Raw genomic sequence first — 57,671 nt, 5'->3', positions numbered from 1 at the left:
CCGGCAATGACCATAATGTCATCACGACCATGTTTGTGCAACTCCTCAATGAGTTGAGGTATCAATGTCTTATGACCTGCTGCCAAAGAAGATGCTCCAACGATGTGTACGTCATTTTCAATCGCTTCGCGTGCCGCTTCTGCCGGAGTTTGGAACAATGGTCCCATGTCAACATCGAAACCGCAATCGGCATATCCCGTTGCTACAACCTTTGCACCGCGGTCATGCCCGTCCTGTCCCATCTTTGCTACAAAGATACGCGGACGACGACCTTCTTTTTTTGCAAACTCATCTGTCAACTCACAGGCTTTATCAAAGTCTGAGTCGTTCTTGCTTTCACTACTATACACGCCTGAAATAGTTCTAATAACTGCTTTATAACGACCTACGATTTTCTCGCAGGCATCACTTATCTCACCAAGAGTACAACGCAACTGTGCTGCCTTTACTGCAAGCGCCAAAAGGTTGTTCTCGCTCTTACGTCCTTCTGCAAAGTCGCGAACACATTCTGTAATCTCCTTCAATGCAGCCTGACATGCTTCTTCGTCGCGAGAGGCACGTACTTGCTTAAGACTTTCTTCCTGCTGCTTGCGCACGGCGGTGTTGTCAACCTCAAGAATATCTATCGGGTCTTCGTGTTCAAGACGGTACTTGTTGGTACCAACGATTGTCTGCACACCGGAGTCTATACGTGCCTGAGTACGTGCGGCAGCCTCCTCGATACGCATCTTTGGCACACCGGTTTCGATAGCCTTTGCCATACCGCCGAGCTTCTCAATCTCCTGAATATGTCCCCATGCCTTGTGAACGAGTTCGTTGGTAAGAGTCTCTACATAGTATGAACCTGCCCAAGGGTCTATTTCCTTACAAACCTTGGTCTCGTTCTGAATGTATATCTGAGTGTTACGTGCAATACGAGCAGAGAAATCGGTAGGCAGAGCAATCGCCTCATCAAGCGCATTGGTGTGCAGTGACTGTGTATGTCCGAGTACGGCGGCCATAGCCTCCACACATGTACGTCCGACATTGTTGAACGGATCTTGCTCGGTAAGCGACCAACCTGAAGTCTGTGAGTGAGTACGCAGAGCCATAGACTTAGGATCCTTTGCACCGAAACTCTTAACAATCTTCGCCCACAACAGCCGACCTGCACGCATCTTTGCAATCTCCATGAAATGATTCATACCAATAGCCCAGAAGAATGACAGACGCGGAGCAAACTTATCGACAGGAATACCGGCATCAACACCGGTGCGGAGATAGTCCATACCATCTGCCAAGGTGTATGCGAGTTCAATATCTGCTGTTGCTCCGGCCTCCTGCATGTGGTAGCCTGAAATAGAGATAGAGTTGAACTTAGGCATGTTCTGCGATGTATATTCGAATATGTCGGCAATAATCTTCATTGAGAAGGCCGGCGGGTATATATATGTATTACGCACCATGAACTCCTTCAGGATGTCATTCTGAATAGTACCTGCCATCTCTTCCAACTTCGCTCCTTGCTCCAGTCCTGCTACGATGTAGAATGACAGAATAGGAAGCACGGCACCATTCATTGTCATTGACACCGACATCTTGTTGAGAGGGATTCCGGAGAAAAGCACTTTCATGTTTTCCTCGTTACAGATACTCACACCTGCTTTACCAACATCACCAACAACACGAGGATTGTCGGGGTCATAACCACGGTGGGTGGGAAGGTCGAAAGCAACTGACAGACCTTTCTGACCACTGGCAAGGTTACGACGATAGAAAGCATTTGATTCCTCTGCAGTAGAGAATCCGGCATACTGTCGAATAGTCCACGGGCGGAATGGGTACATCATTGAGTAAGGACCGCGAAGGAAAGGAGGAAGACCTGCAACAAAATCCAAGTGTTCCATACCTTCAAGGTCTTCTTTAGTATATACAGGACGAACCTCTATATGTTCCGGAGTCTTCCAGTTATATCCAATGCCGTTGTCCTCTATCCATTTGGCACCATCTTTAGCCTTGATGCCAGCGTATATATCTACATTATTAAATTGTTTACGCATAATTCAAGTTCTCCTACGATTTAAATGCCAAGTTTCTGATTATATTCTTTCATTGTTTCAAGTACGTTGCAACGAACATGTACGAAATTCTCGATGCCCGCAGCCTTAAGATCCTCCATACAAGCAGGAGCACCGGCAACAACAAACATTGCACGACCGTCAAGATACTTGAATGCCGGTATTGCATATTCGGCATACTCGTCATCAGAAGAGCATATTACGACGATGTCTGCACCGGCCTTAAGGGCTGCGTCAACACCTTCTTCAACAGTCTTAAAGCCTAAGTTGTCAACAACTTTATATCCTGCTGTGGCAAGGAAGTTGCAAGAGAACTGAGCACGAGCCTGACGCATTGCAAGATTACCGATAGTAAGCATGAATGCCATAGGTACGCGGGTCTCCTCTGTATGAATACGGAGATTCTCGAAATCGGCAGAAAGACGAGTGCTTTCTATGGCCTTGAATGCTGTCTTATGATGTTCTTCGCCTGTATGTCCGCAACAACCACATTCGCATGAGACCTCTCTCTTTCCCTCACTCTTCTCGGTGAAGTTAGGGAACTGGTTTGTTCCGAGCAAGAACTCCTTACGCTTAGCGGCATCATCATGACGCTTGTTGTTTGTAGCATTAATGTCTCCCTGTATCGTTCCGGCCTTCACAGACGCGAGGAAACCACCTTCTTCCTCAACCTTGAGGAATAATTTCCAGCCTTCAACGGCGAGAGATTCCGTGAGGTGTTCAATGTAATAAGAACCTGCACCAGGGTCAACAACTTTATCGAAATGACTCTCTTCCTTAATAAGGAGTTGCTGGTTGCGCGCTATACGCTCAGAGAATTCTGTCGGTTCTTCGTAAATAACGTTGAACGGAGTTACCACCATGGAATGTACCCCCCCAAGTGCGGCACTCATTGCCTCGGTCTGAGAGCGCAGCAAGTTTACATAACTGTCGAACAATGTTTGGTTATACATTGATGTAACAGCATGTACACACATCTTGCAAGAGTTTTCGTCCTTAGGCTCATATTGCTTAACTATCTGTGCCCATAACATACGTGCCGCACGGAACTTGGCAAGTTCCATGAAGTAGTTTTCACTGACACCCATGTTGAACTTAATCTTTGAAGCAGCGAGGTCAACATCAACTCCTGCATCAACAAGTTGCTGCAGATATTCGTTACCCCAAGAGAGAGCATATCCGAGTTCCTGTACGATATAAGCACCGGCATTGTTCAGTTCAACGCTATTAACTGTAATGCAACGGAATTTAGGATAATCTTTCAGTTTTTCAACGAGTTGTGATGCCAAAGAAAGTACCGGAGTAACATCTTTTCCTTTCATTACCATCTTCTTCATCGGATCCCAATTGATAGAACCAACAACAAGATTCTTGTCGTAACCATGCTTTTCAAAATAAGCCACGAGGATGTCCGCAAGTTCAAGAGCCTTACGCTGACATGTAGAGAAATTAACTTCTACTACATCGCAACGTATATCATTGAGCAATTCTTCGATAAACTCTGCACTTACAAGTTTGCTTGGAACCTTGAATCCGATAGAATCAATACCCTTGTTGAGGATATCAAGAGCCTTGGCATTTGCCTCTTTGGCATCATTGGCTATAATGTCCTGACGAACATACCACGCATTGTCCTTTTTCTTATTTCCTCGCAAGAAAGGGAATTCTCCCGGCAAAGCATCGGGTGTCCTCATCTTCAGCACGTCCTCACGGCGATAGAAAGGCTGTACATTAAAACCTTCATTGGTTCTCCATACCAAACGTTTGTTGAAGTCTGCACCTTTTAGGTCAACCTGAATCTTGTCAAGCCACTCTTGAGTGGTAGGTACCTCAAATTCGGTAAAGAGTTTTTCCTTGATGATTGACATAGTGTTTGTATTATTAATATAAGTTTAAAAATAAAAATTTGATTCCATAAGTAAAATAATTATATCGCTGCAAAGGTATAATTTTTTTATGACATACCATAAAAAAACAAGGAAAAAATGGATATATATGCCATCTGTTTGAAATTATTTGAAAAAACATTAGGAAATTAACATTGCATAAACCCTTTGTCGACGTACTTCGCCGACACACGGAACAACTTAATATCAATGAGTATGGTAATTTATGTCCTCTGCATATTTCTCACATAATCGGTATTTTATAGCCTCGCAAGAAACTTTTGTCTATCTACTATGAAACGTAGGTGTGTACCCTCGCCGAGAAGGGTTTCTCCACAATATGCAGATATTTTAAAAAAGATTTTCTTTCCATCCACCTTGGTAACTTCTGCCGTTGCCATAACCTTCTCCCCTATCTTTGTGGGTGCCAGATGAGACGACTCAATATGTCCGCCGACGGTTGTCATTCCTTCTTCCAACGAATCCTTAACCGCAAGCATTGCAGCATTCTCCATCAGTGCCATCATCATCGGTGTTGCAAGTACCGGCATATCTCCGGATCCGACATTTTCTGCCGAAAGTGAGTCTTTCACTATTATTTCACTTGTGTGTTTCTGACCTGTTTCTATCATTTGTTTAAATATTTTTATTGTGATTAAAGTTCCATGGCAACATACATTTCTGCGAAGTAAAGGCCATCTCTGTCATAAACAACAAGACTTTTTTCTCTCACTTCATCAATATTCATAATGTATGATTCCTTACCCTTTTCATCTGTATCATAATCTGTCACATTATGCTTGAAACCCGCTTCTTTAGCCTTATTCAAAATAGCATCACGCATCTTCTTGTCTGCGAAAACGAATGTATATGTATTAACGTACATACTCTCAGCTATAACTCCTACCGCATTCGAATCCTTTGAAATGAACTTGTCATCTTTATATTCCATCCCCTTTCCGTAAACATCTTTATATCCCGTCTTTTTCATACCAGCCATTTCATGAATGAACTGAAATGTTTTTGAATGCAATTCTTCAAGACCTATCTTTCGCAGTTCTGCCAAAGCATTCTTCCTTTTCATGTCATAAGCAATGGCACTCGCCTTTTCATAGTTTATGGAAAAAGGCTTTTGTTCAGGCTTTTTCTCTACTTTCTGCACATTCTGTGTCAAAGAGTCGTTGGTTTTGTTTTCTTTCTTGTTAAAAGGTAAACAACTCGACAACAGCAACATTCCTGTAAAACCTATTACCACATAGTTCAAAATCAGTTTCATTCTTTTCATAACAATCAATGTTTTTAGATTAAATAAGTTTTGTAATTTAATGTTTGGTCTATTATTTTATCGTCTTCTCAATTCCCAAAATGCAACTGCTGCAGCGGCAGCAACATTTAGTGAATCAACATTATGAGACATTGGTATGCGCACAACAAAATCGGCATTACGTATGGTTTCTTTCGGAAGTCCATCTCCCTCGGTTCCCACAACAACAGCCAAGCGTTCCACTGCGTTCAGCAACGGAGAGTCTATCGATATAGAATCGTCACTTAATGCCAATGCTGCAGTACGGAATCCAAGATTCTTCAGTGTCTCAAGACTTACGTCTATCCATGTCCACGGCACAAGAAACACCGCTCCCATCGACACTCTCACGGCACGCCGATTGAGTGGATCGCATGAGTTTTTGGTAAGCAATACGGCATCAATACCCAACGCTGCGGCCGAACGGAAAATTGCACCGATATTTGTGGTGTCAACAACACCAGCAATAACAACAACCCGCTTTGCTCCTTCTGTCACTTCACCTACACTCTTTTCCACAGGTCGATGCATTGCACACAGCACACCACGAGTCAATGTGTAACCGGTAATATCTGCCAACAATTCGCGTTCGCCTGTATATACAGGAATATCGCCAACTCGTTCTATAATTTCACGAGTATCACCTTCTATATGTTTCCGTTCGCACAACATCGCAAGAGGCTCATATCCGGCATCAAGTGCCACCTTTATCACCTTCGGACTTTCTGCGATGAAGATACCTTTGGCCGGCTCCAACCTGTTTCTCATTTGTGCTTCTGTTAGTGAACAGAAAACCTCAACGCCTTTATGTTGTAATGAGTCAATATCTATTATCGGCATGACTTTAAATATAACATAACTGCAAAGTTAATCTTTTTATTTCATTTTACAATCGAAATTTGTAACTTTGCACTCTGATTCTTCTACTTTTTAAGTAATTACAATTATGACAATGAACGAAAACCGCATATCAAGCACACAAAACCCGAAGATAAAACATCTTCAACTTCTCCGTCAGAAATCGTCTGAAAGGCGCAATACCGGAATGTTCGTGGTAGAAGGCAAACGTGAGTTACAGCATTGCATTGATGCGGGATTAAATATTTCTTCAGTATTTATATGCATGGAATTATATGGAGACGAGTATCCTACTATATGCAATAAAACGTTTGAGGTATCAAGAGAAGTATACGAAAAGATTGCTTACCGTGGAAGTACAGAAGGCATAATTGCCGAAGTAGAGTCGCAACAGCATTCTCTTTCAGACCTCACACTTGGCGATAATCCCCTCATTGTTGTTCTTGAAAGCGTTGAAAAACCGGGTAATCTTGGTGCGGTGCTTAGAAGTGCGGATGCCGCAGGTGCGGATGCCGTTATTGTCTGCGACCCTCTGACCGACCTATATAATCCTAATCTTATACGTAGCAGTATCGGTGCGATATTCACAGTGCCTTGTGTGGCATGCGAAACGAGTGAGTGTATAGCATTCTTGAAGCAGAAATGCATAAGCATATTGACTGCACAACTTCAAGATTCTCATCTTTATTACGAAACCGACATGCGTCGCGCCACGGCAATAGTCATGGGAACAGAGGCTACCGGACTGACCGATGAATGGCGAAAAGCAGCCGATGCTCATATTCGTATTCCCATGCTCGGCAACCTCGACTCTCTGAATGTGTCGGTAAGTGCGTCAATACTGCTCTACGAAGCCGTAAGACAAAGGATTTCTACTTGAAAACAAGCCTGACCAATAGGAAATTAACAGGAACGGCAATACAATATACCGGAACTGGAGCATAGTTCTCGTTTATACCGATCCATAGGAATATCTGTAACAATGAAGTTTGCAAGAAGAAATTAACTGTATGTGCAGCGATGAACCCCACACCTTTCTTAGCCGTGGCATTTTTCTTGAATGTGAATCGGGCTGTCATGAAGAAATTTGCAATGAAACTCAAAACATAACCGACAGCAAATGCCACAACGTGTATAATCCATTGCTTTAGCAGAAGATATATGGCATAATGAATAATTGTGGCAACCACACCTACGATACAGAAACGCACCACCTCACCTATGGTTTTCTTTTCTATCTTCCTCATTTCTATATTATACTTGGTTTTTAACACCACGATACCATAATTCATCACCGATTATTTCAAGTGGCATTGGTATGTTATCGCTGAATAATTGTCCGGTTCCGAGTCCTTGCGGCATTGTTATATGCGAACCATAAACAGAAGCACACAGATGGGCAATGGCGTTAAGTCCGACATTACTTTCAAGTGCACTCGTTATCCATGAACCTACACCGAGCGCGCGAGATATTTCAACCCATTCACGCGTTCCTGCCATTCCTCCATGCAACGACGGTTTCAACACGAGATATTGCGGACGCACATATTCAATCAGTTTTTTCTTTTCTTCGCCACCATTTATACCAATCAACTCTTCATCGAGTGCTATTGGTAACGGAGTTTCTCTACAAAGCCTTGCAAGTTCTTCCGTATTACCCTGTTTTATAGGCTGTTCTATTGAATGTATGTCAAAGCGTGACAGTTGCTCCATAAGCTTCAAAGCCTCGGTATGCTTGAAAGCACCGTTGGCATCAACACGCAGTTCAACATAGTCCTTAGAAAAACGCTTACGGATAAGACGCAACAATTCTAATTCATCTTCGAAATCTATCGCACCAATCTTTATCTTCACGCACCTGAAACCACAACGCAGTTTTTCTTCCATGCGTGGAAGCATCTCGTCGAACGTACCCATCCATACCAGTCCATTTATGGGTATTCCTTCTTTTCCTTCGGCAAAAAGAGTGTCAGAAAGTTTTGTTCCTCGTCGTTGCAGGGAAAGCATCGCGGTCTCAAGTCCGAAAAGCATAGACGGATATTGTTTCAATTCATCGTATGGGATTATTCCTTCATGGCAAAGTTTTTCGGCAAAACCGCATAAAAACTTCTCATATTCGGGTATGTCATCACACGAAAGGTCGGGAAGAGGAGCACATTCCCCTACCCCGACATTTCTGTTTTCGTCTGTCAAAGAAACAAACCAAGAGCGACGCTCGCGATAAACACCGCGTGAAGTCCCTGCCGGTTGCAGGAAGTGCAGCACGCGCTCTTTTATACTTACTTCATATTTCATGGAAAGTATGGATATTGGTCAAAGTTTGGTTTGCGTTTTTCAAGGAACGCCTTACCACCCTCCTGTGCTTCATCCATTGTATAATATAGCATCGTGGCATCACCGGCAAGTTCCTGAATACCGGCCTGACCATCAAGTTCGGCATTCAGTCCGGCCTTTATCATGCGCAAGGCAAGAGGAGAACGTTCCATCATTGTCTCTGCCCATTCCACACAAGTGTCTTCCAAACGGTCGAGTGGTACCACCTTGTTCACAAGTCCCATGCGTTCTGCTTCATTCGCATCGTACTGCCGACAAAGGAACCATATCTCACGAGCCTTCTTCTGTCCCACGATTCTTGCAAGATAACTTGAACCGAAACCTGCATCAAACGAACCGACCTTTGGACCGGTCTGCCCGAATATTGCATTCTCCGAGGCTATTGTAAGGTCACAAACCACGTGCAGCACATGTCCTCCACCGATAGCATATCCGTTAACCATTGCTATGACCGGTTTTGGCAAACGTCGTATCTGCATCTGAACATCAAGAACGCTGAGACGCGGCATGCCCTGCTCGTCTATATATCCACCGTGCCCTTTTACGTGAATGTCACCTCCCGAACAGAATGCCTTGTCGCCGGCACCTGTCAATATTACCACACGAATATCAGATGACTCGCGACAGTAACTGAACGCTTGTGACAATTCCAATGTTGTCAAAGGAGTGAATGCGTTGCGATAACGCTCACGGTTAATGGTTATCTTTGCGATGTGATTGTAACTCTCAAAAAGAATTTCCTTAAACTCTTTTATTACTTTCCATTCTCTTTTCATGATACTTCTTTATTTATAACTTATAATCGGTTGTAACTACTAATCAGAATAGTGATAATGAAAGATCCTCTGTTTTTACCGGTTCCTTATCTTCTTCATCATCGCAGAACATCAGCAACAGTTGCTGAGACTGCGCCGAATTGGGATTGAGCCTATAGTGCCCTCTATGTCCAACGCCCACCAGCAATGCCTCAGAACCTTTTGAGTTACGGCGTACGAACAGCTGCACATATCTATACACATCGTCAAAAGTCACAGGCTCAAAAAAAGAATGTGACGCATTGAACACATGTCGTGCCAGTTTTTTCACACTTATGCCATTCTCGCCGGCCTCGGCAAGCACCTTTATTATTGAATTATCGTGATTGTTTCTCATTGTAATTAACAAAAAGAACCGGAATGCAATAATGCATCCGGCTCTTCCTAATATCTGAAAAAGATTATCTTGTATGTCTTTAAGCAAGAACAATCTTGTTGTTCTCGTCTTTCACCTTACCTTCTTTGAGCAGCCATCCAAGACCAAGGAGAACTTCCTCCTTACTTATCTTTGCCGTCTTTTCTATCTCAGCAACGGTGAGAGCCTTTGCCTCTGATGCAAGTGCCTGATAAACATCGCCAGCCTTGAACCCTACGTTTTCTGCATTTATTGCGACTTCAGACTTCTTTGCTACCACTTTCTTAACAGTTTCTTTCTTTGATGCCGCAGCCTTCTTTGCTGTTGTTGGTGCCGCAGCCTTGGTTGTTTTCTTTTCTGCCATATTTGTTTTGAAATAATTTAAAATCCTGACCGTATATTTCTTTACCTTAAATAGTATGCCTTTTCAAGTGCAAAATTAATACTATCGTTATAAATTATCACCTTTTATAGCAGATTTTCAACAATTTAAATTATTTTCTTGACTTATGTCAAAAGAATCGGAAACGGTTAATCTTTAAGGTTTAGTACGAGATTTAATTCTTCAAGTTGTTTCGGATCTAATGAGCCGGGAGCATCGAGCATCACGTCGCGTCCGCTGTTGTTCTTCGGGAACGCTATGCAGTCACGAATGCTGTCAAGACCTGCCATGATGCTAACGAAACGATCAAGACCGAAAGCAAGTCCGGCATGAGGCGGCGCACCATACTTGAATGCATTGATTAGGAAACCGAACTGTGCCATTGCTTTCTCCTGCGTGAAACCAAGAATTTGAAACATCTTCTCCTGAAGTTTACCGTCATGGATGCGAAGCGAACCTCCACCCAATTCCACACCATTGCAAACAAAGTCGTATGCCTTGGCACGTACACGTTCAGGGTGTTCGTCAAGAAGAGGAATATCTTCCGGATTTGGCATAGTGAACGGATGATGGGTTGCCATCAGTCGCTCTTCTTCATCACTCCATTCAAAAAGTGGGAAATCTACAATCCAAAGACACTCGAACTTGTTCTTATCGCGCAGTCCGAGACGGTCGCCCATCTCAAGACGTAGAGAACAAAGTTGTCCGCGTGTCTTATTGGCATTGTCTCCGCTTAATATGAGCACAAGGTCACCATCGTTTGCGCCCATCTTTTCCTTCAATGTCTGCCATACCTCCGACGAATAGAATTTGTCTATACTGCTCTTGACTGTACCATCGGTATTGAACTTGACATATACAAGTCCTTTCGCACCAACCTGCTGCGACTTTACAAAGTCTGTAAGTTGGTCAAGTTGTTTTCTCGTATATTCCGCACATCCCGGCACACAGATTCCTCCAATATATTTTGCGGTATCGAATACTGTGAACGTACCTGTTCCTTGTAGCACATCCATAAGTTCTACGAACTCCATCCCGAAACGCAAGTCCGGTTTGTCAGAACCGAAACGACGCATTGCGTCATGCCAGGCCAGTTGCTGGAGTTTTGCCGGCAACTCTACGTTGAGCACCTCCTTGAACAAGTGGCGGCACATATCTTCAAACAGATTCAGCACGTCGTCCTGATCGACAAACGACATCTCGCAGTCTATCTGTGTGAACTCCGGTTGGCGGTCGGCACGTAAGTCCTCGTCACGGAAACACTTTGCAATCTGGAAATAACGGTCGAATCCGCTCACCATAAGCAACTGTTTCAACGTTTGCGGACTCTGTGGCAAAGCATAGAATTGTCCGGGATTCATTCTCGAAGGTACAACAAAGTCACGCGCTCCTTCAGGTGTAGAACCTATAAGAATTGGTGTCTCTACCTCTATAAACTGCTTGGAGTCAAGGAAATTACGTATTAGGATAGTTATCCTGTGGCGCAACTCCATGTTTTTCCTTACCGAAGCACGACGAAGGTCAAGATAACGATATTTCATTCTTATGTCATCACCACCGTCAGTATTATCTTCGATTGTGAACGGTGGCGTAATGCTTTCGCTCAAGATGTTCAACTCCTTGGCAAGAATTTCAATATCTCCGGTAGGCATCTTGTCGTTCTTGCTCTGTCGTTCGCTCACGACACCTTTTATCTGAATACAATACTCTCGTCCCAACTTATTGGCAACGGCACAAAGAGCCGCATCTGCCGACTCGTCAAAAACAATCTGCGTTATGCCATATCGGTCGCGAATATCAACGAAAGTCATACCTCCCATCTTTCTTACACGCTGTACCCAGCCGGCAAGTGTCACATTCTTACCGACATCTGCAAGTCGCAACTCTCCACATGTGTTTGTCCTATACATTTGATTTCTAATAAAAAAATTTGATTGCAAAGGTAGTAATTTATAATAAAAGCACAAAATTTTATGTGTTTTTATCCCGACGAAATATTAAATAATGATAATTATTCACACCAATTTGATAACGTTCAAGGGAAATTAGTACATTTGCAAATAAATAGATAAGTGTTATACTATTAATTTAGTGCACAGGCTTAAACTTTTCGATGTTTAAAACATCAAATGGAAAAAAACGGAAAATTAACGTATTAAATACATCAAAAAATGAAAAAGATTATTATTATGACTTTGATGATGCTATGCACGTTCGGCTATGCGTCAGCACAAAACAAGGCAGACATCAAGTTTGACAAGACATCACACAACTTCGGAACTTTCTCCGAAAAGTCTCCTGTTCAGAAATGCACATTCACGTTTACAAACGTGGGTAACGCACCGCTCGTTATAAATCAGGCTGTGGCAAGTTGCGGTTGCACCGTTGCGGCATATACTAAGACTCCCATAGCACCGGGTCAAAAAGGTGAAATAACAATCACTTACAATGGCACAGGCAGACCGTTCGGGCACTTCAAGAAGAACATAACAATAAGAACAAATGCCATTTCCGAAATGACTCGCCTATACATTGAGGGAGAAATGACAGAATAGTTACATTATAATAACATAACAAAAAAGCATTAAAGTTTTTGTTTATATAAAAAAACAACATTAAAAAGAGGCTGTCAACAAATAACCAATTTGCCAAAAGCAATTGGATTTTGTTGACAGCCTCTTTTAAAATATGTTTTAAAAACGCTTCATAGTGTAGTCTATGACAAACCAAATATGACATTCAGTAAATCAATTTCGCCCAAATTACCCATCAATTTCGCCCAAATTGCAAACCAAATTCGCCCAAATTGCTGAGGAATCTCGCCCAAATTGTTTTAGGCAATATATACTTTGCATTTATGAGGCAATACCAAATCAGAATGAATAGTTGAATCCAAGCGATAAATATTCTTTCAACTGCCAATATCCATGATGACCATTACGTGCCGCACCATCATCAAAACGAGGATATATGAACAGGTTTGTTGATATGTATTTGTTGAATTGGAACATGAAAGTGTTCTCCCACTCCAACTCTGCACGCTTGTAAGTGGTATATCCATAAACTCGCGTCTTCCATTTTATATTGTCGGATAAAACCCATAACAATTCTACTGTGAACTGCGAACCGAAATCGTGCAGCACACGATGTCCCTCATCAAGACCATATCGCGTTGACAACTCTTTCCTGTTCACATATCTGAAATTATAGGCGAGTGGTGCAATATGCAGATTTCCTGTAAGTTTCTTTTTGAAAGCATCTACCGTATAGTCCATACCTAAAGATAGGTTAACGTTCAAAGGGGACAGGAAATCGGAATAAACAAAGGCATCGTTAGACTTATATCCATGTGTAAACTGCGTATTAGCAATTAACTGAAGCGTGTAATACCACTTGTTCGAGGCCTGCAATCCCAATTTACTTGTGTATCGTATAAGGTCTTCCGAAGCCTTGAAAGAGTGAAGGGAGTCACTGCGTGAACTCTGAAATCCAAGTTTCAGTTCAAGTTTATTTTCCCATTTCAGTTTCTGCTTATTGTTATAGTTTGCTTCCATTGTGAGGCTTCCAACCATAGAGTAGTTACTCTCACCACCCTTATGCCAGTTACTTGAAATGTAATTCTGTAGGAATTGAAGATAATAATCTCCTTTTACAGTCCAGAAATTTGGTTTGCTGACAAACACTTCAACAGGTTCAAAGATAGGTTCTTCGACCACAGGTTCAACCTTTTCAGAAAGTATAACATTCTGCATTATAGGCTTCTTTATTGCCTCTACTTTTCCTGTGGCAAGCAAGCGATTCTCGGTGTTCTCAACAAGGTCGGGGCGTTTCAAATATAACGACAATAAAGTTTTGTCCACATTGTTTTCCACGGCATCCACATACTGTGAGTTATCACTCAGCCGCAATTCCTTTCTTGCAGGCGAATGATAGAACGTAAACGGAGCGAAAAGTCTGTAATAACGAGCATCTAATTCCGGATAATCGGCCTTTGTGATATTTGTTCTGCTGTGATATAGAGAATCCATGTATTGTCTTACCACCAACGAATCGTTGCCGGCATCAATATTTGCACAAAAAAACAATACGAGAAGAACTGATAATACGGTCTTATTCATACTGAAACATGATAATATTGTTGTAAAAAATTATAATATAACATATAAAACGGCGGCAAAGGTACAACATTAAATCATATTTTTCGACAACTTAAACATTATTTTGCCAAAACAAAGAGTATCTTTTTGCAGTATAAAAGAATTTTTGTAATTTTGCGCCTTGTATTATTTATAAGAATAAAAAGAATATATAAAATATGAACATGAATAAGAATACGATTATCGGATTCGTGCTGATTGCACTTGTATTTATCGGCTTTAGTTGGTGGAATCGCCCTTCTGAGGAGGACATTCGCAAACAACAGATACAAGACTCGATTGCACAAGTGAACAAACAAAAGTTAGAGAGCGAACTTGCCGAAAAGAACAAGTCGGAAAAAGAAAATCAACAAAACACAACACAAGAAGTCGCGAAAGATAGTACAGCACTATTTTATAGCGCACTAACAGGAACAAACGTGCCTGTAATACTGAAAAACTCGAAACTGGAACTTACGATAGGAACTAAAGGTGGTACGATAAACAAAGCCGTAGTAAAAGGATTCAAAGACCGTAATGGGAACAAGGATGTGATTCTGTTTGATGAAAAAGATCAGCAGATGAAATTCATGCTCTCAGGAAAAGAAATGAACATAAACACTGAAGATTTGTATTTCACACCGTCAGAACAAACAGACTCTACCGTAACGCTCACAGCAACGACCAAAAACGGACAGACATTAGAGATGAGATACAATTTAGGAGAAGATTATTTGTTACATTTCTCCATTGCCGCAAAAGGTATGGAAACTCTTTTCCCACCTACATATAACAGCATTGATATTCATTGGACAGAGCGTTGCAGGCAACAGGAACGCGGATTCACATTTGAAAACAGATATGCTACCCTGACCTATAAGGAAAAGGATAGTGGCACGGATTATCTTAATGAATCAAAAGAATATGCTGACGAGAAAATTGAAGAAGCACTCGATTGGGTAGCATTCAAGAATCAGTTCTTCTCTTCTGTGATAATAGCAAAGGACGGATTTGCAAGCAATTCGCTGATGACATCTCTGCCGCAAAGTAAGGAAACGGAATATTTGAAGCAGTATGGAGCGAAACTAAAGACCAGTTTCGACCCAAAGGGAAACACCCCTACCGAACTGGAGTTCTTCTTTGGACCCAATGATTTCCAACTACTTCAGACAGTTGAGAAAAAAAGCAAGTTCAATAAAGAACTCGACCTCGAACGCCTTGTATATCTCGGTTGGCCATTGTTCCGCATCATAAACAGGTGGTTCACAATCTACGTGTTCGACTGGCTCACAAGTTTAGGCTTCCCAATGGGTATCGTTCTCATTCTCATCACACTGCTGCTGAAACTCATCACATTCCCTATGGTGAAGAAGAGTTACATGTCATCGGCAAAGATGCGCGTACTGAAACCGAAACTCGATGAGGCGACAAAGCAATACGACAAGCCTGAAGACCAAATGATGAAACAACAGGCAATGATGCAGATGTATTCTCAATACGGAGTGTCGCCACTCAGTGGCTGTCTGCCAATGCTGATACAGATGCCTATATGGATTGCCATGTTCAATTTCGTTCCTAACGCCATACAACTAAGAGGTCAGAGTTTCTTGTGGATTGACGATCTCTCCACATACGACCCAATCATTGAATGGGGAAGCAACCTGTGGCTCATCGGTGACCACCTCTCACTTACCTGTGTACTCTTCTGTGTCGCCAACGTGCTGTACTCGTGGATGACAATGCGTCAGCAGCGTGACCAGATGGTAGGACAGCAGGCAGAACAGATGAAGATGATGCAATGGATGATGTTCCTCATGCCGGTGATGTTCTTCTTCATGTTCAACGATTATTCGTCAGGACTCAATTTCTACTACTTCATTTCGCTATTCTTCAGCGCAGCCATAATGTGGACTCTGCGAAAAACCACTAACGACGAGAAACTTCTTGCCATTCTTGAGGCTCGTTATAAAGATAACAAGAACAAGCCTAAGAAACAAGGAGGTTTTGCCGCACGCCTCGAAGCGATGCAGAAACAGGCAGAGGAAATGAGAAAAATGCGTGAACAACAATCCAAGAAATAAAACATACTAATTTATGAACAAAACACTATTGATGGCTGTTGCCATGCTGCTTGCAGGCAGCACAAGCATTAAGGCTCAAGACATGAGAAAGGAAAAACCTATCTTGAAAAACGACATCAAGTTGAACAGCGACCTTATGACACCGGAGGCTCTCTGGGCAATGGGACGCATCGGCGGATATGCCGCTTCGCCGGACGGAAAACTGATTGTGTATAACGTTGCCTATTACAGCGTGAAAGAGAACAAGGGACACCACGTGCTTTATATCATGAACGCAGACGGAAGCAACAAAAAACTGCTAACCACCTCTACAAAGAACGAAACTGACGCCGCGTGGATTGAAGGTGGCAAGCGCATAGCATTCCTTACGGGAGGACAGATTTGGAGCATGTTGCCGGATGGTAGCGACCGTAAGCAGATGACAAACGATAAGACCGGAATAGATGCTTTCAGGTTCTCACCGGACGGAACACGTGTTGTTCTCGTAAAGCAGATACCATATCACGAGAGCATAAAGGAGAATCCGGAAGACCTGTCGAAAGCAACAGGACGCGTGGTAACCGACCTTAATTATCGCCATTGGGACGAATATGTTGAGTCTATACCACACCCCTTCCTTGCAAACGTTAGCAACGGAAGCATCTCGGAAGGCATCGACATCATGGAAGGCGAACCTTTCGAGTGTCCGGTGAAACCATTCGGAGGCATCGAGCAGATTGACTGGAGTCCCAACTCAAAGAGCATTGCATACACAAGTCGCAAGAAAGTCGGGGTGGATTATATGATTTCAACCGATACTGACATATATTTATATAATGTAGGAAGCAAAGAAACTATCAACCTCTGCAAACCCGCAGGATATGTTGCACCAAAGGTTGATCCGACAAAAACCATGCAAACCCAGAGCGTGAACTCTAAAGAAAACCTGAAGAACAATCCCGGATATGACCAGAACCCGAAGTTCTCACCAGACGGAAAGCAGGTTGCATGGCTGTCAATGGCACGCGATGGATATGAAAGTGACCGCCAACGTCTGTGCGTATATGACTTCGGTACTGGCGAAAAGAAATATGTTACCGACAAGTTCGACTCTAACGTAGATGACTTCTGCTGGGCAGATGGTAAAGATGCTATGTTTTATTTCATCGGTGTATGGCATGCAACAGAGAATATGTATGCTATCAATGCAAAGGGTGAAATAAAGCAACTCACTGACACATGGCACGATTTCGGTTCATTGCAGATGCTCAATAAGAAACAGATATTGGCCGAAAGACATAGTTGCTCACAGAGTGCCGACCTGTATGTTGTAACCCCTTCAAAGAAAGAAACGAAGGTTGAACAGATAACAAACGAGAACAAACATATCTTCGACCAACTCTCAATAGGTAAGGTTCAGCAGCGTTGGACAAAGACAACCGATGGTAAAGATATGCTGTACTGGGTGATTCTACCTGCAAACTTTGACGAAACAAAGAAATATCCTACGTTATTGTTCTGCGAGGGCGGACCTCAAAGTCCGGTTAGTCAGTTCTGGAGTTACCGTTGGAACTTCCAGATAATGGCAGCCAACGGTTATGTGATAATTGCTCCAAATCGTCGTGGCCTTCCCGGATTCGGCAGTGAGTGGTGTGAGCAAATATCCGGTGATTGGACCGGCCAATGTATGAAAGACTATATCTCTGCGATAGATGACGCATGCAACAACCTGCCATACGTTGACAAAGACCGTCTCGGTGCCGTAGGTGCTTCGTTCGGTGGCTTCTCTGTATATTATCTCGCCGGTCATCATAACAAACGTTTCAAGTGTTTCATTGCACACGATGGTGCTTTCAACCTTGAGGCAATGTACACAGAAACAGAAGAGACTTGGTTCTCAAACTGGGAATACGATGATGCTTACTGGAACAAAGACCAGACAGAACGTGCACGCCGCACGTACGAAAACTCTCCGCATAAGTTCGTTGACAAATGGGACACACCCATATTGTGTATTCATGGAGAGAAAGACTACCGAATCAACTATACACAGGGAATGTCTGCATTCAATGCTGCACGTCTGCGCGGTATTCCTGCCGAGTTGCTTATCTATCCTGACGAGAACCACTGGGTGCTGAAACCACAGAACGGTGTGCTCTGGCAGCGTACATTCTTCGGCTGGCTTGACAGGTGGTTGAAATAATTGATAATTGACAGATTAAAATAATAATAGGCAATAATTAATTAATAATATCATGACCCAAACAATTCAAAAAACACTGAGAGACTCGGCGGGAATGCGCTGGACTGCTCTCTTGCTCTTGGCATTTGCCATGTTCTGTTCATACATCTTTATGGACATTCTCTCCCCTATTAAGGACTTGATGCTCTCAGAGCGCGGATGGGACTCTACTTCGTTCGGAACGATGCAAGGTTCAGAGACATTCCTTAATGTCTTTGTATTCTTCCTCATCTTTGCCGGTATAATTCTCGACAAGATGGGTGTTCGCTTCACCGCAATACTATCCGGAGCGGTGATGCTCATTGGTGCTATTATAAAATGGTATGCGGTTTCAGACGCTTTCGTTGGTAGTGGCATTGAGGTATGGTTCACAAACAACCTTAATCACATCCCGGTATTCGAACAACTTGGCGTTTCTCCGTTCTTCGAAGGTATGCCGGCATCGGCAAAGGTAGCATCGTGCGGATTTATGATTTTCGGTTGCGGTGTTGAAATGGCCGGTATTACCGTGAGCCGCGGTATCGTGAAGTGGTTTAAAGGGCGTGAAATGGCATTGGCAATGGGTTCAGAGATGGCTCTTGCTCGTCTCGGTGTTGCCACATGTATGATATTCTCACCTTTCTTTGCCAAACTTGGTGGTGAGATTAGCGTAAGCCGTTCTGTTGCGTTCGGTGTGGTATTGCTCTGTATCGCACTCATAATGTTCATTGTATATTTCTTCATGGACAAGAAACTTGACTCTCAAACAGGAGAGGCAGAGGAAAAAGATGACCCGTTCAAGATTTCGGATTTGGGACAGATTCTTACCTCAAGTGGCTTCTGGCTCGTAGCACTGCTCTGCGTTCTCTACTATTCTGCGATATTCCCATTCCAGAAATATGCTGTGAACATGCTTCAGTGCAACCTCACATTCACCGAGCTTGACCCCAATTCTTTCTGGGCAGGTTCAACTGTAACCATTGTGCAATACATAATCATGCTTGTGGTTGCGGCAGCAGCATTCTCATTCAACTTCATGAAGAAACAGGCAATGAAATACACAATGCTTTGCTTGGCAATCGTGTCACTTATAACATTCTGCTACATGGGTTACATGCGTCAGTCGGCAGAAACCATATTCGCCGTATTCCCACTCCTCGCCGTTGGTATCACACCGATACTCGGAAACTATGTTGACCATAAAGGTAAGGCTGCAACCATGCTCGTGCTCGGTGCACTGCTGCTTATTGGATGCCACCTCACGTTCGCATTCGTTCTTCCGATATTCAAGGGAAGTGAGGCCGGAGGCGTAATCATTGCCTACGTGACAATCCTCGTTCTTGGTGCAAGTTTCTCACTCGTTCCCGCATCATTGTGGCCAAGCGTTCCAAAACTTGTTGATGCAAAGGTTATAGGTTCGGCATACGCTTTGATATTCTGGATTCAGAACATCGGTCTGTGGCTGTTCCCATTGCTCATCGGTAAGGTCCTCGACAATACCAACGAAGGTGTTACAGACCCAACGAAATACGATTACACTGCTCCGCTCGTGATGCTCGCAAGCCTTGGCGTTGCGGCTCTCGTGCTCGGACTCGTGCTTAAGATTGTTGACAAGAAGAAAGGTCTCGGTCTTGAAGAACCTAATATAAAGTAATGTAAATCCTACATTCGTAAGGGTTCTACCCATCGACTGTAAATAATACCATCGGGGAGTCAGGAATGTTTTAATGAAAGCATAGACTGACTCCCTGATTATTTTTATAAATGTAGTCATATAATGTAGCAGTAACAATAAGTCTTCTCCATAAAAATGTTTGTATTTTCGTTAGAATTGTTGTATCTTTGTATCTGTTAACAAGAATCACATGCAACTAACCGTATATAAAGCAAGTGCAGGTAGCGGAAAAACATTCCGTCTCGCAGTGGAGTATATTAAACTGCTTATAAAAAATCCGGAATACGCACACAGGACAATACTCGCCGTAACCTTTACCAACAAGGCTACCGAAGAGATGAAAGAACGAATAATGTCGCAACTCTATGGTATATGGAAAGAGTTGCCCGACTCTGAAATGTATCTTAAAAAGGTTGCGGAAGAAATTCATATAGACAAACTGGAAGTAAGTCGCAGAGCCGGTATTGCACTAAGTCATCTTATCCATGACTTCGACCATTTCAGAGTTCAGACGATAGATAAGTTCTTTCAGAGTGTCCTGCGAAATCTCGCACATGAGTTAGGGCTTGCTTCAAATCTGCGTGTCGGTCTGAACGATGCCCAGGTAGAGGAAATGGCTGTTGACCAAATGATAGAACAACTATCAGACAAAGACAAGGAATTGGCATGGATTATAGACTACATCTCCAAAAACATCTCCGAAAACAAGAGTTGGAATGTTACCTCGCAGATAAAAAGTTTCGGCAAGACAATATTCAAAGACACATATAAAGAGAAAAGGGACGATATAAACGGAGTTGTCAGTAAGGAAGAAAATTTCAGGTCGTTCTTCGACAGCATGCACGGAATTATCAATAGTTTCGAGAAAGAAATGGCCGAATATGAACCGAAGTTCAGAAAGATTCTCGATGACAACAACGTCACCTTGGACGAATTGAATAAAACGCTATGCGGATATTTCAAAAAACTGAAAGATAAGAAATTCACAATGAAGGAATTGGGGCTGCCTTCATACGTCAAAGCAATAGAAAACCCGGAAGCATGGGTAACAAAGGCCATGACCAAGAAACGTCCCGAACTGCTAAACATTGCGGAGGAGCATCTGACCCCACTTCTGAAAGAGGCTGATGAGCAAGTAAGAAGTGCCCTGATAAGATATAATACGGCAAAGATGTCGCTCACATACATCAGTCAACTCAGACTGTTAAGTGCAATAGAAAAAAAAGTAGGAGAAGTGAATGGAAAAGCCAACCGCTTTCTGCTTAGCGACACGCAACAACTACTATCGGAATTTATTAAAGGTAGTGACTCTCCATTCATCTACGAAAAGATAGGAACACGGATAAATCATATCATGATAGATGAATTTCAAGATACGAGCACCGTACAATGGAGAAATTTCCTCGTACTGCTTGAAGATTGTATGAGTCGAGCAAATCCTAATGAAAATGATGTAGCACAGAACCTGATTGTAGGGGATGTTAAGCAGAGCATATACAGGTGGCGTTCCGGCGACTGGCAACTATTGAACAATATTGAAAGACAGTTTGACAAAAACATACTTAAAGTGGAGCCGATGGACTATAACTTCCGCTCCGCCAAGAACATAATCCTGTTTAACAACGCGTTCTTCGAAACTGCCGTAAGAATTGAAACGGAGAACGAAAGAGAGGTGTGCGGAGAGAAAGCGAATGAAATTGAAAAGGCGTATCATGATGTTGTTCAGCAGATTCCTTACAGTAACAGAGAGGGAGGACTGGTGCAGATTACGTTATTTTCGTCCGGTGACTATGAGGAAAGGACGCTTGATAAAACCGTTGAAATAGTAGATGAACTTGTGGAAAAAGGCATTCCTCTAAAAAAGATTGCAATACTACTAAGAACCAACAGTGATATAACTCTCATCGCAGAGAAATTCATGCAGACAAGACCGGATATTCATATCGTGAGCGACGAAGCCTTCAAACTTGAAGCATCATTGGCCGTAAACATGATAATAGAATCACTACACCTACTGCTTCATCCCGAAGATTTGTTAACAAGAGCAACATTAGCAAAGCAATATCAAAGGAATATAATGTCAAGCAGCAAGACTGAAGGCGATATGATGAGCAATGCCGATGAGGATAAGATAAACGCGCTATTGCCGAAAGATTTCACAGAATGTTTCGATAAGATGATAGAGATGCCGCTTGTAGAACTTATTGAATATATATATAACGTACTAAGTCTCCATCGGCTGAACGAACAAAGTGCATACGTATGTGCTTTCAATGATGCTGTAAACGAGTTTTCCGAAGACTATTCACCGGGAATAGAGACACTGCTTAAGGAATGGGAAGAAGAACTTCACTCTAAAAACATACAGAGCGACGAAATTGACGGCATACGCCTGCTCACCATACACAAGAGTAAGGGACTTGAATATGATAATGTAATATTGCCTTTCGCAAGTTGGAAAACCGGCAGTAAGGGCATGATTTGGTGCAGCACAGACGAAGAACCTTTTTCCCGCATGCCACTAATACCGGTTAGATATAGTAAGGAAATGAACAATAGTTATTTCGCAGAAGACTACAAGCATGAACATTTGCAAAACACTGTGGATAACATGAACATGCTTTACGTGGCTTTTACCCGCGCCGTAAACAATCTTTATGTAATAGGAAAGAACGAAGGAAAGGGGTATCGTTCGTACATAATAAGCCAGTCGCTTGGCGAAGTAGTAGATAAACTTGACGGTGCAATGCTTTCGGGTGTGTGTACCGATAACGACAATAAGGATAAGGATAAAACTGCTGAAGACATTGAGTTCTGCTATGGTTCGTTCAAAACAGGAGACGAAGGCAATAGAAAAGAGTCATCAAACATTTTCTCACAAAAAACAAGCAAGATAAAAGTAAATGTTGAAACATTCCCTGTTCCCGTAAGTTTCCGACAAAGCAACAAGAGCGTGGAATTCACCATGTCTGAACAAAACAACACCGGTAGCACGACATATATCAAACGGGGAAATATCCTCCATAATATCTTTTCACAGATAGTAACGACCGATGATGTTGTACGTGTCCTTAAAGAAATGGAACAAGATGGTATTCTATACGATGAATTATCGCGCGAAGACATTCTTTCTGCCATCAAGAAGTGTCTTGAAAATCAAATAGCAGCAGAATGGTTCTCCGGAAAATGGAAAACATTCAGAGAATGTTCGGTATTGGAATTTGAGAACGGAAAGTTTTGTGAACATCGTCCCGACCGTGTTATGACAGACGGCAAGAGCACAATAGTGGTTGACTATAAATTCGGAACGCAACGCACATCACACGAAAATCAAATACGCCGCTATATGCGATTGTTAGATGATATGGGACATCAGAACATCAAAGGCTATCTGTGGTATGTAGATAAGAACATTATTAAGGAATTTGACAACTAAGCGAATCATGACATCATTTTTAGAACATATAGCAGAAGATATTATTGCTAAACACGGCACAGACCTCTCTGACATCACGATAGTATTCCCGAACAAGAGAGCATCGCTTTTCCTTAACGAAGCTCTCGCTCTGAAAGCGGGTAAACCGATGTGGAGTCCACAATACGTAACGATAAGCGAACTATTCAGAAGTCAAACTGAAACGGTTGTCGCTGACCCAATAAAACTTGTGTGCGAACTTTTCAAAGTGTATTCGGTATATCATGGCTCAGCAGAACTGACACTTGACAAATTCTACGGCTGGGGGCAACTTATGATTGCCGACTTCGACGACATCGATAAGAATATGGCCGATGCGGATGCCGTATTCTCAAACGTCACGGCATTCCACGAACTTGAAAGCAAAATGGAATTCACTCCGGAACAAAAGAAAGCCATAGAGCGTTTCTTCAACATCGTGCTCGACAACGAAAACTCAGAACTGAAAGAAAATTTCATAAAGGCTTGGAACAGCCTTGCCGAAATATACCATAAATTCAACGAAACACTCGCCAACGAAGGGCTTGCATACGAGGGAGCATTATATAGGAAAGTGATTGAAGACGGAAAACTCCGCCTGAACTCAGGAAAATATATTTTCGTTGGTTTCAACGTAGTTCAGGAAGTGGAGATACGCCTTTTCTCAATGCTACATGAAGAGGGACGTGCGTTATTTTACTGGGACTATGACGAATATTTCATGCACGAACACAACACCGTGGCAAACGAGGCCGGCAAATATATCTCTCGGTTAAGAGAAAAATTCGCCAACCAACTTGCGCCGAACCGCACCGATATATTCGACACGATGAAAGAGAAGAAGGAGATAAAATATATCTGCGCTCAAACGGAGAATATTCAAGCACGATACATAAGTCAATGGCTTAATGACAACAACCGCATGTTGCATGGCAGGCGCACAGCCATCGTAATGTGTGACGAAACACTTCTGCGAACCATTATCCATTGTCTCCCTTCCGAAATTCCGGCCGTAAACGTAACCACCGGTTATCCTCTTTCTCAAGCACCGATAACAACACTGATAACCAATTTCCTCGCATTACATTCCGAAGGTTATGCCGAGGACGGACACGTGTTCCGACTACACTTCATCAACTCGGTGCTCTCCCACCCTTATTCAAGATATATATCGGAAAAGGCATTACTGCTGCGCGCCGAACTTAATAAGCATCACCGCTACTTCCCGAAATCAGAAGAACTTATGCTTGACGAACATCTATCGCTCTTGTTCGCCCCCGTTGATATGGCATCTGAGAACTACAACAGACAGATTACAAAGCGAATGGCCGATATCGTGAAACATATCGCAATGCATTTCCCAAAGGAAAACGTACAAGAGAACGGATTTGCCGTGGAGTCGTTGTTCAGAACCTATACCCTGTTGACACGCATAGAGAACCTGATAACGGCCGGTGACCTGATCGTGGGATTTGAAACATTGCGCCGACTGATAATGCAAATTATCGGTACTACATCCATCCCATTCCACGGAGAGCCTGTCGAGGGTGTGCAGATAATGGGAGTGCTCGAAACGAGAAACCTCGATTTCGACCACGTCCTCATACTATCATGCAACGAGGGGAACATGCCCAAGGGCGTTAGCGACTCATCGTTCATCCCCCACTCTATACGATATGGTCATGGCCTTACAACAATAGAAAACAAAGTGTCGGTCTATGCCTACTATTTTAATAGTATCATACAGCGATGCAAGGACGTAACAATAGTATATAACAACTCTACCGAGGGCGGGCAGACAGGAGAAATGTCGCGGTTCATGGTTCAAATGATGGTTGAAAAGCCTAATACATGGAACATCTCCAAACATGTTTTATCCGCAGGGCAAAATACAAGAGCCTCAATCCCGACGGATATTCCAAAGGACAAAAAAGTTGCAACAGTCCTTGAGAACATTGATTACTTATCACCTACCGCAATCAATAATTACCTGTATTGCCAATTACGTTTCTTCTACAGATATGTGGCACGACTGAAAGAGAACAACGAGTCGGACGATGACACCATCGACAACCGCATCTTCGGTCTTATATTCCACGATGCGACAGAGATACTATATAACAAGGCCGGCGAATCCATAATAACACGCAGCACGTTACAAGCATTACTGAAAGACAAAGCCGGAATATACCGTGCCATTGACGAAGCGTTCAAAAAGGAACTATTCAAGGTAAACGGCAATTATGATTTCAAACCGAATTATAACGGAATACAACTCATCAACCGAGAAGTAATAAGGCAATACGTGGAAATGCTGATAAGGCTTGACATCAAACTTGCACCGTTCATAATCATCGGACTTGAGTATGACGTGTTCGAGGACATAACAATACAAACGAATAACGGCGAAAGAACAATAAAAGTAGGAGGACGCATAGACCGAATTGATAAAGTAACCGACCCGGAAAGCGGACAGGAGATAATAAGAGTTGTCGACTACAAGACGAGCTCCAGAGAAATAACATCTCCGCTTGCCGACGTTGAGGCAGTGTTCTACCCGCAGGCAAAACGCGACAGGCACCGTGACTATTACTTTCAGTCCATGCTCTACGCCATGCTTATCAGCAGACAACAAAAAGGAAACCGCAAACCGGTATCTCCTGCATTGCTTTTCATACAACATTCATATGCCGATGACACCAACCCCATACTTTTCTTCAAGCCGGGCAAAGAGAAAGAATATATAAACGACATTGCAAGCATGGAAAATTCGTTCATGGAAAACACAAAAAGAATAATGGCCGAAATTTTTGACACTACCACAACATTCAAACCCACAAAAGTGAGTGAACGTTGTAACCTATGTCCATATAAAAAACTCTGTTGGTAAAGAATTAAAAAACTAATAAATACCTCATTAAAAGCAATATAGCAACACACATAATGCTATATTGCTTTTTTTATATACATAAAAATTAATATCGGACAATGAAATAAACAATGACATATAAAGTCTTTAAAAATATCCATACATATTTTCGTTTCCATAGCATATCAACTGGGATTTTTAACTTAGAGAAACACAGCATGTATTAAACTTTAAAATTACTGCTAATATTACAATGATTTATTGTAACTTTGCACTCACAAATATAAACAATATGGAAAGAAATTGTATAATAAACAGATATCCTGCAAAGGAAAAGACAATATATTTTCCGGAAACAGAAATGATGAAGCCGATTAGAATCTTACTTTTGGGGTCAGGAGGACGTGAGCATGCCCTTGCATGGAAAATCTCACAAAGCACAAAATGCGAGAAACTATATATAGCACCGGGCAATGCCGGAACCGAAAATGTCGGCGAAAATGTACAGATTGGTGTTAACGAATTTGACAAGTTGAAGGATTTTGCTGTTATCAACAACATTAATATGGTAGTTGTAGGACCGGAAGACCCACTCGTCAAAGGAATCTACGACGAGTTCGGCAACGATGAACGAACCAAGCATATATCCGTTATCGGTCCATCGAAGCAAGGTGCCGTACTCGAAGGGTCTAAAGATTTTGCAAAAGCATTCATGCAACGGCACAATATTCCTACGGCACAATATCGCACTTTCGACGGAACGATGCTTGACGAGGGACTAAAATTCCTTGAAACACTGAAAGCCCCGTATGTACTTAAAGCCGATGGACTATGCGCGGGAAAGGGAGTATTGATACTGCCAACTCTTGATGAGGCAAAGAAAGAATTGCGCGAAATGCTCGGCGGAATGTTCGGAAACGCATCGGCAAAGGTTGTAATAGAGGAATTCCTATGCGGCAAAGAATGTTCCGTATTTATTCTCACTGACGGCAAGAACTACCAAATACTGCCCGAAGCAAAAGACTACAAACGCATCGGAGAACATGATACGGGCCTAAATACCGGTGGAATGGGCAGCGTAACACCGGTTCCTTTCGCCACAAGAGAATGGATGGAAAAGGTGGAAAACAGAATCATACGCCCCACCGTTGAAGGCTTGGCAAAAGAAGGCATCGATTATAAAGGATTCATATTCTTCGGACTTATCAACGTTGACGGAGAGCCTATGGTAATAGAATACAACTGTAGAATGGGCGATCCGGAAACAGAAAGTGTAATGTTACGCTTGAAGAGCGACATCGTAGAACTGTTCCAAGGCGTTGCTCTCGGAAATCTCGACAAACGAACAGTGGAGTTTGACGACCGTACAGCGGTTTGCATAATGCTTGTTAGCGGTGGTTATCCGCAAGAATATAAGAAAGGTTACGAAATTCAAGGAATCGAAGATGTCTGCGAAAGCATTGTTTTCCATTCGGGCACAGCATTAAAAGACGGAAAGGTTGTCACAAATGGCGGACGCGTGATTGCAGTTTCTTCATACGGAAAAGACAAGGAAGATGCTCTCGAAAAATCATTCACCGGAGCAAATAAGATAAAATTCACCGACAAGTATTTCCGTACCGATATTGGTAAGGATATTTAGGCATTGAACATTGAGGGATAAGCGTTGATGGAAGATTTAAAAGGGATAGTATGATTAAGCGACTTCAGAACAAAATTGCAGAGAGCAGGCTGGCACTACCGGTAACAAGCGTAATAGCGATTGTGCTATGGTTTGTTTATGGTTTGGTGCAACAAAATTTATGGCTTTCATCTATTTGTTTTGCAGTAACAACATACCTTATGGTGGAACTGAACAATTCCAATTCACTGATACGCATATATAGCCGAATGGTGTCCTGCTCATTCATGTTCATGATATGCAGTTCGGTCTATCTGTTTTCCTCCTTAAAAGGCGGAATAATAGAGGTTTGCACAGCACTGTTCTATATTTTGTTTTTAAAATCTTTTCAGAATCGCAATGCAATGGTTTGGGTGTTTTATGCCTTTTTATGCGTAGGCATTTCAAGTATATTATTTGTTCAGACACTCTTTTACGTGCCATTATTATGGATAATGCTTGCCACCAACATGACAGCACTAAACTGGCGTACATTCTTTGCATCACTATTCGGACTTATTCTGCCATATTGGTTCATGGCCGGATATTATGCATATTTAGGAGATTTCTCTGAACCAATCAACCATATCATTTCGATTGCCGAATTCGGAAGCATCGCTAATATTTTCTGTCTCAACGCATATAATATCATAACTTTTACTTTCGTAATGATATGTGCAGCTATCGGAACTGTTCATTTTTTGCGAAACAGCAACTGGGACAAGATACGCACCAGAATGATTTTTGAGATGTTCATAACCATTAACACTGCAACAATAACATTCATTATTCTTCAGCCTCAGCATTTCGACTTTCTTATACGTATAGCAATAATAAACACGAGTCCGTTGATAGCACATTTCATATCTCTGACTCATACCCGTCTTACAAATATCGCTACACTTTTACTCATGGCAACTGCAATATTAATCCCCGTATTAACTTACTTTTTAGGCCTGTGGACTCCATTACTGACATTCTGATTGGATACGGATATTGGGGCATGTTGCTATCTGCCTTTCTCGCCGGAAGCGTTTTTCCATTCAGCAGCGAGGCTGTAATCCTTGCTTTACTTGCCGCCGGTCTCGATCCGTTGCCACTGATTATATACGGCAGTATCGGGAATGTAGCCGGTAGCATGTTCAACTATAGTGTCGGTAGAATGGGAAAAACGGAGTGGTTCGAGCGTTATCTGCACATCAGCAACAAGAACATGAACCGCGCCAAACGCTTTATGGGTGACAGAGGAGCAATAATGGGTTTCTTCGCATTCATCCCAATAATTGGCAGTGCCATAACCGTACTTCTCGGACTTATGCGTTCTAACATATTCCTTTCTATAGCAAGTATAACCATTGGAAAGGTATTGAGATACGTCTTACTTGTATATGGTGCCGACTTATTCATGTAAGGAGTTGACAGTAAGAATTATAACATCTATCAATTCATTATAAACATTAACGCCACACATTCCTGTCACAACACCAAATTAGGCGAAATTGCAGAATAAATTGGGCGAAATTGCTGACCAATTTAGGCGAAATTGAAAAGCAAATCAGCCCAATTTGAAAATACAACTGCTCTGTACTACAATTTTTCCGATGACTGATTAAGGATTAATTGTGAACACATGAGTTGTATATAACTTAAAAAAACAAAAAAGAACATTATCTTACACCATTCTGTCTATTAATTATTGTACCTTTGCATATCATTAAATAAAGGGAAATTTTATAAAACACTCACGATTCAATGAAAAAATTTAGACTGGTCGATAACGTGCTTGGGTGGATGGTTTTTGCCATTGCAGCCATCACTTACTGCCTGACCATTGAGCCGACAGCCAGTTTTTGGGACTGTCCAGAGTTTATCACGACCGGATACAAACTTGAAGTAGGTCACCCACCCGGCGCACCTTTCTTCATGCTTACAGCAAATCTTTTCTCTCAGTTCACAAGCGATGTGACACAGATTGCACGCATGGTGAACACGATGAGTGCACTGCTTTCCGCCACGTGTATATTGTTTCTTTTCTGGAGCATTACACACTTGGTAAGGAAATTGCTTGTGCGTGACATAAGTGAAATGACACTCACTCAGATGATCAGCATCGAGGCGAGTGGTATTGTTGGTGCACTGATTTACACTTTCAGCGACACATTCTGGTTCTCGGCCGTAGAAGCAGAAGTATATGCCTACTCTTCTGCATTCACAGCAATAGTATTCTGGCTGATATTGAAATGGGAAGACCATGCCGACGAACCGCATTCCGACCGCTGGCTGGTGCTCATTACTTACATGACCGGTCTGTCAATCGGTGTTCACTTGCTCAACCTTCTCTGCGTTCCGGCAATCGTATTGGTTTACTATTACCGTCGTTTCCCCAATGCCACACTAAAGGGTTCGCTTGCTGCTTTAGGCATTTCGTTTGTCATTGTGGCTGCAATCTTATATGGTGTTGTTCCCGGAATCATCACTGTCGGAGGTTGGTTTGAGTTGTTCTTCGTGAATACTCTCGGCATGCCGTTCAATTCCGGAACAATCATTTATCTGTTATTGCTGATTTCTGTCGTAATATGGGCCATTTGGGAAACATATTCCGACCATAGTCAGAAGCGTCAAAACATTGCTTACCTCGCTTCTGTAGGTATGCTTGGTATTCCTTTCTACGGATATGGTTGGGGTGCATTCTTTATAGGATTGATAGTTCTTGCAGGACTTGCATTTGTACTATTCTATAAATACCGGGGAAAGAATCTCATCACAACACGCTTCAAGAACACTACTTTGTTGTGTATGCTGATGCTCATGATCGGATATAGCACTTACGCAGTTATTGTTATCCGCTCGGCAGCCAACCCTCCTATGGATCAGAACTCACCAGAAGACATATTTACACTGGGCTCATACCTCAGTCGCGATCAATATGGTTACCGACCGCTGTTTTATGGACAGGCATACACGTCTGAAGTGAAACGCGACTCAAAAGGTTATCCGGTGGAGAGCGGTGGTGCTCCCATCTATCAACGCAAGGAGAAAGCCTCTCCGGACGAAAAAGACAGATATTTTATTGTTGACTACAAGAAGAACTACGTATTTGAACAGAACATGTTCTTCCCACGAATGTATGACCCGGGACATGCAGAGTCGTACGAGAGTTGGATGGGAGGTATTAATGGAAGAATCGTTGCCGGACAATGGGGCGATAACATAAAGATTCCCACACAATTTGAAAACCTGCAATTCTTCCTTTCATATCAGTGTAACTTCATGTATTGGCGTTATTTCATGTGGAACTTTGCCGGACGACAGAATGATATGCAAGGAAACGGCGAGTTGGAATACGGCAACTGGCTTACCGGTTTCAAGCCTATTGACAACTTAAGACTTGGCGACCAAGATATGTTGCCAGATGACTTGAAAAACAATAAGGGGCATAACGTATATTACTGTCTGCCACTGCTGCTCGGTCTGATTGGTTTGTTCTGGCAGGCTTTCTATCAACGCAAGCGTAAGATTACGGTAGATGGAAAGACAACAGAAGAGGTTGACCCTGTCGGAATACGCCAGTTCTGGGTGGTATTCTTCCTATTCTTCATGACCGGTTTGGCCATTGTGATTTACCTTAATCAAACTCCGGTGCAACCACGCGAACGCGACTATGCTTACGCAGGCTCTTTCTATGCTTTTGCAATATGGTGTGGTATCGGCGTGGCCGGAACAATTGACATGCTCGGACGCATGAAGTTGAAAGGTGTGGTACCGGCAATCGTTGTAGGACTGGCTTCACTCGGCGTTCCTGTTCTCATGGCATGCCAAAACTGGGACGACCATGACCGTTCGGGAAGATACATGTGTCGCGATTTCGGTCAGAACTATCTGATGTCTCTGCAAGACAACAACTTTCCGATAATTTTCACAAATGGTGATAACGACACATTCCCATTGTGGTATGACCAAGAAACGGAAGGAATAAGGACTGACGCACGTGTGTGTAACCTTAGTTATCTGCAAACAGATTGGTATATCGACCAGATGAAACGTCCGGCATATAACTCTCCTGCAGTACCTATCACATGGCCGCGAATCAATTATGAGAGTGGTACAAACGACTGGGTAATCATAGACCCAAGCGGAAAGCAACAGATACTCGATTTCTACAGACAGAATCCTGAAGAAGCGCGTAAGCAACTCGGTGATGACCCATTTGAAATATCGAACATATTCAAATATTGGCTGCACAACGAAAACCCGGATATGCGTGTTATACCTACCGACACGCTACACTTGAAAGTGGATAAGGAAGCAGTTCGCCGCAGCGGAATGTTCATGCCGAGCGACACCATACCCGACATCATGGAAATATCGCTTGCCGGTCGTCGCGGATTGTCAAAATCAGACATCATGCTTCTTGAAATGCTCGTGCAGTGTAATTGGACACGGCCGATGTATGTGGCAACAACCGTGGGCTCTGAAAACTTCATGAGTTTGGGCGAAAACTTTGTTTGTGAAGGATTGACTAATCGCATCACTCCATTCAAAACAAACGTTGAGGGTGTCAGGAATTTTGATACAGAACGTGTATATAAGAACCTGATGACACGCTTTAAGTTCGGAGGTTTGAACAAGAAAGGACTTTATCTCGATTGGACCATAATGCGTATGTGCTATACCCACCGCAGACTCTTCGGTGAACTTGCACTCAACCTCATAACAGAAGGCAAGAATGCCAAGGCTTTGGAAGTGCTTGACCGTGCCGAGAAAGAAATACCGGCATACAATGTACCGATAAACTACAGCAGTGGCGGTTTTGAATTTGCAAAGGTATACATAATCGCAGGTAACAAAGCGAAAGCAAAAGTATGGCTCGACGAGACTTTCAAGAATGCCGAGCAATATGTGAAATGGTATCTCTCGCTAAACGATAATCGCTTCTCGCAGTCATACAACGACTGTATGAACAACTTATACATCATGAACAAGTGTATAGAAATTGCTGATGCTTTTGGTGAAAACTACAAGATGAACCTGCAAGAGCGCACTCTCAAACTCGGTGATGTATTCAGATCTAGAGCGGGAATAAAATAAATTCAAAGTCAAATGTTAAAAGATAATGGTCTTGGTGAACTCTCTCACACATACTCCTTTATTTTTTAACATTTGACTTTTATGTTTTATATTTAAATTTCAATAACCCACAGTGTTTATAGAACAGCCTGCCAAATGGTTGCGATGGCTATATCCAAAAGCAACTTGGAGAATGAATCCGAATGAAAGGTCGGTTTATCTGACTTTTGATGACGGACCCATTCCGGAAGCTACGCCGTTCATACTCGACACACTTAAGCAATTCGATGCACAGGCAACGTTCTTCATGGTTGGAGATAATGTAAAAAAACACCCCGACCTGTACGAACGTATTGTAAAGGAGGGGCATCAGATAGGAAACCACACAATGAATCATATCAGTGGTTTCAAGCACTGGACAACAACGTATATAATAAATACTTATCAGGCAAACGAACTTATTCACTCGCACTTATTTCGCCCTCCTCACGGTTGGATGCGTCACAGTCCCTACTATTGGTTGAGCAAATACTACAGGATTGTGATGTGGGACGTTGTCACTCGCGACTACTCAAAACGTGTAACGGCAGAAGACGTACTCGAAAACGTCAAAAAATATACTCGCAACGGGTCGATAATAACATTCCACGACTCTCTGAAAAGCATAGACAAACTACACTATGCATTGCCAAGGGCACTGAAATGGCTGAAAGAACAAGGATATGAATTCCGAACTTTCGATTAGGATAAAAGCCGAGGCCTTAAGTCTCGGCTTTTCTGCTTGTGGCATAGCACGCGCCGAGGCGGTAAGTCATGATGTGGCAAAAGGATTCATGTCATGGCTTGACAATGGCGGCCATGCCACTATGGCATATATGGAAAACCATTTGGAGAAGCGACTCGACCCCCGACTTCTTGTTCCAGGAACACGCAGTATCGTTTCAGTTGCTCTTAACTATGCACCTGCCAATCGTTTACCGGAAGGTGAATATCAGATTGCGGCATACGCATTGGGGCAGGACTATCATGACATCGTAAAGGGAAAACTCAGGGAATTGGTACAGCGTGTATTTGGAAAAGACTCTTCCTACACATCATCCGAGCCTCTTTTCGATAAAGAAAGCATCCGTGTATTCTCAGACAGTGCACCGGTATTGGAACGTTATTGGGCAGTGAAAGCAGGGCTTGGCTGGGTGGGACGCAATCATCAATTGATAATTCCGCGTGCAGGCAGCATGTTCTTTCTCGGAGAAGTGTTTCTGCCAATCGTATTGGAATATGACAGTCCGATGGAGTCGAAATGCGGAAACTGCCATAAGTGTATAGATGCCTGTCCTACAAAAGCATTGATGATGAGTGGAGAAAACAAAGGCCATTGTACCTTTCTCTCATCGAAATGCCTCTCTTATCAGACAATAGAAAACCGAGGTGACATCCCGGACGATATGGCTAAGGCAATGGGCGATACCATATATGGGTGCGACCGTTGTCAACAGGCATGTCCGTGGAATCGCTATGCCCACCCTACCAACGAACCTTTGCTGCAACCTAAAGAAGAACTCATGGAGATGACACGCGAACAATGGCAGTCACTAAGCGAGGAAGACTATCGTAGATTGTTCAAAGGGAGTGCCGTAAAAAGAGCAAAATACGAAGGATTGATGCGTAATATAAATAAAGTGAAATAACAAGAACGATGAATAAAGAAGAAGCAATAAAAGATTTGGTGAATAGTTTTTTCATTGAATTTACAAAAGAAACAATTATAAAGGAGGTAGGCAAAATGCCTGAGCAACTTGAGCCAAAAATTCTAAAGCAGATAATGCTTGAACACTATGAAGACATCGCAAACGCTTTCCATCAATCCGTATATCCGCAGATTGCGGCAATTAACGGCATTAAAACAAACGATACGACAAAAGAGATAACGCCCGATATGATGAAATCGGTCTGTATGTCAGAGACCCTTTTCAACACAATGGTTGATACTTATCGTAAAAATTTCATTGCCTTACTGCAAGGAAGAATGCCATAACATGATATAATATTTTCGGGAAAACAAAAACAGGGAGAATGTTTACATTAAGACATTCTCCCTGAATATTTCAGTGTGTTTAAAAGTTTATCGTAGAACAATTATGTCAGCACATTCATTCTACCTCTTTTCCTTGCAGGAAAACACGGCGGATAATCGGTGTCGTGTATGCATAAGGAATGAAAGCAAGAGAAGGAATGGGTTGGGTAATAAAGAAATTGGCAACCATTCCCGGAGCAAGCGAGCCATAACTATTGCTAAGTCCCATTGCTGCGGCACCATTTATCGTGGCTGCATTGATTGCTTCTTCCGGTTGCAGTCTCATCTTGATACATGCAAGAGATATAGCAAACTTCATGTCACCAGATGGTGTTGAACCAGGATTATAGTCGCTGGCTATTGCTAACGGCAGACCGGCACTAATCATCTTACGACCGGGAGCGAACGGCATGTTCAGGAAGAAAGATGTCCCCGGCAATGCTGTCGGCATGGTATCGGTGTCGCGCATCATCTCTATGTCTTCATCGGTCATGCTTTCAAGATGATCAACAGAGAGTGCCGAATGTTTTAAAGCCACTTCTACACCTCCTGACGGTGCAAGTTCTTCACCATGTATCTTTCCTCGCATTCCGTAACGTGCACCGGCTTCAAGAATCCTTGATGTCTCTTCAAAGGTAAAGAAACCTTCATCACAGAACACGTCAATGAAGTCTGCCAACCCTTCTGCGGCAACAGCGGGAATCATTTCATTTATTACCAGATTGACATAATCGGACTGTGAATAGCCACGTGCAACAGCATGAGCACCAAGGAAAGTGCTCATAACCTTCAACGGTGTTGTCTCTTTGATACGACGTATTACGCGGAGCATCTTGAGTTCGTCCTCTGTACTAAGTCCGTAACCGCTCTTAATCTCTACCGCACCTGTACCTTTCTTTATTATCTCTCGCACACGATGCATAGACTGCTCATAGAGTTCGTCTTCCGAGAGGTTGTGCAAACGATCTGCACTATTAAGGATACCGCCTCCTTTTCGTGCTATCTCTGCATAACTAAGGCCGTTTATCTTGTCAACAAACTCCTGTTCACGACTACCGGCAAAGACTATGTGGGTGTGACTGTCGCAGAAAGATGGCAGCACGGTGCCACCCTCAGCATCCACAACAGTATCGGCTTGCTGTTCGTATGAGACTGCTGTTGCATTGTCGCCGCATATAGAACCATAAGCCGTTATAATGCCATCAGTAGCAAAGAGCCATGCATCTGAAATGGAAAGGAGTATAGACATTTCTGCCCCTTTCCTTTTCAGAAGTCCATCGGGGTTCAGACCCGCGAGAGTACCGATGTTTTTTACAAACAGTTTCATTTACGCAAGAACTCTATTGAACGCTGAATATACGGATACATCAGTTTGTCATCCTCGATGAATGGCACCGTCTTACGATATTCATCGTATATCTCCATGATCTTCGGTGATGATTTCAGAGGTTTGCGGAAATCAAGAGCCTGAGCGGCATTGAACAACTCTATGGCAAGCACACGCTCAACATTCAGTATTACCTTATATAATTTGATGGCAGCGTTAGCACCCATGCTGACATGGTCTTCCTGATCTTGGCATGATGGTATGCTGTCAACCGATGACGGCATGGCAAGACTCTTGTTAAGTGAAACACATGATGCTGCGGTGTATTGAGTAATCATGAAACCGCTGTTAAGTCCAGGATTTGCAACAAGGAAACTCGGAAGGTTTCGTGTTCCGGAAACCAAACGGTATATTCTTCGCTCAGATATGTTAGCAAGTTCGCTCATTGCAATAGACAGGAAGTCTATAGGTAACGCGATAGGTTCACCGTGGAAGTTTCCGGCAGAGATGATAAGGTCTTCGTCAGGGCATACGGTAGGGTTGTCGGTTGCCGAGTTTATCTCTGTATCTATGACCGAAGTGACATATCTTATGGTATCCTTAACAGCACCATGAACCTGTGGAGCACATCTGAATGAGTATGGATCCTGCACATGTGTCTTCGGAGTCTTTATCAGTTCCGAACCTTCAAGCATCTCTTTCATGCGTGCTGCAGTTTCCAACTGTCCTTTATGTGGACGGACGAGGTGAACAGCCTCCGTAAAAGGCTCTATTCTTCCGTCATAAGCATCAAGTGACATAGATGCGATACGGTCTGCCCAATCGCTAAGACGATAAGCCTGAAGCAATGCCCATACGGCAAATGAACTCATGTTCTGCGTACCATTGAGCAAAGCAAGCCCTTCCTTGCTTGCCAGTTCGATAGGTGTCCAATTCTTGCGGCGCAACATTTCCTCACCCGAAATCACACTGCCCTCATACTCTACTTCACCAAGTCCGACAAGTGGGAGACAAAGATGAGCCAGTGGAACAAGGTCGCCGGAAGCGCCAAGAGAACCCTGACGATAAACAATAGGATAAACTCCGTTATTGAAGAAATCAACAAGTCGTTGCACAGTATCAAGTTTACAGCCTGAATATCCATAACTCAATGACTGAATTTTCAACAACAACATTATCTTAACAATATCGTTCGGAACGCTCTCACCTGTTCCGCAGGCATGACTCTTTATCAAGTTGATTTGCAGTTGAGTAAGTTGATCCTTGCTCACCGACACATTGCAAAGTGAGCCAAATCCTGTTGTCACACCATATACTGGCTCAGGATTGCTTGCAATCTTCTCATCGAGGTAGTTGCGACAACGCTCGATGCGCTGCTTTGCATCATCACTAAGTTCTATTTTATAACCGTTATAGATAATCTCTCCCACACGTTCGATAGAGAGATGTTCTGCACTTATTTTATGTATCATGATTTAATGTTCAGTTATTTTCAGTTGTTGAAAGCCCGTATTATTCGTTTAATAAGAGTAATCCGGGCTTTTCTGTTTATTTAAAATTTATTGATTATTTCGTCATCCACAATGTTTGGTATTGTCACTGTCAGTTCCGGTGTGCGCTCCATTTCGCGCTTTATAGCGTCAATAGAGCCATTGTTGCGTGCCCAAGAGCGACGTGCGATTCCGTTATTCACATCCCAGAAGAGCATTTGGCGTATCTTGCGTTCTGCTTCCTCGCTTCCGTCAATCACCATACCGAAGCCACCGTTGATAACTTCGCCCCAGCCTACTCCGCCACCATTATGGATGCTCACCCATGTAGCGCCACGGAAAGAGTCACCGATAACATTGTGTACAGCCATGTCGGCACAGAAACGTGAACCGTCGTAGATATTGGAGGTCTCGCGGAAAGGTGAGTCTGTTCCGGAAACGTCATGATGGTCTCTGCCCAAAACTACCGGACGACTTATCTCTCCACGACGTATGGCATCGTTGAAAGCAAGTGCTATCCTCATTCTACCTTCTGAATCGGCATACAGAATGCGGGCCTGTGAACCGACAACAAGGTTGTTCTTTCCTGCCTCACGTATCCAATGAAGGTTATCTGCAAGTTGTCCCTTGATGTCTTCGGTTACAGTCTTCATCATATCATCAAGAACCTCGGCAGCCAAACGGTCAGTAACGGCAAGGTCTTCAGGAGTACAAGAAGAGCATACCCAGCGGAAAGGACCGAAACCATAGTCAAAGAACATCGGTCCCATGATGTCTTGAACGTATGACGGATAACGGAACTTAGTATTCGAATTGTCTGCAAATATTTCTGCTCCGGCTCTTCCTGAGGTAAGGAGGAACGCATTACCATAGTCAAAGAAATACATTCCCTTTGACGAAATCTTGTTAATGGCATCTACCTGACGGCGTAATGACTCATAAACTTTCTCCTCAAAGAGTTCGGGTTGTTCTGCCATCATGCGGTTAGACTCCTCAAGTGTCATGCCTACAGGATAGTAACCTCCGGCAAAGGCATTGTGGAGTGATGTCTGATCGCTACCTAAGTCAACATGTATCTCGTCTTTTGCAAGACGTTCCCACAGATCAACGACATTGCCAACGTATGCCATAGACACCACGCGGTGTTCTTCAACAGCCTTGCAGATGGCAGGAATCAGTTCATCAAGATTGTCATGCAACTCGTCAACCCAGCCCTGCTCGTATCTCTTCTTTGCTGCCAATGGATTTATTTCAGCAACAACACTTACAACACCTGCAATGTTTCCGGCCTTAGGCTGTGCTCCCGACATACCGCCAAGACCACTACTTATGAACAACGGAATACGGTCGTGATTGTCGCCCATCACCTTACGTGCTGCATTCAGCACTGTAATGGTAGTACCATGAACAATACCCTGCGGACCGATATACATATAAGAGCCGGCAGTCATCTGTCCATATTGGCTCACGCCGAGTGCATTGTAACGTTCCCAATCATCCGGTTTGCTGTAGTTAGGAATTACCATACCGTTGGTAACAACCACTCTTGGTGCGGTCTTGTGCGATGGGAACAATCCGAGAGGATGACCACTATACATAACAAGAGTTTGCTCATCGGTCATCTCCGACAAATATTTCATCACCAAGCGATACTGTGCCCAGTTCTGAAATACTGCACCATTACCTCCATAAGTAATCAACTCATGAGGATGTTGTGCCACAGCCTTATCAAGGTTGTTCTGAATCATCATCATGATTGCAGCTGCCTGTTCCGAACGATGCGGATATTCGTCTATCGGACGAGCATACATTTCGTATGTAGGACGGAAACGATACATATATATACGTCCGTATTTTTCCAATTCTTCAGCAAACTCTGATGCAAGTGCCGCGTGCATTTCTTTCGGGAAATAACGCAGTGCATTGCGCAGTGCAAGTCTTTTTTCATCTGCCGTCAGAATATCTTTACGCTTAGGAGCGTGGCTGATTGTTGTGTCATATTGTGGCATCTCCGGCAATGTCTGCGGAATACCGGCACGTATTTCTTTTGAAAAATCTTCTTTGGTCATTTCGTTTTATTTTTATTTTGTTTATTCTTTCAAACTATAAATTACTTATCACCTTCTCAACTATTGACATAATAATCTTTTCTTCGGCATTTGCCTTAGCAACAATCTGCTCTGCCTCTGCCACAAGAGCCTCTGCTTTCTCTTTGTCTTTAAGCGAAGCTGCGTTTATTTTAACGTTAAGACCGGCTCCGATAACTGCGGCACGTGCTGCCAAAGCACCTACACCGGCATCCGAAACACTGTTAGGATTACCCTCTTCTGCCATAGCCTTGCATATCTCAAACGCTCCGAAAGATGCTTTCATAGTCTGAAGTGGAATCTGTGTGGCATAGAGTGTTGCTGCTTGTATTGCTTCACTGCGTGCAGCCTTATCTTCATCGGTCTTTTTAGGCATACCAAATGCAGCCATAATACGGTTAAATGCTTCAGTATCTTCGTCAACGAGGTGCATCAGTTCGGAGATAAGTGTCTGTCCCTTGTCTGCCCATACTGCGAATTCGTGGCAACGGTCATCCCAACCAGCCTTGTGAGAAGAGAGGTTTGCAACCATAGTTCCGAGTGCTGCACCCAATGCTCCCATATATGCAGAGATTGTTCCGCCACCCGGTGCAGGACTTTCGCGAGAAGTCTCCAATGCGAAATCTTTTACGGTGAGGTCAGCAAGCAACGGCTTTTTATTTGCATCTTCAAGAAGATACTCTATAACTTTCTCTCTCGGGTTAAATTCTTTCAAGTCTTCAAGTCCGAGTGACTTAATTGCAATCATCAACAGGTCTTCCTCCGGAATACCGGTAGAGCGATTCTGCTTTTCAAGGAAATAACGTCCAGCCTCTACCAGAACGCGTTTAGGTATAAGACCAACAATCTCAGTACCTGTTACACGCACACCACGATTATTTGCACAGCGGCACACCTCATCGAATGCTTTATGTAGCGGTGTAACGTTGATATTCGTGATATTCATAGATACCTGTGCTATCTTATATTCGTCAATAAACCAGCCGATAGCCTTTGTACTTTTCAGTGTACCGGGCTGCATTATTGTCTTTCCATTCTCATCTTTCTTCAGTTTTCCGGTTATCGGATTACCCTCACGTACCGGTCTACCCTTTTCACGTACATCGAATGCGATTGCATTGGCACGTCGTGTTGAAGTAGTGTTGAGGTTATAGTTTACTGCAATGAGGAAATCACGTGCTCCAACAGCAGTACATCCGGTTCTTGCTGCACGCTCATCAAACGGACGTGTACCGAAATCAGGTTGCTTACCCTCTGTTGACAGTTTCTCTGCGATTGCCTCATACTCTCCCTCACGGCAAACAGCAAGATTGCTACGCTCTTTGGTATAGGCTGCTGCCTCATAACAATAGCATGGGATTTCGAGTTCGTCGGCTATACGCTTTGCCAACTTGCGTGCCATTTCCGCGCACTCTTCAAGTGTTACACCGGCAACAGGTATCAGTGGCAACACATCGGTAGCACCCATACGTGGGTGAGCACCATGATGCTTGCGCATATCTATCAGTTCTCCGGCTTTCTTCACACTGCGGAATGCGGCCTCAACAACGGCCTCCGGTTCGCCGACAAAAGTTACTACTGTTCGATTTGTTGCCTCACCCGGATCAACGTCAAGCAGACGTACACCATCTACACTTTCAACCTCGTTTGTAATTTGTTTGATGATACTTAAATCGCGTCCTTCACTGAAATTAGGTACGCATTCAATAATACGTTTAAAGTTACTCATATATTAAGTTTTAGATAAGAAATTCCTTGTGCAAATATATAAATTTTCGGTTAATCATGCAACATCTTTTGACTATTTTTCATCGGCAGCCCGATATATTCAACAAGAAATAACAGAAGTGCGCCTTAGGCATTTCATTTAAGTCCTTTTTGTCATATTTAATAGTCATATTTAAGGTGTTACAGTTTTCAATCTTTCTTGTCGTAAGCATGCACAGGATAGTCAGTAGTGTAATGCAAACCGCGACATTCTTTGCGCTCTATTGCCTGACGCGTTATGAGATAACCCACGTTTATCATGTTGCGAAGTTCACAGATGTCGCGACTTGCCTTGACCCTACGAAACAAATTCTCTGTCTCTTCATACAACATGTCAAGTCTATCCCATGCTCTCTTCAATCGCAGGTTACTCCTCACTATGCCTACATAGTTCGACATTATCTCTCCTACCTCCTTCACGCTTTGAGTAATAAGCACTTTTTCCTCGTTGGTCATTGTTCCTTCATCATCCCATTCCGGTATCTGCTCATTGAAATCATACAAATCCACATGCTCCAATGAGTGTTTGGCAGCCACATCGGCATAAACGACAGCCTCGATAAGAGAGTTGGAGGCCAACCGGTTACCGCCATGCAGTCCGGTACAGGAACATTCACCAATGGCATACAAACGCTGTATGCTCGAACATGCGTTATAGTCCACCTTTATTCCTCCACACATATAATGTGCTGCGGGACGCACCGGGATATAATCTTTGGTTATATCAATGCCCATTGTCTTGCACTTCACATAGATATTAGGGAAATGCTGACGAGTTTCTTCCGGATTTTTATGTGTCACGTCAAGGCACACATGAGACAGTCCGTGTATCTTCATCTCGTTGTCGATGGCACGTGCAACTATATCGCGCGGTGCCAGCGAGAGACGTGGGTCATACTTTTCCATAAACGATTCGCCGGTCGGCAATCGCAATATCGCACCATAACCACGCATCGCCTCTGTAATGAGAAATGCAGGGTGTGTATCCCCTGGTGAATATAGTGCTGTTGGATGAAACTGCACAAACTCCATATCCTGTACCGTACCCTTGGCACGATACACCATTGCCTCACCATCTCCTGTTGCAATTATAGGATTTGTCGTTGTCTGATAAACAGCCCCGCAACCACCCGTACACATTAAAGTCACCTTTGAAAGATAAGTATCAACCTTCTGTGTATCAGGATTAAGCACGTAAGCGCCATAACAGTTTATACATGATGTGCGACGAGTAACACGTGCACCAATATGATGTTGCGTTATTATCTCTACTGCAAAATGATTCTCTTTAACATCAATATAGGGATTCTTACGCACAGCCTCCATCAGACCTCGTTGTATTTCGGCTCCGGTGTCATCAGCATGATGCAATATTCTGAACTCCGAATGCCCTCCCTCACGGTGAAGGTCGAAAGTGCCATCTTCATTCTTGTCGAAATTAATACCCCAATCAACCAACTCTCTTATCTGCTCAGGAGCATTGCGTACTACCATTTCCACAGCAGTACGATCTGAAATATTATCACCCGCAACTATCGTATCTTCTATATGTTTCTCAAAGTTATCGACCTCAAAATTTGTGACAGAGGCAACCCCACCCTGTGCAAAAGATGTGTTGGCTTCGTCAAGAGAAGTCTTGCAAATAATACATATCTTGCCTTTCTTGGCACGTGCCACTTTCAAAGCATAACTCATTCCGGAAACACCGGCACCGATAATGAGAAAATCATATTTATAAACCATTATGTATAATGTTTAGCATTTTACGACTGCAAAAATAATAATAATAGCCGTAAAGAACGAATTATTTCACAAGATTAACTTTATTGTCCAAGCACTCACATTTCACTATTCTTACAAGGCATAATTACAGGAATAAAAAACATATTTTAAAACAATAAGCATCCCGACCATCACATGGATAGCCGGGATACTTATAATAAATGCTTTACAGCGCGAAAATTTTCTTTTCTTTATAAAGAATTATGCCTCAGCAGGAGTTTCTTCCTCTACAGAAGTCTCAACTTCTACCTCTGCGACAACCTTTTCCTCTTCTGCAATAGGTGCTTCTTCGGCATTCTCGGCAGGAGTGGCAACAGGAGCATTTTCTGCAACAACCACTACCGGTATCTTAACCTCAACCTCCTTATGGAAGTGAGCGACAGCCTCATATTCACCAACCTGCTTGATGTCGCGCATAGTGATAATCTTACGATCAATCTCAATGCCCTTTTCAGCAAGAGCCTCAGCAACTTTAGCAGCATTAACAGAACCATAGAGTTGGCCTGTTGCAGCAACCTTTGCCTCGATTTCCAGAGAAACACCTTCCAATTTAGCAGCCTTTTCCTCTGCAGCAGCCTTGAGTGCTGCGAGTTTGTGTGCCTGCTGTCTCAAGTTCTCTGCAAGTATTTTCTTTGCGCTCTCGCTCGCGATAACGGCTTTACCTGCAGGAATCAGGTAGTTACGACCATAGCCTTTCTTTACGGTTACGATGTCGTTCTTGTAACCCAATCCTATGATATCTTCTTTCAGTATAATTTCCATTTTATCTTAGGTTTTTAGGTTTTTATTTCATCATGTCTGTTACGTACGGGAGCAGAGCAATCTGGCGTGCACGCTTAACGGCTTGAGCCACTCGACGCTGATACTTGAGAGATGTTCCGGTAATACGACGAGGCAAAATCTTACCTTGCTCATTCAGGAATTTCTTGAGGAACTCAGGATCCTTGTAATCAATATACTTGATTCCGCTCTTCTTGAAGCGGCAATACTTCTTCTTCTTCGTGTCGATAGAAGGAGCATTCAAATAACGAATTTCACTGTCTTGTGCTGCCATGATTATGCCTCCTCTTTTTTAACGTTCTTGTTTCTTCTCTTCTCTGCATACTGTGCAGCATACTTCTCGAGTTTTACTGTCATGAAACGGATTACCTTCTCATCGCGGCGCAATCCTGTTTCAAAAGTTTTGATTACTGTCGGCTCAGCCTTGAACTCAACAAGGAAATAAAATCCTGATGTCTTCTTTTCAATCTGATAAGCCAGTTTCTTCAATCCCCATGCCTCTTCGTTAAGAATCTCTGCACCATTGTCGGTGAGGAGTTTCTTGAACTTAGCGACCGTTTCCTTTGTCTGTTCATCAGACAAAACGGGAGTCAAAATGAAAACGGTTTCGTATTGATACATACTGTTTGTAAATAAAGTTATTAATTAATATTATTTTGCCAAGGCATACGCCAAAGCGGGTGCAAAGGTAATAATTTCCAGTCACATATATATGATGAGCAACAAGTCAAAACTTAATATTTAGACATTATTAACTGTTACTGCACACAATTATATGTCCAATGACGCTTTTTATTCAAATCTTTTTCTACTTTTGCAGCAGAAATGAAGAATCTTATAAGAATTATAAAGCCTTATGCAGGCCTCGTGGCAATCTATACCGGCGCATTGTTACTCCTCCTCTCATTCCTTTTCGGGTGGACATCAAGCAATGCATTGCTCTTTATTTTACTGTTCCTTGTTATCGGCGGGGTCATTGTCCATGTAGCAATAATAAAGTCATCGGACTTTAACGAATAGCAACCGATTTCCACTTGGTATGGTATTATGAAAACCTTTGAAAATCAGTTCCCGATCGTTAAAATCCGATAACCATCAAGAAACACACCCGACTATTCCTCCTCCGGCGTTATAAGTTTATATCCCTTTCCGTGGATATTGATTATTTCAATCTGTTCATCGTCCTTCAGATGCTTACGCAGTTTGGTGATATATACGTCCATAGAGCGTGCATTGAAGTAGTTGTCATCTATCCAGATTGTCTTCAGAGCAAAGTCACGTTGAAGAATCTCATTTGCATGACTGCATAGCAGTGCAAGCAATTCGTTCTCTTTTGTGGTCAGTTTAGTCTGCTTGTCGCCGATTGTAAGCAACTGTTTCTGGGTATCGAACAAGAAACGACCAATCTGATACTGTGTACTCTCCTTCGTCTTCTTTCCACGTACTCGGCGAAGTATGGCCTCTATGCGCAGCACCAATTCCTCCATAGAGAACGGTTTGGTGATATAATCGTCTGCACCAATCTTGAATCCTTCAAGAATATCCTCCTTCAATGTCTTGGCAGTAAGGAAGATTATAGGCATCTCGGCATTAGCCTGACGAATGTCTTGTGCCAACGAGAAACCATCTTTCTTTGGCATCATAACGTCAAGCACGGCGATGTCGAACTTACTTTTAAGGAAAGCCCTGTATCCGGCTTCTCCGTCAGTACACAACTCTGCATTATATCCTTTTGCTTGCAGATATTCACGAAGCAACATTCCGAGGTTCTCATCATCCTCGCAAAGCAAGATTTTCAATTGTTCTTCCATAATCATTTATATTTAAAAAATTAATATTAAAATCGAAAGTTAAAGTTTCATACCTTGCCATAACAATGTATCAATCAGTATCTATTACTTATTGTTAAGCAATTTCAGGCAGTGATATGGTGAACTTAGTGCCTTTACCATAAACACTCTCCACCTTTATCTCTCCCTTGTGCAGGTCAACAATCTTCTTGACGTATGCCAATCCGAGACCGAATCCCTTCACATTATGAACGTTACCGGTATGTACACGGTAGAACTTATCAAACACTTTCTTCAAATTTTCTTTCTTTATACCGATGCCGTTGTCTTTTACCGACAACATAAGGCGGCCGTCTGCATTCCAAGTATGCACTTCCAAGACGAGCGGTTCTCCTTCTTTTTTATATTTAACCGCATTGTCCATAAGGTTGTGTATCACATTCGAGAAGTGTATCTCATCAACATATATCTTGGAGTTCTCTGCCTCTACAAGCGTATTTATGCGCCCCCCCGTATGCTCAACACGCAATGTGAACGAGTTTGCGATGTTCTCAACCATCTCATTCAAGTCGAGTTCTTTCTTCTTGAATATTGCCGTACGATCATCAAACATAGACATTTGCAACACTTTCTCAACAAGGAAACGCAGTCGTTTCGACTCATCGTTGACCACACCACCGATATGTTTAATCATTGTCGGGCTCTTTGTCACGGCCTCATCGTTCATCATCTGTGCTGCAAGCGAAATGCTTGATATTGGCGTTTTCAACTCGTGAGTCATATTGTTTATAAAGTCGTTCTTTATCTCGGTCAGCCTCTTCTGACGGAATATCACTGCAATGGTGAATATGAAAGTCACAAGCAATACCAACGTAAAAATGATTGAGGGTATCATAAACCGTACCGAAGAGAAGATATAACTGTTCATCGTAGGGAAATGAATCCTCACCACACCCGATTTTTGCTGTGGGTCATTGCGATATAGCAACTGACTGTAGGAGTATTCTTCCCCCTCGTCAGAATAATCCAAACAACGATAAACCTCCTGACCGTCCTGCGTAGATACAGTGAAGTGATACGGAATGTTTATACCATTGTTCATCAATTCTGCCTTAATGTCTTGGTCGAGCATTCTGAAATTAACTCTCTCTTTCAGAGGTTTTTCCGATGCCGTATAAAGAATACTATACACCACTTCATCGAGCAATGCTTTCTGATATACATATCGGTTTTTAACCATCTCTCTCATAGACTTAGAGGCTTCCGACACGGCATTCTTGTCATTACGCAAAATTATACCTTTGGGCATCTGCGATGGCTTTATTGCGATTGTCTTCATTTGGAATGAGGAGTATATAGTGCCATCATTGGTGTTTGCAGCGAACTCATGTGATGGTTTGGGTGCACCATCCGTTCCAACCGTCATTGAATCTTTCTTAATTGCCTTACGCCCTGTCTTACTGACATCTTTCTCAAGATAACGCAGTGTCTCATTCAGTTCGAGATTTCTTGAAGCCTGATAAAGTGAACGATTGACAGATTCATCAAACTGCTCTTTCTTCATCTTCACCATCTCTTCGATATAACTGAGTTGCAGAAAGAGCAATACGAGGAAACTAAGTCCCATTATGATTGCTATAGTCCATATCGTTCTTTTCTTCATATCTTTGTTACGGCTCGTTTTATTAATACCGATAGTTGTTTATATTTGCAAAAATAATATCTTTTCTTATTTATCGTTCTTTTTTAGTTAATTATTTTGGTTAAATTTGATTTAATTAATACTATTATTCTATTATAATAAATAATTATCAATTATAAATACCAATCATTTCTCGATTTATACTATTATGCAGACCAATTTTTCCTAAATTGCAAAGCAAATTGGGCGATTTTACTGACCAAATTAGGCGATTTTGCCGAGCAATTTAGGCGATTTTGGTTTGCATTAAGACATGTTCTAATATATATAAGGTATAATAACGAAGTATATAAGCGTAAAAAACGTAGTGTGCGGCACATCCATATTAATATATTAGAAGAAGACAATAAAAACAAATCAATAGGCGTTATTATAGAAAATATCAAAAAAAATATCATGAAAAAAATACTTTTTGCAGCATTCCTATTAATTATAGCAATTGCAACATTTGCACAGAAATCCCCCGGCTGTGTCACTGTTTACCCTAAAATCGGAGTAAACTTATCGAAATTCAGTGGCGACCTACTCTCTTTTGGGGTCACACCGGCCGAAGGTATAATAATGAAAAAGTCTGAAATGAAGAGTGGTTTCAACGCCGGTGCAGATTTACGTTATCGCATAAGTGATAATTATGGGGCATCTATCGGACTTATATACTCCAATCTTGGCAACCGTTTTGATTCAGAGGATTTAATGGAGGAATATAAAATAAAAGAATCTAAATGGAACAACCATTATTTGCAAATCCCCATTATGATGCACACCTTTCTCACCGATGGTCTATCAGTAAACATCGGTATCCAACCGGCAATGCTCATTGCCGCCCAAAACAGTACAAAATGGATAAACGATTCGAAAGAAAAAGAGGAGGGTATAAGAACCGTATCAGGGAATGTAAAAAACTTATTCAAAACATTCGAGTTCAGCATTCCACTTGGTGTTTCATACGAATACCGCAACATACTGTTCGACCTCCGTTACCAACTCGGACTTACAGGCGTATATAAATACGGAGGTTTGACCCGTGGAAACCCAAAGATAAGTGCCTTCTCTTTCTCAGTAGCCTACGGATTTGATTTATAAGTATCAAAATAGAATTTCACTTTTTGAAATAATCAGATATTAAAACCAAGAGCGGCAAGGAATTAATCCTGCCGCTCTTAATATATATGTTATTAAAATTAATGCCGACTGATTATTCGTCTTCAACATCCTCTGTCTCATGCTGCTTGATGAGTTCGTTCTGAATGTCTGTCGGAACAAGTTCGTAACTTGAGAATTTGGTAGAAAACGAAGCACGACCACCGGTAAGTGAACTGAGCGCAATAGAATAGTTCGCAAGTTCTTTCAAAGGAATCTTTGCTGACAGTTTCTGATAACCGGCCTCGCTGTCCATACCCATAATAAGAGCACGACGGCCTTGTAAGTCGCTCATAACATCACCCATATAGTCTGCCGGAACGAATACTTCGAGGTCGTAAATAGGTTCAAGAATCTTAGGACCGGCGTTCTTGAATGCCTCTGCAAACGCCTGACGTGCAGCAAGCATGAACGAAAGTTCATTAGAATCTACCGGGTGCATCTTGCCATCATAAACCACAACGCGAACATCGCGGGCATAAGAACCTGTGAGCGGTCCTTGCTCCATGCGAGCCATAATTCCCTTGAGGATTGCCGGCATGAAACGTGCATCAATAGCACCACCTACAACAGAGTTCAGGAACACAAGTTTACCACCCCATTCGAGGTCGATTTCTTCCTTATTTTTGATATTCATTCGATACTCCTGACCACCAAACTTATATACAGTAGGATCAGGCATACCATCTGCGTATGGCTCTACAATAAGATGAACCTCACCAAACTGACCTGCACCACCCGACTGTTTCTTGTGGCGATAATCCGCACGAGACGGCTTGGTGATTGTCTCACGATAAGGAATCTTCGGCTCTTCATACTTAATCTGTATCTTCTCGTTGTTCTCCATACGCCACTTCAACGTGCGCAGGTGGAACTCACCTTGTCCGTGAACTATGATTTGTTTCAGTTCTTTCGACTGCTCCACAACCCATGTCGGGTCTTCCTGACGCATCTTTGTCAGGGCAACCATCATCTTCTCAGTATCGCTCTCGTTCACAGCCTTTACCGCACGAGAATATTTTGAATTAGGATATTTAATGAAGTCGAAACGATTTTCAACGTCTTTTTCATTAAGAGTATTGCCCGTCTTCACGTCCTTGAGTTTCACTGTACAACCGATGTCGCCGGCACAAAGTTCGTCAACAGCCTGACGATTTGCTCCTGCACATACATTGATGCTTGCGATACGTTCCTTAGAACCACGGTCAGCATTTGTCAAGTCGGCACCGGCCTTTAATGTTCCGCTCATAACCTTGAAGTAAGACACCTCACCAATGTGCGGCTCCATGCCTGTCTTGAAGAAATATACAGAAGCAGGAGCGGCACTGTCAGCAACCACCTCCTCACCACGTGTGTTGTGAATCTTTGGCATATCACTTACGAAAGGAACAACGTTTCCGAGGAATTCCATAAGTCTGCGCACACCCATTGACTTACCACCGCATACACAGAAAACGGGGAAAATGCCACGTGCAACCAATCCTTTGCGTATTCCCTCACGCATTTCGTCTTCTGTCAAAGTTTCTTCCATGAAGAATTTCTCCATTAAAGCCTCGTCATTCTCAGCCGCAGCCTCAACAAGTGCTGCATGCAATTCCTTTGCCTTGTCCATCTCTTCGGCCGGAATATCCTCGATAATCGGAGCACCACCTTCCGGCTTCCAAGAATATTTCTTCATAAGAAGCACGTCTATGAGAGAATTGAAACCCGGTCCTGTGGCAATAGGATACTGAACCTGAACACATTTCGGGCCGTAGATTTCTTTCATCTGTGACATCACAGAGTCGAAGTCACAGTTTTCACGGTCGAGTTGATTTACGAGGAATATTACCGGTTTCTTTAGTTTTTCCGTATAACGGAATATATTTTGAGTACCCACTTCAGGGCCATATTGTCCATTTATCAACACCAAAGCCTGATCGGTAACGTTGAGAGCAGTAATTGCTCCACCAACAAAGTCGTCGCTTCCCGGACAGTCTATGATATTTAGTTTCTTGTTGTTCCACTCTACATTGAACACAGTAGAGAACACAGAATATCCATATTCTTGCTCTACAGGGAAGTAATCACTCACGGTATTTTTGCTTTCTACCGTACCACGGCGTTTTATTACTCCGCTCTCGAATAACATACTCTCGGCAAGTGTGGTCTTGCCGCTACCCGCACTGCCAAGCAATGCGATGTTCTTAATTTCGTTAGTCTTATATACTCTCATACCATTAAGATTTAGGTTTATACTATTAGTCTGTTTATTTAAGGGCTTAAAGTTAATGATTATAATTAAGAATTGGAAAATAAGAATTAAGAATTACTCTTTGTTTAACATTATTTTGCATTGCCAATATAATTCTTCGGTAAGGATTAACGTTTTTAGAATAGTTTGAAATCATTATATATTCACATCCCATTTTGTGAAAGCCGATGTATATATTGCGCTTTCTACAGCACCACTCATTTGGTGTTACGCGATGACTATGTTTCCGCACTTGTGCAGGAGATGTCGATACGTGAAACCGGTAGTAAAATCAGCACTATTTATCTTGGTGGAGGCACTCCTTCGCAATTATCCGCAGACCAACTGCGTAAACTGTTATATAATATAAATAAGGTATATAATGTCGAACATAATGCCGAAATAACCATTGAATGTAATCCCGATGATATAAACGAGAAGTATGCCGAGGAACTGGCAGATATGGGATTCAACCGCGTGAGTCTTGGTGCTCAGACGTTTTCGGACGAACGTTTGCAACTGATAAGACGACGACACAGTGCAATACAGGTGGATAATGCAATAATGATGTTACGAAAAGCAGGGATAATAAACATAAGTATCGACCTTATGTTCGGATTTCCGAATGAAACACTTGCCGACTGGGAATGCGACATAAAACATGCAATATCGCTGAAACCACAGCATATTTCAGCATACAGCCTTATGTTTGAGGAAAACACACCGCTGCATCGTATGCTTGTAGAGGGTAAAATAAATGCTGCCGATGAAGAACTATGTCTTGCGATGTTTGAACGACTCACAAAGATGCTCATTGCGGAAGGATACGAGCATTACGAAATATCAAACTTTGCACAACGCTCTGCACTCGACACCAATCACACTAAATTCAGGTCTGTTCACAACAGCAACTACTGGGCAGACGTGCCTTACATCGGTATCGGAGTATCTGCCCACTCTTATGATTTGTGTGAACGCTCATGGAACATCGCAAATATCAAAGAATATATACGAATAGCCAAAATCGGCAAACGTCCAATAGAGGGATGCGAAACAATAGATGCCACCACGCATTACAACGATATAGTGACAACAGCAATGCGCACGAGTGAGGGAATTTCGCTAAATAGTCTGACACAAGAACAGCGCGACTATCTACTAAAAACAGCACTCCCGATGGCCGAGCGCGGACTGATCGCAATCACCGATACACATGTACGCCTTACGCACAAAGGAATTTTTGTAAGCGATTCAGTAATGGCAGAACTTGTAAAAATATAATGCCACTTTCTGTATTGCAGAAATGGCATTTTATAACAAATATGTACCTGAAGTGGCTTATAACTTACATTTTTCTTGTTAATATTAAAAAAACATCGCAAAAAGATTCTTATTTAGGATTTTTATTTATATATTTGTGGCAGTTTTTTATGCAATCAGATATTCTTAGGTGAAAGAATGAGGAATGCAAGCAGAAAATTAATACCGAATACTTATATAATATTTACTAAAAAAACATTTTTATGTCAGCAATCGTATCAATAGTTCCGATTATCCTACTGTTTGTCCTTATGTTAGGATTCAAGATGGCAGGTCACAAGAGTGCGTTCATAACTCTTGTAGTAACAATCTTATTAGCACTATTTGCCGCTCCGGCAATGGATATGGTTCCGGAGAAATTCCAAGATGCTTCAATATTCGGAGTTGTGGGTTGGAGTTTCGTAGAGGGTGTGTTCAAAGCACTCTTCCCTATCCTCATCATCATTATGATGGCGCTTTACAGTTACAACATTCTTCTCGAAACAAAGGAGATAGAAGTAATCAAGGCACAATTCACAAGCATTTCCGACGACAAAGGCATTGTAGTATTACTCATGGTATGGGGCTTCGGCGGTCTGCTTGAAGGTATGGCAGGCTTCGGTACAGCCGTGGCAATTCCGGCTGCTATACTCATCGGACTCGGTTTCAAGCCGATGTTCTCTGCCCTTGTGGCACTCATTGCCAATACCGTGGCAGTGGCATTCGGTGCCGTCGGTGTTCCCGTAACGACACTCTGTAACGAGGTTACAGCAGGCGGAGCGGCTTCGGCAGAGTTCATATCACAGACATCATCTTTCATCGTGATACAGTTGGTAATATTGTTCTTCATCATTCCGTTCATAATACTTATGATAACCGACCGCAAGGCAATAGTTAAGAACGTATTGCTTTCGTTATGGACAGGTATCATATCATTTGCAGCACAATATTCTTGCGCCCGCTTCCTCGGTGCGGAGACACCTGCGATACTCGGTTCTATCGCAGCGATAGTTGCTATAATTATCTATGCAAAACTGTTTGTTAAGAATCCGAAAACAGAAAACAGCGAGAAGACAGAAAAGAAATCATACACCTTAAATGAGACTTTCCGGGCATGGAGCGTCTATCTATTCATACTTGTGTTCATTCTGATAAGCGGTGCTTTATGCCCTCCGGTGAACACTTTCCTAAAGACCCACCTCGTTACGAAACTCACTCTGCCGGTAATCGGTTCTACGGTGTCGTTCGGTTGGATTAGCAATGCCGGTCTAATGCTCTTCCTCGGTGCTACTATAGGTGGTATGGTTCAAGGTATGAGTTTCGTGAAACTGATGGTATTGCTTGCACGCACCATCGTTAAGAGCAACAAGACAATAATCACTATAGTAAGTCTTATAGCCCTATCATCGGTAATGAACAACTCCGGAATGATTAATGCCATTGCTGTAGGTCTCGTAGCACTCACCGGTTCGTTCTATCCTTTCTTCGCTCCGTTAATCGGCGCTATCGGTACATTCGTCACCGGTTCTGACACATCGGCAAATATCCTCTTCGGAAAATTACAGGCAAACGTTGCCTCACAACTCGGTTTAACTCCTGACCAATCAACATGGCTCGTGGCTTCGAACACCACCGGAGCCACCGGAGGAAAGATGATTTCTCCGCAGAGCATTGCCATTGCCACCGCAGCATGCGACATGGGCGGAAAGGACGGAGAAATACTGAAGTCTGCCATACCATACGCTGCGCTATATATAATCATCTCCGGTCTGATGGTTTATTTCGGACTCACCATCATATAAGTATGATATGATGAAAATACCTAATAGGTAATATAGAAAAAACAGTCGGCTAATTATATTAAAATCAACCGACTGTTTTTTCATCTGTATCCTTTCGCCATAAAAGACTTACTATATCATTTCTACACTGCTTATCTGCGAATCCTTGCCACGATAAATGATATTTACACGGAAATCCACGAAATCGCTATAAATGTATAACGACAACTGATCATTATATTTCGGGACATAATCGAAAACGAGATGAATCGCAGTGCCCGATAGATAATTTTTCGTGGGTAACAAAGCATCGTTTTCATCTATCCTACCAACAGAAAACACAGGGTCTATCATGGTCAGCACTCGTGGCAGTTCTATCTTTAGGTCGTTGTCCGGACGACTGAACCACGAGCCGATAGTTGCCCAAAATCCCTTTTCTTCTCTCGGATCATCATCCGGCTGCAATACAGTGATTCCCGTGAGTAAGGTTTGTTTCAGTTTAGAGGGTTCTATGGAATAGTTTTTCAAGAACTCCTCCTTATCCTTCTCAATCCTTTTGTTACCTTCTTTATTTGCCGTATTACTCATAACGATAGCACGACTCTTCTTATAGTTTATGTCATCCACCCAGCAAATGCGGTCGTCGGTTATTGCAATGGCGCGTATGCGGGTGATGTCACTATAATTCTTGTTGGCATATGTCATTCTGAAGGTATCCAAATCAGTAGTTGAGTGCTTAGCGATAATATTCATCGTTTTCGGTACACGCACAACATCATATTCATCCTTATACATATCGGTGTAATGTATGCACAAGAACACACGAACGTTCTCAAGGTCTATGTCAGAACGATTGTTGATTTTTACACGCAGAAGTTCATCATCGTCCCAAAACAACCACTTAGTTTCCGGTTTCACCTCCACATCCAGAAACGAACTTTCTATCAATAGTTGCTTGAAACTGCCATATAAATGTTCCTCACAGAACTGCATATCAGACAGTAGAGCATCATAAACTCCTTGATTGCCACGGCGGAAGAAATGCTTGAAAATCTCATCCTTACTCTGCTCCATATCTCCATTATCGGCATGATATTTCGCCTTCAAAAGGTTTGGGCTGAACAATCCGTATCCTTCCATCTGAGAACGATAGAGGCGTGTGAGATACTGACCCTCAGGAGTTTTATTGAGATAGGTGCGTGCCCGGTAAGACTCAAGCATGTCTGTCAGTCGGGCTGCCTGTTTCGGATATTCTATTGCCGCTTGGTCGAAATAAGCCATTGCCTGTTTTACGTCTCCCATCTGTTTGCTCAACACTCCTTTCAACACCAATGCAGGCGCGCTGCGGTCGGGGTAAAGTTGCATGTAATCCGATAGAATCATGTCTGCCTCCCACTGCGCATCATTCATTGTCTTATGACGTGTTAGCATTGTATCGGAGAGTAGCACCTCTCCTCTACCTGCGAGTATGCTGTCTCCTTTCACAACTGATTGTTGTGGCAAATCTCGCCTGCCATTTGTTGACGCTGCACCGTTACCACCCATTATCAGACTGAACGATTTCAGGAGCATGGCATCACAATTAGTGGGATATTTGTCGAGAATTTTCTGCGAATGAATTAGTGCACTTGTGGGCTGTCCGGAATATAGGTCAATATATGCACGGTCTTTTTCTATGCACATCAGATCATACTCTTTCATATACTTATGATAAATCGGCGCATAGTCTGTGAGATACTGCATATATGAAGCACGAAGTCGCTCGATGTCGGCACGTATGTCCGATTTCAGTTTCTTGTCTTTCTCATATTGACTGAATGCAGAGTTTGTGGCACGATCGGCATCATCGGAACCAAGTATGCTCAGTATGGCTATCGGCTCTCCCATCATTGCCAGAGTAACTCCGGCAATGTTCTTGCCATCAATGGTGCTCATTCCACCGGAAGCCGCACTGCGGGCAAGTAGCCACAAATCGCTTAGTTGCTCGTCCATCGCCTGTAACTTATACATATATTGCAGTATGGGCAACAGCTTCTGCTTGGCCTCCATTACATCAGGTGCCACGCCGGTATAATCTTGCCGAGCCATCATCATCAAGAAGTCGTTAAAGTTCTTGGAATTTGCCTGTGCTATTTCAAGAGCATTAATCACTCTCACGGTCTGTTCTATGTCATAATCCTTTCCGGTAGATAGGTCAGTACGATTAGTCAGAGCCTCGTATGCCGGAACAAACTTATCCACAGGTTCGTAATGCTCAAGATCGAGTGCCCCAATGTCATTTTTGCTTGTGCATGCAAAAAGCAGGCTTATATGACAAAAATGTGCTTAAAATCCTTGCAACTGTCTAATAATCATTATCTTTGTTCTATTTATATTTTTATGGCAAAAAATCTGCTTTTATTGTGGCTCAAAATCGACTATAAAACGTGGTCATCTTAATGGTTGTCAACGCTGGTATTGTAAGTGCTGTAAGAGGAGCTTTGTCGGACATAAGCGTCTTACAAATACCATTGTTAACAATCGTTATTCCAAGGGTAATCTTACAATCAAAGATCTATCAGAGGAGTACGGAGTTTCAACCAGGACTATTTATAGGAAGCTCACCAAATCTTATAAAGAAGACCTGCCCAACCTTCTTGTTCGTCCGGTAGTGGTTTTAATGGATGTCACCTATTGGGGACGTAATTTTGGTGTAGTTATTATGAAGGATTCATTGTCTGGTGATGTACTTTGGTTTAAGTTTATCAATAGGCATGAACGTCTTGAAGATTACAAAGAGGGCATAAGCTACTTGGAATTACTTGGATATACCATTCAAGGTCTTGTATGCGATGGTTTTAAGGGACTTAGACAAGCTTTCCCCAATTATAAATTCCAATTATGCCAGTTCCATCAAGTAATGACTATAAAGACAAAACTAACCTCAAGACCCAAACTTGAGGCTTCTAAAGAACTGCTTGCAATATCCAAGATGTTATGTCATACGGACAAAGAGTCCTTTATTGGGGCTTTAGAAGAATGGTATACTAAATGGGAGGATTTTCTTAAGGAACGAACAACAACAGAAGATGGTAAATCACATTATACTCATAAAACTCTACGTAGTGCTTTTTTGAGCCTTAAAAGGAATATGTCGTGTTTGTGGACATACTATGATTACCCTGAGTTGGAGATACCAAATACCAACAATGCTATTGAATCACTTAATGCAGATTTAAAGACAAAATTGAACCTACACAAGGGAATCAGTACGGAAAGAAGAAAGATCTTCATTCAGGACTTTATAA

At 42.6% G+C, this 57,671-nt stretch carries 43 protein-coding genes (1 of these 43 running past the window's edge); 19 read left to right on the top strand and 24 right to left on the bottom strand.

Annotated features, from left to right (window positions below; all coding sequences use genetic code 11):
- The 5 genes from scpA to EHV08_RS03530 form a co-directional block, all read right to left on the bottom strand.
- A protein-coding gene (scpA, locus tag EHV08_RS03550) for a methylmalonyl-CoA mutase (RefSeq protein ID WP_126678035.1) crosses the window boundary here: on the bottom strand, window positions 1–2,039 show its 5' portion. Its footprint begins 127 nt before the window's first position; 2,039 of the gene's 2,166 nt are visible here — the first part of the coding sequence; the start codon lies at window positions 2,037–2,039; its stop codon lies off the left edge, out of view.
- A 20-nt stretch (window positions 2,040–2,059) separates the two neighbouring features.
- The gene (gene mutA / locus EHV08_RS03545) at window positions 2,060–3,925 is read right to left on the bottom strand and encodes a methylmalonyl-CoA mutase small subunit (RefSeq protein WP_126678033.1); all 1,866 of its coding nucleotides are present in this window, start codon (window positions 3,923–3,925) and stop codon (window positions 2,060–2,062) included.
- Between the two features lie 278 nt (window positions 3,926–4,203).
- Entirely contained in the window at window positions 4,204–4,575 is a 372-nt protein-coding gene (locus tag EHV08_RS03540; RefSeq protein WP_203227047.1) for a thioesterase family protein, read from the bottom strand.
- A gap of 23 nt (window positions 4,576–4,598) precedes the next feature.
- Entirely contained in the window at window positions 4,599–5,219 is a 621-nt protein-coding gene (locus EHV08_RS03535) for a hypothetical protein (protein ID WP_126678031.1), read from the bottom strand.
- Between the two features lie 66 nt (window positions 5,220–5,285).
- Window positions 5,286–6,086 (bottom strand): TrmH family RNA methyltransferase, encoded by an 801-nt coding sequence (locus EHV08_RS03530; protein ID WP_126678029.1) that lies wholly within the window; start codon window positions 6,084–6,086, stop codon window positions 5,286–5,288.
- Window positions 6,087–6,192: 106 nt separating this feature from the next.
- Between EHV08_RS03530 and EHV08_RS03525 the strand changes: the two genes are divergently transcribed.
- Window positions 6,193–6,984 carry a TrmH family RNA methyltransferase gene (locus EHV08_RS03525; protein ID WP_238987999.1) on the top strand — a complete coding sequence of 264 codons (792 nt, stop codon included), beginning with the start codon at window positions 6,193–6,195 and terminating at the stop codon, window positions 6,982–6,984.
- Here EHV08_RS03525 and EHV08_RS03520 read toward each other — a convergent pair.
- The 6 genes from EHV08_RS03520 to aspS all read right to left on the bottom strand — a co-directional run bounded on the left by EHV08_RS03520 (window position 6,977) and on the right by aspS (window position 11,900).
- Window positions 6,977–7,351, bottom strand: coding sequence for a GtrA family protein (locus tag EHV08_RS03520; RefSeq protein ID WP_203227046.1), 375 nt, complete (start codon window positions 7,349–7,351; stop codon window positions 6,977–6,979). The two genes, EHV08_RS03525 and EHV08_RS03520, sit on opposite strands and share 8 nt — an antisense overlap.
- Window positions 7,352–7,358: 7 nt before the next feature.
- Window positions 7,359–8,399: an o-succinylbenzoate synthase gene (gene menC, locus EHV08_RS03515; RefSeq protein WP_126678027.1), complete on the bottom strand. Its 1,041-nt coding sequence runs from the start codon at window positions 8,397–8,399 to the stop codon at window positions 7,359–7,361.
- Window positions 8,396–9,217, bottom strand: a complete 822-nt coding sequence (gene menB, locus EHV08_RS03510) for a 1,4-dihydroxy-2-naphthoyl-CoA synthase (RefSeq protein ID WP_126678025.1) — start codon at window positions 9,215–9,217, stop codon at window positions 8,396–8,398. The genes menC and menB overlap by 4 nt, the downstream gene beginning before the upstream one ends.
- A 40-nt stretch (window positions 9,218–9,257) precedes the next feature.
- On the bottom strand, window positions 9,258–9,590 hold the full coding sequence (locus tag EHV08_RS03505; protein WP_126678024.1) for a hypothetical protein: 333 nt from the start codon (window positions 9,588–9,590) through the stop codon (window positions 9,258–9,260).
- A gap of 79 nt (window positions 9,591–9,669) precedes the next feature.
- Window positions 9,670–9,972, bottom strand: coding sequence for a winged helix-turn-helix domain-containing protein (locus tag EHV08_RS03500; protein WP_126678022.1), 303 nt, complete (start codon window positions 9,970–9,972; stop codon window positions 9,670–9,672).
- Window positions 9,973–10,139: 167 nt separating this feature from the next.
- A complete protein-coding gene (gene aspS, locus EHV08_RS03495; RefSeq protein WP_126678021.1) occupies window positions 10,140–11,900 on the bottom strand; it encodes an aspartate--tRNA ligase in 1,761 nt (586 codons plus the stop codon).
- A 261-nt stretch (window positions 11,901–12,161) separates the two neighbouring features.
- Here aspS and EHV08_RS03490 point away from each other — a divergent pair, with 261 nt between their 5' ends.
- The gene (locus EHV08_RS03490) at window positions 12,162–12,545 is read left to right on the top strand and encodes a DUF1573 domain-containing protein (RefSeq protein ID WP_126678019.1); all 384 of its coding nucleotides are present in this window, start codon (window positions 12,162–12,164) and stop codon (window positions 12,543–12,545) included.
- A 318-nt stretch (window positions 12,546–12,863) separates the two neighbouring features.
- Here EHV08_RS03490 and EHV08_RS03485 read toward each other — a convergent pair whose 3' ends face one another.
- Window positions 12,864–14,108 carry a DUF3078 domain-containing protein gene (locus EHV08_RS03485; RefSeq protein ID WP_126678017.1) on the bottom strand — a complete coding sequence of 415 codons (1,245 nt, stop codon included), beginning with the start codon at window positions 14,106–14,108 and terminating at the stop codon, window positions 12,864–12,866.
- Window positions 14,109–14,311: 203 nt separating this feature from the next.
- On the opposite strand from EHV08_RS03485, the gene yidC reads away from it, so the two are divergent.
- The 12 genes from yidC to EHV08_RS03425 all read left to right on the top strand — a co-directional run bounded on the left by yidC (window position 14,312) and on the right by EHV08_RS03425 (window position 35,167).
- Entirely contained in the window at window positions 14,312–16,207 is a 1,896-nt protein-coding gene (yidC, locus tag EHV08_RS03480) for a membrane protein insertase YidC (RefSeq protein ID WP_126678015.1), read from the top strand.
- A gap of 13 nt (window positions 16,208–16,220) precedes the next feature.
- A complete protein-coding gene (locus tag EHV08_RS03475; RefSeq protein WP_126678013.1) occupies window positions 16,221–18,389 on the top strand; it encodes a S9 family peptidase in 2,169 nt (722 codons plus the stop codon).
- 52 nt (window positions 18,390–18,441) lie between these two features.
- Complete coding sequence (locus EHV08_RS03470) at window positions 18,442–20,061, top strand: MFS transporter (protein ID WP_126678011.1); 1,620 nt, start codon at window positions 18,442–18,444, stop codon at window positions 20,059–20,061.
- A 211-nt stretch (window positions 20,062–20,272) separates the two neighbouring features.
- Window positions 20,273–23,518: a UvrD-helicase domain-containing protein gene (locus tag EHV08_RS03465; protein WP_126678009.1), complete on the top strand. Its 3,246-nt coding sequence runs from the start codon at window positions 20,273–20,275 to the stop codon at window positions 23,516–23,518.
- Window positions 23,519–23,525: 7 nt separating this feature from the next.
- Entirely contained in the window at window positions 23,526–26,426 is a 2,901-nt protein-coding gene (locus tag EHV08_RS03460) for a PD-(D/E)XK nuclease family protein (RefSeq protein WP_126678007.1), read from the top strand.
- Between the two features lie 352 nt (window positions 26,427–26,778).
- A complete protein-coding gene (gene purD, locus EHV08_RS03455) occupies window positions 26,779–28,047 on the top strand; it encodes a phosphoribosylamine--glycine ligase (RefSeq protein ID WP_126679403.1) in 1,269 nt (422 codons plus the stop codon).
- Between the two features lie 50 nt (window positions 28,048–28,097).
- Window positions 28,098–29,048 carry a hypothetical protein gene (locus tag EHV08_RS03450; protein WP_126678005.1) on the top strand — a complete coding sequence of 317 codons (951 nt, stop codon included), beginning with the start codon at window positions 28,098–28,100 and terminating at the stop codon, window positions 29,046–29,048.
- The gene (locus EHV08_RS03445) at window positions 29,024–29,476 is read left to right on the top strand and encodes a YqaA family protein (RefSeq protein WP_126678003.1); all 453 of its coding nucleotides are present in this window, start codon (window positions 29,024–29,026) and stop codon (window positions 29,474–29,476) included. Before EHV08_RS03450 ends, EHV08_RS03445 begins: the two co-directional genes overlap by 25 nt.
- Window positions 29,477–29,817: 341 nt before the next feature.
- A complete protein-coding gene (locus tag EHV08_RS03440) occupies window positions 29,818–33,153 on the top strand; it encodes a protein O-mannosyl-transferase family (protein ID WP_126678001.1) in 3,336 nt (1,111 codons plus the stop codon).
- Window positions 33,154–33,265: 112 nt separating this feature from the next.
- Entirely contained in the window at window positions 33,266–33,877 is a 612-nt protein-coding gene (locus tag EHV08_RS03435) for a polysaccharide deacetylase family protein (RefSeq protein ID WP_126677999.1), read from the top strand.
- Window positions 33,855–34,820, top strand: coding sequence for a tRNA epoxyqueuosine(34) reductase QueG (gene queG / locus EHV08_RS03430; RefSeq protein ID WP_126677997.1), 966 nt, complete (start codon window positions 33,855–33,857; stop codon window positions 34,818–34,820). Before EHV08_RS03435 ends, queG begins: the two co-directional genes overlap by 23 nt.
- A gap of 8 nt (window positions 34,821–34,828) precedes the next feature.
- Window positions 34,829–35,167, top strand: a complete 339-nt coding sequence (locus EHV08_RS03425; protein ID WP_126677995.1) for a hypothetical protein — start codon at window positions 34,829–34,831, stop codon at window positions 35,165–35,167.
- A 115-nt stretch (window positions 35,168–35,282) separates the two neighbouring features.
- Here the strand turns inward: EHV08_RS03425 and hutI are convergent, their stop codons facing one another.
- From hutI to rpsF, 8 genes are all read right to left on the bottom strand, one after another.
- Complete coding sequence (gene hutI, locus EHV08_RS03420; RefSeq protein ID WP_126677993.1) at window positions 35,283–36,533, bottom strand: imidazolonepropionase; 1,251 nt, start codon at window positions 36,531–36,533, stop codon at window positions 35,283–35,285.
- Window positions 36,530–38,005, bottom strand: coding sequence for a histidine ammonia-lyase (gene hutH / locus EHV08_RS03415; RefSeq protein WP_126677991.1), 1,476 nt, complete (start codon window positions 38,003–38,005; stop codon window positions 36,530–36,532). The genes hutI and hutH overlap by 4 nt, the downstream gene beginning before the upstream one ends.
- A gap of 80 nt (window positions 38,006–38,085) precedes the next feature.
- Window positions 38,086–40,092 carry a urocanate hydratase gene (locus tag EHV08_RS03410; protein WP_126677990.1) on the bottom strand — a complete coding sequence of 669 codons (2,007 nt, stop codon included), beginning with the start codon at window positions 40,090–40,092 and terminating at the stop codon, window positions 38,086–38,088.
- A gap of 34 nt (window positions 40,093–40,126) precedes the next feature.
- On the bottom strand, window positions 40,127–41,839 hold the full coding sequence (ftcD, locus tag EHV08_RS03405; protein ID WP_126677988.1) for a glutamate formimidoyltransferase: 1,713 nt from the start codon (window positions 41,837–41,839) through the stop codon (window positions 40,127–40,129).
- Between the two features lie 188 nt (window positions 41,840–42,027).
- Window positions 42,028–43,620, bottom strand: coding sequence for an L-aspartate oxidase (gene nadB / locus EHV08_RS03400; RefSeq protein WP_126677986.1), 1,593 nt, complete (start codon window positions 43,618–43,620; stop codon window positions 42,028–42,030).
- 240 nt (window positions 43,621–43,860) lie between these two features.
- Complete coding sequence (rplI, locus tag EHV08_RS03395; RefSeq protein WP_126677984.1) at window positions 43,861–44,421, bottom strand: 50S ribosomal protein L9; 561 nt, start codon at window positions 44,419–44,421, stop codon at window positions 43,861–43,863.
- A 22-nt stretch (window positions 44,422–44,443) separates the two neighbouring features.
- The gene (rpsR, locus tag EHV08_RS03390; RefSeq protein WP_126677982.1) at window positions 44,444–44,713 is read right to left on the bottom strand and encodes a 30S ribosomal protein S18; all 270 of its coding nucleotides are present in this window, start codon (window positions 44,711–44,713) and stop codon (window positions 44,444–44,446) included.
- 2 nt (window positions 44,714–44,715) lie between these two features.
- Window positions 44,716–45,060, bottom strand: coding sequence for a 30S ribosomal protein S6 (rpsF, locus tag EHV08_RS03385; RefSeq protein ID WP_126677980.1), 345 nt, complete (start codon window positions 45,058–45,060; stop codon window positions 44,716–44,718).
- A gap of 204 nt (window positions 45,061–45,264) precedes the next feature.
- On the opposite strand from rpsF, the gene EHV08_RS03380 reads away from it, so the two are divergent.
- Complete coding sequence (locus EHV08_RS03380; protein WP_126677979.1) at window positions 45,265–45,459, top strand: hypothetical protein; 195 nt, start codon at window positions 45,265–45,267, stop codon at window positions 45,457–45,459.
- A 92-nt stretch (window positions 45,460–45,551) separates the two neighbouring features.
- On the opposite strand, the gene rprY is transcribed toward EHV08_RS03380, so the two are convergent.
- The gene (gene rprY / locus EHV08_RS03375; RefSeq protein WP_126677977.1) at window positions 45,552–46,250 is read right to left on the bottom strand and encodes a response regulator transcription factor RprY; all 699 of its coding nucleotides are present in this window, start codon (window positions 46,248–46,250) and stop codon (window positions 45,552–45,554) included.
- 94 nt (window positions 46,251–46,344) lie between these two features.
- On the bottom strand, window positions 46,345–47,892 hold the full coding sequence (locus EHV08_RS03370) for a sensor histidine kinase (RefSeq protein ID WP_126677975.1): 1,548 nt from the start codon (window positions 47,890–47,892) through the stop codon (window positions 46,345–46,347).
- A gap of 435 nt (window positions 47,893–48,327) precedes the next feature.
- On the opposite strand from EHV08_RS03370, the gene EHV08_RS03365 reads away from it, so the two are divergent.
- Entirely contained in the window at window positions 48,328–49,014 is a 687-nt protein-coding gene (locus EHV08_RS03365) for a porin family protein (protein ID WP_126677973.1), read from the top strand.
- Between the two features lie 112 nt (window positions 49,015–49,126).
- On the opposite strand, the gene EHV08_RS03360 is transcribed toward EHV08_RS03365, so the two are convergent.
- The gene (locus tag EHV08_RS03360; RefSeq protein WP_126677972.1) at window positions 49,127–51,286 is read right to left on the bottom strand and encodes an elongation factor G; all 2,160 of its coding nucleotides are present in this window, start codon (window positions 51,284–51,286) and stop codon (window positions 49,127–49,129) included.
- 165 nt (window positions 51,287–51,451) lie between these two features.
- Between EHV08_RS03360 and hemW the strand changes: the two genes are divergently transcribed.
- Window positions 51,452–52,585 carry a radical SAM family heme chaperone HemW gene (gene hemW / locus EHV08_RS03355; RefSeq protein WP_126677970.1) on the top strand — a complete coding sequence of 378 codons (1,134 nt, stop codon included), beginning with the start codon at window positions 51,452–51,454 and terminating at the stop codon, window positions 52,583–52,585.
- 242 nt (window positions 52,586–52,827) lie between these two features.
- The gene (locus EHV08_RS03350) at window positions 52,828–54,405 is read left to right on the top strand and encodes an L-lactate permease (RefSeq protein ID WP_126677968.1); all 1,578 of its coding nucleotides are present in this window, start codon (window positions 52,828–52,830) and stop codon (window positions 54,403–54,405) included.
- 111 nt (window positions 54,406–54,516) lie between these two features.
- On the opposite strand, the gene EHV08_RS03345 is transcribed toward EHV08_RS03350, so the two are convergent.
- Window positions 54,517–56,625 carry a hypothetical protein gene (locus EHV08_RS03345; RefSeq protein WP_126677966.1) on the bottom strand — a complete coding sequence of 703 codons (2,109 nt, stop codon included), beginning with the start codon at window positions 56,623–56,625 and terminating at the stop codon, window positions 54,517–54,519.
- Between the two features lie 106 nt (window positions 56,626–56,731).
- Here EHV08_RS03345 and EHV08_RS03340 point away from each other — a divergent pair.
- The coding region (locus EHV08_RS03340) for an IS256 family transposase, variant Zn-binding type (protein ID WP_455430450.1) at window positions 56,732–57,671 on the top strand (940 nt) is incomplete at its 3' end.

It is taken from the genome of Prevotella koreensis (assembly GCF_003977605.1).
GTDB classification, from domain to species: Bacteria; Bacteroidota; Bacteroidia; order Bacteroidales; family Bacteroidaceae; genus Prevotella; species Prevotella koreensis.
This window is presented reverse-complemented; position numbering and strand designations above follow the sequence as displayed.

Coding starts and splice junctions, on each gene's coding strand:
- mutA (WP_126678033.1), bottom strand. CDS start 3,925: ATGTCAATCATCAAGGAAAAACTCTTTACCGAATTTGAGGTACCTACC.
- EHV08_RS03540 (WP_203227047.1), bottom strand. CDS start 4,575: ATGATAGAAACAGGTCAGAAACACACAAGTGAAATAATAGTGAAAGAC.
- EHV08_RS03535 (WP_126678031.1), bottom strand. CDS start 5,219: ATGAAACTGATTTTGAACTATGTGGTAATAGGTTTTACAGGAATGTTG.
- EHV08_RS03530 (WP_126678029.1), bottom strand. CDS start 6,086: ATGCCGATAATAGATATTGACTCATTACAACATAAAGGCGTTGAGGTT.
- EHV08_RS03525 (WP_238987999.1), top strand. CDS start 6,193: ATGACAATGAACGAAAACCGCATATCAAGCACACAAAACCCGAAGATA.
- EHV08_RS03520 (WP_203227046.1), bottom strand. CDS start 7,351: ATGAGGAAGATAGAAAAGAAAACCATAGGTGAGGTGGTGCGTTTCTGT.
- menC (WP_126678027.1), bottom strand. CDS start 8,399: ATGAAATATGAAGTAAGTATAAAAGAGCGCGTGCTGCACTTCCTGCAA.
- EHV08_RS03505 (WP_126678024.1), bottom strand. CDS start 9,590: ATGAGAAACAATCACGATAATTCAATAATAAAGGTGCTTGCCGAGGCC.
- EHV08_RS03500 (WP_126678022.1), bottom strand. CDS start 9,972: ATGGCAGAAAAGAAAACAACCAAGGCTGCGGCACCAACAACAGCAAAG.
- aspS (WP_126678021.1), bottom strand. CDS start 11,900: ATGTATAGGACAAACACATGTGGAGAGTTGCGACTTGCAGATGTCGGT.
- EHV08_RS03490 (WP_126678019.1), top strand. CDS start 12,162: ATGAAAAAGATTATTATTATGACTTTGATGATGCTATGCACGTTCGGC.
- EHV08_RS03485 (WP_126678017.1), bottom strand. CDS start 14,108: ATGAATAAGACCGTATTATCAGTTCTTCTCGTATTGTTTTTTTGTGCA.
- yidC (WP_126678015.1), top strand. CDS start 14,312: ATGAATAAGAATACGATTATCGGATTCGTGCTGATTGCACTTGTATTT.
- EHV08_RS03475 (WP_126678013.1), top strand. CDS start 16,221: ATGAACAAAACACTATTGATGGCTGTTGCCATGCTGCTTGCAGGCAGC.
- EHV08_RS03470 (WP_126678011.1), top strand. CDS start 18,442: ATGACCCAAACAATTCAAAAAACACTGAGAGACTCGGCGGGAATGCGC.
- EHV08_RS03465 (WP_126678009.1), top strand. CDS start 20,273: ATGCAACTAACCGTATATAAAGCAAGTGCAGGTAGCGGAAAAACATTC.
- EHV08_RS03460 (WP_126678007.1), top strand. CDS start 23,526: ATGACATCATTTTTAGAACATATAGCAGAAGATATTATTGCTAAACAC.
- EHV08_RS03450 (WP_126678005.1), top strand. CDS start 28,098: ATGATTAAGCGACTTCAGAACAAAATTGCAGAGAGCAGGCTGGCACTA.
- EHV08_RS03440 (WP_126678001.1), top strand. CDS start 29,818: ATGAAAAAATTTAGACTGGTCGATAACGTGCTTGGGTGGATGGTTTTT.
- queG (WP_126677997.1), top strand. CDS start 33,855: ATGAATTCCGAACTTTCGATTAGGATAAAAGCCGAGGCCTTAAGTCTC.
- EHV08_RS03425 (WP_126677995.1), top strand. CDS start 34,829: ATGAATAAAGAAGAAGCAATAAAAGATTTGGTGAATAGTTTTTTCATT.
- hutI (WP_126677993.1), bottom strand. CDS start 36,533: ATGAAACTGTTTGTAAAAAACATCGGTACTCTCGCGGGTCTGAACCCC.
- hutH (WP_126677991.1), bottom strand. CDS start 38,005: ATGATACATAAAATAAGTGCAGAACATCTCTCTATCGAACGTGTGGGA.
- EHV08_RS03410 (WP_126677990.1), bottom strand. CDS start 40,092: ATGACCAAAGAAGATTTTTCAAAAGAAATACGTGCCGGTATTCCGCAG.
- ftcD (WP_126677988.1), bottom strand. CDS start 41,839: ATGAGTAACTTTAAACGTATTATTGAATGCGTACCTAATTTCAGTGAA.
- nadB (WP_126677986.1), bottom strand. CDS start 43,620: ATGGTTTATAAATATGATTTTCTCATTATCGGTGCCGGTGTTTCCGGA.
- rplI (WP_126677984.1), bottom strand. CDS start 44,421: ATGGAAATTATACTGAAAGAAGATATCATAGGATTGGGTTACAAGAAC.
- rpsR (WP_126677982.1), bottom strand. CDS start 44,713: ATGGCAGCACAAGACAGTGAAATTCGTTATTTGAATGCTCCTTCTATC.
- rpsF (WP_126677980.1), bottom strand. CDS start 45,060: ATGTATCAATACGAAACCGTTTTCATTTTGACTCCCGTTTTGTCTGAT.
- EHV08_RS03380 (WP_126677979.1), top strand. CDS start 45,265: ATGAAGAATCTTATAAGAATTATAAAGCCTTATGCAGGCCTCGTGGCA.
- rprY (WP_126677977.1), bottom strand. CDS start 46,250: ATGGAAGAACAATTGAAAATCTTGCTTTGCGAGGATGATGAGAACCTC.
- EHV08_RS03370 (WP_126677975.1), bottom strand. CDS start 47,892: ATGAAGAAAAGAACGATATGGACTATAGCAATCATAATGGGACTTAGT.
- EHV08_RS03365 (WP_126677973.1), top strand. CDS start 48,328: ATGAAAAAAATACTTTTTGCAGCATTCCTATTAATTATAGCAATTGCA.
- EHV08_RS03360 (WP_126677972.1), bottom strand. CDS start 51,286: ATGAGAGTATATAAGACTAACGAAATTAAGAACATCGCATTGCTTGGC.
- EHV08_RS03350 (WP_126677968.1), top strand. CDS start 52,828: ATGTCAGCAATCGTATCAATAGTTCCGATTATCCTACTGTTTGTCCTT.